Annotated in this window: 54 protein-coding genes and 1 tRNA gene (1 of these 55 only partly in view); 15 read left to right on the forward strand and 40 right to left on the reverse strand. The window is 59.6% G+C overall.

Going from position 1 to position 56955, the window contains the following annotated elements; genetic code table 11:
* Window positions 1-393, forward strand: a 393-nt coding sequence (locus I2G43_RS03630; RefSeq protein WP_195535109.1) for a helix-turn-helix domain-containing protein, incomplete at its 5' end; no start/stop codon positions are given.
* A gap of 56 nt (window positions 394-449) precedes the next feature.
* A complete protein-coding gene (locus I2G43_RS03635) occupies window positions 450-1073 on the forward strand; it encodes an HAD family hydrolase (protein ID WP_195535110.1) in 624 nt (207 codons plus the stop codon).
* Window positions 1074-1394: 321 nt separating this feature from the next.
* Here I2G43_RS03635 and I2G43_RS03640 read toward each other — a convergent pair whose 3' ends face one another.
* Window positions 1395-2252, reverse strand: a complete 858-nt coding sequence (locus I2G43_RS03640; RefSeq protein ID WP_195535111.1) for a class II fructose-bisphosphate aldolase — start codon at window positions 2250-2252, stop codon at window positions 1395-1397.
* A 334-nt stretch (window positions 2253-2586) separates the two neighbouring features.
* On the opposite strand from I2G43_RS03640, the gene I2G43_RS03645 reads away from it, so the two are divergent.
* Window positions 2587-3390 carry a DeoR/GlpR family DNA-binding transcription regulator gene (locus I2G43_RS03645; protein ID WP_195535112.1) on the forward strand — a complete coding sequence of 268 codons (804 nt, stop codon included), beginning with the start codon at window positions 2587-2589 and terminating at the stop codon, window positions 3388-3390.
* A 248-nt stretch (window positions 3391-3638) separates the two neighbouring features.
* On the opposite strand, the gene I2G43_RS03650 is transcribed toward I2G43_RS03645, so the two are convergent.
* From I2G43_RS03650 to I2G43_RS03660, 3 genes are all read right to left on the reverse strand, one after another.
* Window positions 3639-4754, reverse strand: a complete 1116-nt coding sequence (locus I2G43_RS03650) for an AAA family ATPase (protein ID WP_195535113.1) — start codon at window positions 4752-4754, stop codon at window positions 3639-3641.
* Window positions 4755-4997: 243 nt separating this feature from the next.
* On the reverse strand, window positions 4998-6158 hold the full coding sequence (locus I2G43_RS03655) for an FprA family A-type flavoprotein (protein ID WP_195535114.1): 1161 nt from the start codon (window positions 6156-6158) through the stop codon (window positions 4998-5000).
* A gap of 129 nt (window positions 6159-6287) precedes the next feature.
* On the reverse strand, window positions 6288-7274 hold the full coding sequence (locus I2G43_RS03660; protein WP_195535149.1) for a LacI family DNA-binding transcriptional regulator: 987 nt from the start codon (window positions 7272-7274) through the stop codon (window positions 6288-6290).
* Between the two features lie 345 nt (window positions 7275-7619).
* Between I2G43_RS03660 and I2G43_RS03665 the strand changes: the two genes are divergently transcribed.
* The 3 genes from I2G43_RS03665 (at window position 7620) to I2G43_RS03675 (ending at window position 11645) form a co-directional block, all read left to right on the forward strand.
* Entirely contained in the window at window positions 7620-8696 is a 1077-nt protein-coding gene (locus tag I2G43_RS03665; protein WP_195535115.1) for an aldose epimerase family protein, read from the forward strand.
* A 124-nt stretch (window positions 8697-8820) separates the two neighbouring features.
* Window positions 8821-10026, forward strand: a complete 1206-nt coding sequence (locus tag I2G43_RS03670; RefSeq protein WP_195535116.1) for a galactokinase — start codon at window positions 8821-8823, stop codon at window positions 10024-10026.
* Window positions 10017-11645, forward strand: a complete 1629-nt coding sequence (locus I2G43_RS03675) for a UDP-glucose--hexose-1-phosphate uridylyltransferase (RefSeq protein ID WP_195535117.1) — start codon at window positions 10017-10019, stop codon at window positions 11643-11645. Before I2G43_RS03670 ends, I2G43_RS03675 begins: the two co-directional genes overlap by 10 nt.
* 270 nt (window positions 11646-11915) lie before the next feature.
* On the opposite strand, the gene I2G43_RS03680 is transcribed toward I2G43_RS03675, so the two are convergent.
* The 7 genes from I2G43_RS03680 to I2G43_RS03710 all read right to left on the reverse strand — a co-directional run bounded on the left by I2G43_RS03680 (window position 11916) and on the right by I2G43_RS03710 (window position 17991).
* A complete protein-coding gene (locus I2G43_RS03680; protein ID WP_195535118.1) occupies window positions 11916-12851 on the reverse strand; it encodes a hexose kinase in 936 nt (311 codons plus the stop codon).
* A gap of 53 nt (window positions 12852-12904) precedes the next feature.
* Window positions 12905-13786 (reverse strand): aldose 1-epimerase family protein, encoded by an 882-nt coding sequence (locus I2G43_RS03685; RefSeq protein WP_195535119.1) that lies wholly within the window; start codon window positions 13784-13786, stop codon window positions 12905-12907.
* A 119-nt stretch (window positions 13787-13905) separates the two neighbouring features.
* A complete protein-coding gene (gene lacB, locus I2G43_RS03690; protein ID WP_117794107.1) occupies window positions 13906-14430 on the reverse strand; it encodes a galactose-6-phosphate isomerase subunit LacB in 525 nt (174 codons plus the stop codon).
* A 63-nt stretch (window positions 14431-14493) separates the two neighbouring features.
* Window positions 14494-14922, reverse strand: a complete 429-nt coding sequence (lacA, locus tag I2G43_RS03695) for a galactose-6-phosphate isomerase subunit LacA (protein WP_138340165.1) — start codon at window positions 14920-14922, stop codon at window positions 14494-14496.
* Between the two features lie 304 nt (window positions 14923-15226).
* Window positions 15227-16258, reverse strand: coding sequence for a hypothetical protein (locus tag I2G43_RS03700; protein WP_195535120.1), 1032 nt, complete (start codon window positions 16256-16258; stop codon window positions 15227-15229).
* A 124-nt stretch (window positions 16259-16382) separates the two neighbouring features.
* Entirely contained in the window at window positions 16383-16721 is a 339-nt protein-coding gene (locus tag I2G43_RS03705; protein WP_006234827.1) for a PTS lactose/cellobiose transporter subunit IIA, read from the reverse strand.
* Between the two features lie 214 nt (window positions 16722-16935).
* Window positions 16936-17991, reverse strand: coding sequence for a LacI family DNA-binding transcriptional regulator (locus I2G43_RS03710; RefSeq protein ID WP_229071534.1), 1056 nt, complete (start codon window positions 17989-17991; stop codon window positions 16936-16938).
* 305 nt (window positions 17992-18296) lie between these two features.
* Between I2G43_RS03710 and I2G43_RS03715 the strand changes: the two genes are divergently transcribed.
* A complete protein-coding gene (locus I2G43_RS03715) occupies window positions 18297-20066 on the forward strand; it encodes a lactose/cellobiose PTS transporter subunit IIB (RefSeq protein ID WP_195535121.1) in 1770 nt (589 codons plus the stop codon).
* Between the two features lie 65 nt (window positions 20067-20131).
* Window positions 20132-21571: a 6-phospho-beta-galactosidase gene (lacG, locus tag I2G43_RS03720; protein ID WP_195535122.1), complete on the forward strand. Its 1440-nt coding sequence runs from the start codon at window positions 20132-20134 to the stop codon at window positions 21569-21571.
* Here the strand turns inward: lacG (I2G43_RS03720) and I2G43_RS03725 are convergent.
* Together I2G43_RS03725 and I2G43_RS03730 are read right to left on the reverse strand one after the other, a co-directional pair.
* Entirely contained in the window at window positions 21568-21768 is a 201-nt protein-coding gene (locus tag I2G43_RS03725) for a hypothetical protein (RefSeq protein ID WP_195535123.1), read from the reverse strand. The two genes, lacG (I2G43_RS03720) and I2G43_RS03725, sit on opposite strands and share 4 nt — an antisense overlap.
* A gap of 138 nt (window positions 21769-21906) precedes the next feature.
* Entirely contained in the window at window positions 21907-22917 is a 1011-nt protein-coding gene (locus tag I2G43_RS03730; protein ID WP_195535124.1) for a LacI family DNA-binding transcriptional regulator, read from the reverse strand.
* A gap of 376 nt (window positions 22918-23293) precedes the next feature.
* Between I2G43_RS03730 and I2G43_RS03735 the strand changes: the two genes are divergently transcribed.
* The 3 genes from I2G43_RS03735 (at window position 23294) to I2G43_RS03745 (ending at window position 28465) form a co-directional block, all read left to right on the forward strand.
* The gene (locus tag I2G43_RS03735) at window positions 23294-24973 is read left to right on the forward strand and encodes a PTS lactose transporter subunit IIBC (protein WP_229071536.1); all 1680 of its coding nucleotides are present in this window, start codon (window positions 23294-23296) and stop codon (window positions 24971-24973) included.
* A gap of 75 nt (window positions 24974-25048) precedes the next feature.
* Entirely contained in the window at window positions 25049-26470 is a 1422-nt protein-coding gene (lacG, locus tag I2G43_RS03740; protein WP_229071538.1) for a 6-phospho-beta-galactosidase, read from the forward strand.
* 738 nt (window positions 26471-27208) lie between these two features.
* A complete protein-coding gene (locus I2G43_RS03745; protein WP_195535125.1) occupies window positions 27209-28465 on the forward strand; it encodes an ATP-binding protein in 1257 nt (418 codons plus the stop codon).
* Here I2G43_RS03745 and I2G43_RS03750 read toward each other — a convergent pair whose 3' ends face one another.
* Window positions 28466-29230: a DeoR/GlpR family DNA-binding transcription regulator gene (locus tag I2G43_RS03750; protein ID WP_324249493.1), complete on the reverse strand. Its 765-nt coding sequence runs from the start codon at window positions 29228-29230 to the stop codon at window positions 28466-28468.
* A gap of 205 nt (window positions 29231-29435) precedes the next feature.
* On the opposite strand from I2G43_RS03750, the gene I2G43_RS03755 reads away from it, so the two are divergent.
* Window positions 29436-30488 (forward strand): aldose epimerase family protein, encoded by a 1053-nt coding sequence (locus I2G43_RS03755; protein WP_195535126.1) that lies wholly within the window; start codon window positions 29436-29438, stop codon window positions 30486-30488.
* 326 nt (window positions 30489-30814) lie between these two features.
* Here the strand turns inward: I2G43_RS03755 and I2G43_RS03760 are convergent, their stop codons facing one another.
* The gene (locus I2G43_RS03760) at window positions 30815-31297 is read right to left on the reverse strand and encodes a PTS system mannose/fructose/N-acetylgalactosamine-transporter subunit IIB (protein WP_195535127.1); all 483 of its coding nucleotides are present in this window, start codon (window positions 31295-31297) and stop codon (window positions 30815-30817) included.
* Window positions 31298-31454: 157 nt separating this feature from the next.
* Here I2G43_RS03760 and I2G43_RS03765 point away from each other — a divergent pair.
* Window positions 31455-31530, forward strand: a tRNA-Thr gene (locus I2G43_RS03765).
* Between the two features lie 209 nt (window positions 31531-31739).
* Here I2G43_RS03765 and I2G43_RS03770 read toward each other — a convergent pair.
* Genes I2G43_RS03770 through I2G43_RS03785 form a run of 4 tightly spaced genes read right to left on the reverse strand, consistent with a single transcriptional unit; the run spans window position 31740 to window position 34293 of the window.
* Window positions 31740-32213, reverse strand: coding sequence for a YhcH/YjgK/YiaL family protein (locus tag I2G43_RS03770; RefSeq protein WP_117778978.1), 474 nt, complete (start codon window positions 32211-32213; stop codon window positions 31740-31742).
* A 32-nt stretch (window positions 32214-32245) separates the two neighbouring features.
* Window positions 32246-32407 carry a hypothetical protein gene (locus I2G43_RS03775; RefSeq protein ID WP_229071540.1) on the reverse strand — a complete coding sequence of 54 codons (162 nt, stop codon included), beginning with the start codon at window positions 32405-32407 and terminating at the stop codon, window positions 32246-32248.
* Window positions 32408-32416: 9 nt separating this feature from the next.
* Window positions 32417-33352: a hexose kinase gene (locus I2G43_RS03780; RefSeq protein ID WP_195535128.1), complete on the reverse strand. Its 936-nt coding sequence runs from the start codon at window positions 33350-33352 to the stop codon at window positions 32417-32419.
* 59 nt (window positions 33353-33411) lie between these two features.
* Window positions 33412-34293 carry an aldose 1-epimerase family protein gene (locus I2G43_RS03785; RefSeq protein ID WP_195535129.1) on the reverse strand — a complete coding sequence of 294 codons (882 nt, stop codon included), beginning with the start codon at window positions 34291-34293 and terminating at the stop codon, window positions 33412-33414.
* 160 nt (window positions 34294-34453) lie between these two features.
* On the opposite strand from I2G43_RS03785, the gene I2G43_RS03790 reads away from it, so the two are divergent.
* Window positions 34454-35038, forward strand: coding sequence for a flavodoxin domain-containing protein (locus tag I2G43_RS03790; protein WP_229071542.1), 585 nt, complete (start codon window positions 34454-34456; stop codon window positions 35036-35038).
* A 74-nt stretch (window positions 35039-35112) separates the two neighbouring features.
* Here the strand turns inward: I2G43_RS03790 and nagA are convergent, their stop codons facing one another.
* The 21 genes from nagA to tmk all read right to left on the reverse strand — a co-directional run bounded on the left by nagA (window position 35113) and on the right by tmk (window position 56322).
* A complete protein-coding gene (gene nagA / locus I2G43_RS03795) occupies window positions 35113-36282 on the reverse strand; it encodes an N-acetylglucosamine-6-phosphate deacetylase (protein WP_195535130.1) in 1170 nt (389 codons plus the stop codon).
* A gap of 117 nt (window positions 36283-36399) precedes the next feature.
* The gene (locus I2G43_RS03800; protein ID WP_195535131.1) at window positions 36400-37566 is read right to left on the reverse strand and encodes an SIS domain-containing protein; all 1167 of its coding nucleotides are present in this window, start codon (window positions 37564-37566) and stop codon (window positions 36400-36402) included.
* Window positions 37567-37680: 114 nt separating this feature from the next.
* Window positions 37681-38412: a GntR family transcriptional regulator gene (locus I2G43_RS03805; protein WP_195535132.1), complete on the reverse strand. Its 732-nt coding sequence runs from the start codon at window positions 38410-38412 to the stop codon at window positions 37681-37683.
* A 184-nt stretch (window positions 38413-38596) separates the two neighbouring features.
* Window positions 38597-39679 (reverse strand): PTS system mannose/fructose/sorbose family transporter subunit IID, encoded by a 1083-nt coding sequence (locus tag I2G43_RS03810; RefSeq protein ID WP_195535133.1) that lies wholly within the window; start codon window positions 39677-39679, stop codon window positions 38597-38599.
* Entirely contained in the window at window positions 39669-40469 is an 801-nt protein-coding gene (locus tag I2G43_RS03815; protein ID WP_195535134.1) for a PTS mannose/fructose/sorbose/N-acetylgalactosamine transporter subunit IIC, read from the reverse strand. The genes I2G43_RS03810 and I2G43_RS03815 overlap by 11 nt, the downstream gene beginning before the upstream one ends.
* Window positions 40470-40556: 87 nt before the next feature.
* Complete coding sequence (agaV, locus tag I2G43_RS03820) at window positions 40557-41039, reverse strand: PTS N-acetylgalactosamine transporter subunit IIB (protein ID WP_117640370.1); 483 nt, start codon at window positions 41037-41039, stop codon at window positions 40557-40559.
* Between the two features lie 36 nt (window positions 41040-41075).
* Complete coding sequence (gene yajC / locus I2G43_RS03825) at window positions 41076-41357, reverse strand: preprotein translocase subunit YajC (protein WP_195535135.1); 282 nt, start codon at window positions 41355-41357, stop codon at window positions 41076-41078.
* Window positions 41357-41800, reverse strand: coding sequence for a PTS fructose transporter subunit IIA (locus tag I2G43_RS03830; RefSeq protein ID WP_195535136.1), 444 nt, complete (start codon window positions 41798-41800; stop codon window positions 41357-41359). Before I2G43_RS03830 ends, yajC begins: the two co-directional genes overlap by 1 nt.
* A gap of 676 nt (window positions 41801-42476) precedes the next feature.
* The gene (locus tag I2G43_RS03835; protein WP_195535137.1) at window positions 42477-43568 is read right to left on the reverse strand and encodes a hypothetical protein; all 1092 of its coding nucleotides are present in this window, start codon (window positions 43566-43568) and stop codon (window positions 42477-42479) included.
* A gap of 127 nt (window positions 43569-43695) precedes the next feature.
* Window positions 43696-44781: an isocitrate/isopropylmalate dehydrogenase family protein gene (locus I2G43_RS03840; protein ID WP_195535138.1), complete on the reverse strand. Its 1086-nt coding sequence runs from the start codon at window positions 44779-44781 to the stop codon at window positions 43696-43698.
* 6 nt (window positions 44782-44787) lie between these two features.
* Window positions 44788-45486 (reverse strand): hypothetical protein, encoded by a 699-nt coding sequence (locus tag I2G43_RS03845; protein ID WP_195535139.1) that lies wholly within the window; start codon window positions 45484-45486, stop codon window positions 44788-44790.
* Between the two features lie 12 nt (window positions 45487-45498).
* Window positions 45499-45927: a hypothetical protein gene (locus tag I2G43_RS03850; protein ID WP_195535140.1), complete on the reverse strand. Its 429-nt coding sequence runs from the start codon at window positions 45925-45927 to the stop codon at window positions 45499-45501.
* A 5-nt stretch (window positions 45928-45932) separates the two neighbouring features.
* Window positions 45933-47012 (reverse strand): NAD(P)-dependent oxidoreductase, encoded by a 1080-nt coding sequence (locus I2G43_RS03855; protein ID WP_195535141.1) that lies wholly within the window; start codon window positions 47010-47012, stop codon window positions 45933-45935.
* A 92-nt stretch (window positions 47013-47104) separates the two neighbouring features.
* A complete protein-coding gene (locus I2G43_RS03860; RefSeq protein WP_195535142.1) occupies window positions 47105-48058 on the reverse strand; it encodes a DegV family protein in 954 nt (317 codons plus the stop codon).
* A gap of 79 nt (window positions 48059-48137) precedes the next feature.
* On the reverse strand, window positions 48138-48722 hold the full coding sequence (gene hpf, locus I2G43_RS03865) for a ribosome hibernation-promoting factor, HPF/YfiA family (protein ID WP_035137685.1): 585 nt from the start codon (window positions 48720-48722) through the stop codon (window positions 48138-48140).
* A gap of 317 nt (window positions 48723-49039) precedes the next feature.
* Complete coding sequence (locus I2G43_RS03870) at window positions 49040-50047, reverse strand: substrate-binding periplasmic protein (RefSeq protein ID WP_195535143.1); 1008 nt, start codon at window positions 50045-50047, stop codon at window positions 49040-49042.
* Between the two features lie 751 nt (window positions 50048-50798).
* Window positions 50799-51908: a hypothetical protein gene (locus tag I2G43_RS03875; protein ID WP_195535144.1), complete on the reverse strand. Its 1110-nt coding sequence runs from the start codon at window positions 51906-51908 to the stop codon at window positions 50799-50801.
* Between the two features lie 10 nt (window positions 51909-51918).
* The gene (locus I2G43_RS03880; protein ID WP_229071544.1) at window positions 51919-52725 is read right to left on the reverse strand and encodes a ComF family protein; all 807 of its coding nucleotides are present in this window, start codon (window positions 52723-52725) and stop codon (window positions 51919-51921) included.
* A 102-nt stretch (window positions 52726-52827) separates the two neighbouring features.
* On the reverse strand, window positions 52828-54519 hold the full coding sequence (locus tag I2G43_RS03885) for a PSP1 domain-containing protein (protein ID WP_195535145.1): 1692 nt from the start codon (window positions 54517-54519) through the stop codon (window positions 52828-52830).
* Window positions 54510-55637 carry an ATP-binding protein gene (locus I2G43_RS03890; protein ID WP_195535146.1) on the reverse strand — a complete coding sequence of 376 codons (1128 nt, stop codon included), beginning with the start codon at window positions 55635-55637 and terminating at the stop codon, window positions 54510-54512. The genes I2G43_RS03885 and I2G43_RS03890 overlap by 10 nt, the downstream gene beginning before the upstream one ends.
* A gap of 1 nt (window position 55638) precedes the next feature.
* Window positions 55639-56322 carry a dTMP kinase gene (tmk, locus tag I2G43_RS03895; protein WP_195535147.1) on the reverse strand — a complete coding sequence of 228 codons (684 nt, stop codon included), beginning with the start codon at window positions 56320-56322 and terminating at the stop codon, window positions 55639-55641.
* Between the two features lie 311 nt (window positions 56323-56633).
* On the opposite strand from tmk, the gene I2G43_RS03900 reads away from it, so the two are divergent.
* Window positions 56634-56955: the 5' end (the start) of a zinc-ribbon domain-containing protein gene (locus I2G43_RS03900; protein ID WP_195535148.1), read on the forward strand. The gene runs 662 nt beyond the window's last position; 322 of the gene's 984 nt are visible here — the first part of the coding sequence; the start codon lies at window positions 56634-56636; its stop codon lies beyond the right edge, outside the window.

The following is a 56955-nucleotide window of genomic DNA, read 5'->3' on the forward strand; positions in this document are numbered from 1 at the left end:
GAACCGCTCTTTTCCTCCGACGGCGCCTCTTGGATGACCAGCCGCGACGTACAGTTCAAGGCAATCCTGGACTTTATCCGCGCAAACTATGCAGCCGCTATAGATGTGCCCCAGATGGCATCTGCAGCCGGCGTAAGCGAAAGAGAGTGTTACCGCATTATCGAAACTTGTGCAGGAACGACCCCGGCGGCATATCTACGCGCATACCGTATAAACCGTGCTTGCGAACTTTTGACGCACACCACGCGAACGGTGCAGGCAATCGCTCGGCAATGCGGCTTTGCGACAGCGAGCCATCTTGGGCAGGTATTCAAAGAACAAATAGGCTGCACCCCTTCGAGCTATCGAGCAGCGAGGCAGAATCTCGATAGTACCGGGCAGAAATCCCACTAGCCCTTCTTCTGTCACTGCATCAAACTTGCAGGCAAACAACAGATAGGAGCAACCATATGAAGCACTTTGACCATATCGTGTTTGACGTTGACGGAACATTGGCAGATACAGAAGAAAGCGTTCTGTCATCGCTTGCCCAGATTGTCCAAGAAGAGACCGGCAAAACGCTCCCCCGAAACGAGCTTGAATTTGCCCTCGGCATACCCGGCAAGGATGCTCTTGAGAAACTTGGAATCTACTCGCAAGCAACGTTGGATCGCTGGTGCCAAGTTGCCGCCAGCTTTAAAAGCACCATCAGCGTGTTTCCAGGTTTGCTTGAAGTCATCGCAAAACTCGCCGATAGCGGTTGCAATCTTGGCATTGTCTCCTCACGTGCGCGCGACGAATACGCAGAAGAAATAGCACCCCTTGGCTTCGATAAGTATTTTGAGCACATCATCCTTGTCGAAGACACAACCGAACACAAACCCGCACCCGCACCCATGCTCGAATATCTCCGACGTACGGGTGCAGACCCCAACAGCGTCATCTACATTGGCGACACCGTCTACGACGAACAATGCGCAACTTCAGCAGGGGTCAATTTTGCCCGAGCAGTATGGGGATCACACCAAGAAATCCCAAACGCCACCTACAACCTCAAAACCCCCAACGACCTACTAACCCTAACAACCAAGTAACCCCCGCGCCCCATCCTTTCCGCCCTAACGCCACAAGGGCGATTGAGCAGGACGGTTTGGGCGGGTCCCGTACTTAGTTTCCAAAATCATTCCGCAGCGCGATGACTTCTTATTATTTTCCGCCCTAACGCCACAAGGGCGACGACCTCGAGAAGGTCAACTCGGGAGGGACGAGGGCTTAGTTCCCCAATCTTTCCGCAGGGGGCAAAAAGCCTCGCCGCACGAAGTGCGCAGCGAGGCTTTTTGCATGCCCGAGGACGATTGGGGAACTAAGCCCTCGTCCCTCCCCGGGATATGTAGCGAGTCGGAGTACCCTTGCTGTTACTCTGCTTTGCCCACAGAGTTGAGGTTGGTCATGCGGATCTTAACCAGCTCGGTAATCTCGCGCATGCCCTCCTTGGCCGGCTTCTTGGGGTCGAAGCAGCCGGGGTTCTCGGCCATGTAGGCCATGAAGCCCTTGGTGTAGGCCTGACGCAGCTCGGTGGCATAGTTGACCTTGCAGATGCCGTTCTTCACGGCCTCGGCAACCTGCTCATCGGGCACACCGGAGGTGCCATGCAGGACCAGCGGCACGTCGACGGCGTCGCGAATGGCCTTGACCACGGACTGCTCGATGTGCGGATCGCTCGTATACACGCCGTGGCTGGTGCCAACGCCAATGGCCAGCGAGGTGCAGCCAGTGCGCTCGACGAACTCCTTGGCCTCGGCGGGGTCGGTGTAGGGGCTCTCGCCCTCAACCGCGGGACCGTCGTCCTCCTTGCCGCCAACCTTGCCGAGCTCGGCCTCGACGGGCACGCCCATGGCGCGGCCAGCGTCGGCGACGGACTTGGTCAGGGCGATGTTGTCCTCAAAGGACTCGTGCGAACCGTCGATCATGACGGAGGTGTAGCCGGTGCGGAAGGCCTGCATGCAGCGGTCATAGCCATCGCCGTGATCGAGATGCAGAGCGACGGGCACGGAAGCGCGCTCGGCGGCAGCCTTGACCATACCGTAGAAGTAGTCCAGGCCAGCGGTCTTGATGGTACCCGGGGTGGTCTGCATGATGACGGGGGACTTGGTCTCCTCGGCAGCGGCCAGAACGGCCATAACAAACTCGAGGTTCTCGACGTTGAACGCGCCGACGGCGTAGTGGCCGGCCTGAGCGTCCTTGAGCATCTTTTCGGTGGTAACAAGTGCCATGAGCGTTTGCTCCTCTCCCTCGCCCGCATCTGGACATCGGGCGTCCGTGTTCGCAAGGCGTTTTACCTTGCGTTTTGCTGCGCCCATTGTATGAAATTCGGCGAGTCTGAATGTGCGGGATGTCGTCGTCCCGCAGGGAAAGACCCTCAATTTTGAAAAGCAAACGGAAGGGATCAAGGCCAAGCGCGCGTGTTTGATATTGAGTTTTGAGTCTTGATTGCCTTTCTTTTATAGAAAAGATAAGTAATCGAAAGGTGTTTTCTTACTCAAAAAGAAAATGAACGAAAATAGAGTCAACACAATTCCTGCAAATATTGCCGAGAATGGAGTAGCCATGGTTCAAGCAACAACCCGCGCCTTCGCCGACGAACGCCGTGCCGCCATCATGGAAATGCTCGAGCACAACGCCTCGGTGCAGGTGGCAGAAATCGCCCAGACCTTTGGCGTGTCCTCCGTTACCGCCCGTGCTGATCTGGACGCCCTCGCTGAGTCCGGCAAACTGCGCCGCACACATGGTGGCGCTGTGTCGCTCCACAAACGCCTGACCGTCTCCACACAGGACCGGCGCATTAACGTCAATGTCGCCGCCAAGCAGGCCATCGCCCAAAGCGCTATTGAGCTCGTCAGCGACGGCGACACGCTGCTCGTCGACTCGGGCACCACCGCGCTCGAATTTGTCCGCCTACTCGACCAGCGCGACGGCATTACCGTCATCACGGCAGACATTACGATCGCCGATTACATCGACGAGAGCATGCCCTCGGTCGATGTTGTTATGCTGGGCGGCGCGCTGCGCAAAGGCCATCGCTATCTGTACGGTCCACTCACTATGCAGGCACTGCAAGTGGTTCACGCCGATCTTGCGGTTATGTGCCCCGGCGCCTTTGTCCCGGGTTGCGGCTTTACGACCGACTTTCCGCAGATGGCCGAAACCAAAACGGCCATGATCTCCGCCGCCCGCCAAAACGTCGCCCTGATGGACGCCAGCAAGGTCAACGGACGCGGCATGTACCGCTTCGCCGAACTTGTCGATGTTGACGCCATCGTGATGGACCGTGACCCCAATGGCTCCGTCGCCACCTCAATCGCCGAGATCGCCGGCGCCGGCGCCCCAACCCTCATCATCGCCACCGCCTAAAAACAAAAACCACCACAAAGGGGACAGGCACCTTTGTGGTGGTTTGAGAGGCACGGTAGCTCACTCCGCCAGTTTGTCTCAATCTGTAACAACTAGACCCTTAAAAGCCGGTTAACTGTTACAGATTGAGATAATCCCGCTCGATTCCGCCCTTAATCTAAATCTGTAACAGATAGAGTCGATTTAGCCGCCCAGATGTTACAGATTGAGACAGTTGGACGCGAAACGGTCTTGGCAGAAGTGGCCCTCTAGCAAAGAGACGCTACATATCGACCGAAGCCCGGCAACGCAAACTCGAAACGTCCCTGTAAGGGTTCTTCAATCACCCCTGCCTCAATTAGACGTTTTTTATACGTCGAGATCGAACCGGAACTTTTCTTAAGCCGCGCAGCCAATTCTTGCCTGGTCGTCGTCCCCTCCGGATTCATTGCACGAAGAAAATCCAAGTCCCCCTGTGAAAGTTCCGCTGCAGTCGAGGCAAAAACGCGCGATTCGAGCTCCTCTTGCGCAAGCTTCGCGCCACGTTCGACGTCTTCAAGGGAAACCTCAGCCGCCTGGCGCGAAGCGTTCCACGCCCGATATCCCACCAACTGGAACATAAACGGAAAACCATCGATTGCCTCGGCAGCACGGTCGACCGCCTCATCGGAAATCGTTTTGCCACCGTCTTCAATCGTCAGCCGAAACGCTTCTTTTACCTCAGTCGGCGAAATAGATCTCAGCGAATGCTGGGCAGCACGACGAAGAAACGATGTCGATTTTCCCGTCAACAACGCCAGCACGCGAAACGGCAGCCCCGCCATAAGCAAAGCTACCTTTTTGTTCTCGCTCACAAAATGTTGGTAGGTGGTAACGAGCTCCGTCATTTGAGCAAACGATGCATCAACTTCGTCAACGGCGATAAGTACCCCGGTGCCAGTCGCTTCAAGCTGAGCAAACAGAGCGTTCATCTTAGTACGCCAGTTGGCGCCCTCAAATTCAATATCAACGTTTTCCCAGCTCATACTTCCTATGGAGGCAATCCCAACACTGTTCACACGCCTAGAAGCGGGCTTTTCGATCAGATGGGCGGCCGATTCGTTGAGGCGCTGCAGAATGTCTTCGAGCATCCCGTCCGAAGCCGTCACATTCGCCGTAATCCAGCCTTCTTGCTGGGCGCGGTATGACAGATATGCCAAAAGGGCCGTTTTGCCCGTCCCGCGCGCGCCGTAGAAAATCGAGCATAGGTTGGGGTCGGAATCGGCGCTTTCAAACGCCAGCACCATATCATCAATGATTTGCTCACGGCCGGCCATGTATGCCGGTACACGTCCAAACATCGGCGTGAACGGATTTGCCTGCCTGTACGCTGTCGCCGCCGCCATAAAACCTCCTTTGAACTCACGTAATTCCATTATGCCCTACAGCCCTTGATTTCTTTGAGCCTCCTTGATTTTTTTGAGCATCTTTGAGTTCCTTGAGCATGCTTGAGTTCTTTGAGCATGCTTGAGTTCTTTGAGCGAACGGCCGACAGCAGAACCAACCGTCCTCTTCGACTAAAAGCAAAAACCACCACAAAGGGGACAGGCACCTTTGTGGTGGTTTTGGCGGTAGAAGCGAGCGCGTTGTTACTTGGACAGCTCGTCGGCGAGGGCTTCGATCTGGGCGCGCGATGCGTCGTTGAGCGAACCCAGGACGGTCACCTTGTTCTGCGTCAGGGTGATGTCCTTCATGCCCTCGAGCTCCTTGGCCATAACCTTGGCAGCGGCGGGCGCCCAGGAGCCGGCCTCGACGAGTGCCACCGTGCGGTTCTGGTAGGCATGCTCGGCAAGTGTGTGGATAAAGGTGCTCATGCACGGGAAGATCTCGCCCTGATAGGTGATGGAAGCGAGCACCAGACGGTCGTAGCGGAACGCATCCTCAACGGCCTCGGCCATGTCGTCGCGAGCCAAGTCAAAGACGGAAACCTTCTGGCCGCGGGCCTCGAGCGCTGCGGCGAGCTCCTCGACGGCAGCCTTCAGGTGGCCGTACACGCTTGCATAGGCAATCGTGATGCCCTCGTCCTCGGGCTGATAACTCGACCAGGTGTTGTAGGTGTCGAGGTAGTAGCCCAGGTTCTCGGTAAGAACAGGACCATGGAGCGGGCAGATGATCTGGATGTCCAGGTCGGCGGCCTTCTTGAGCACGGCCTGCACGAACTTGCCGAATTTACCGACGATGCCAAAGTAGTAGCGGCGCGCTTCGCAAGCCCAGCCTTCCGGGTCCTCGATGTCGTTGGCGCCGAACTTGCCAAAGCCGTCGGCACTAAAGAGCACCTTGTCGGTGGACTCGTAGGAGAAGATCACCTCGGGCCAGTGCACGTTGGGGGCGCCGACAAACGTTAGGCTGTGGCCACCCAGGTCGAGCACGTCGCCCTCTTTGACGACCATCTTACGCTCGGGGTAGTCGGTGCCAAAGTAGTTGACCATCATGCGGAAGGCGCCCATGCTGGCCACAATCTGTGCCTGGGGGTAGCGCTCCATAAAGGCGGCGATGCCAGCGGAGTGATCGGGCTCCATGTGGTGAACGACCAGATAATCGGGCGTACGACCATCGAGCACGCCCTCGATGTTGCCGAGCCACTCATCAACAAAACCGCCGTCGACCGAATCGGCGACAGCGATCTTCTCGCCCAAGATAACGTAGCTGTTGTATGCCATACCGTTCTCGGACACGTCGTACTGGCCCTCGAACAGGTCAATGTCGTGATCGTCGACGCCAACGTAGCGGATATCCTTGGTGATCTCCATCAGGCAAAGCCTCCTAGATAGACAAAAGAACCCGTCTATCATAGCACTCGGCTGCATCCCAACAGCTATCTGCCGACATCCTTACCGTTTGTTATTGAAGCGCAAGATTGAGCCGTTGACCTGCGCAAACTACGCGCGCGGAGCCGCTGTGGTATGTCGAACGATGAGCTGGCCCGGAATACGGATCGCGACGGTCTTGCCCGGCGTTCCCTCCTTGGGAACCGCATGCTCAAACACCTCGCGCCCGCGCTGGTGCAGATCGAATCGCACGGTCGTGAGCTCGTTGTGCGCGACAAAATCATCGAGCGAATCGTCGACACCCACCACGCTCACGTCCTCGGGCACGCGCAGGCCGCTATCGCGCAGCGCGGCGATGGCACCATTTGCCATCTGATCGTTTGCCGCATAGATCGCCGTCATGGCGCGGTCGTGTTCTGCCAGATACCTGCCGGCCTCGTAGCCGCTGTTGGCAGACCAGTCGCCCTCGAGCGGTTCTGCCGGCTCGATATGCCTGCGCTCGAGCGCGTCTTGCCAACCAGCGCGGCGGAACTGCTCGTCCACCGAGAAGGATGGACCGCCGATGTAGCGAATCTGCTCGTGGCCGAGCTCAAATAGGTGATCCATAAGCAGCAGCGAGCAGCCGTAATGGTCGGAATCGACCGTGGTCACGCGCGGATGCGCATACATGGTGACGATAACCGTGCCGATTCCCGGCAGCGGATCAAACGTCTCAAAATCGGGCGCCATGCGGCTCATGCCGATGATGATGCCATCGACCGGCAGGGCCGCCATGCGACGCGTGGCCTCGGCAAGCGAAAACTCCTCGGTCTTGGACATCTCGACCAGCGTGATGGCACAGCCGTGCTCGCGAGCGGCGCTGGCGATACCGTCGATCATCGTCAGGTTCCCAAACTTGGTGACATCGTTGACGCATAGGCCGACCGAATGGTAGCGACCATCGCGCAGCGAACGGCCGGCATAGCTCGGGCGAAAGCCGAGCTCCTGCATAGCAGCCTGTACGCGCTGGCGCGTCTGCTCGTTCACATTGGGCAGGCCGTTGGCGACGCGCGAGACCGTCTGCTGCGAAACGCCAGCGGCGCGGGCGACGTCGGCCATGGAAACCGGACGCGAACCCGTGTCGTTGGAAGGGTGCCTTGCCACAAAATCACCTTCGCTCCTGTAGGAAGCCTAAATACCCCATGCGAAATTGCAGGTTACACGGGAGGCTTTGCTATCTATCGATAATGTTAACGTACTCTACTATACCTATCAGCAGTTATGCAGCACCCCCCAACACCGCCTGAATACCGTTCACGGCTCATTTTCGACCGATTGCAGGAAAGCGAAGAAGTCCGTGGTTCCAGGTTATGAGTACGTTAACATAAGGCGAAAGCACACCGATACCATGGTGGCCTGCGCTCCGGGCGCGCAGGCCATGACGTCGTATTCGAAAGGACGCTCATGATTACCACAACTCCGTTCGGCACCGCCCCCAGCGGCTCGCCGGTTACGGTCTATAACCTTGTTTGCGCAGGTGCCCGCGTGCGCGTCATGGACTATGGCGCGACCATCCTTGGCATCGAAGTTCCCGATGCCAAGGGCACTGTGGCCGATATCGTGCTCGGCTTCGACCGCCTGAACGGCTACTTTGACAATCCGGCATGTTACGGCGGAACCATTGGACCTTCGGCCAACCGAACGGATAAAGGGCAGATCACGATTGGCGATGTCACCTATCAGATGGTCCACAACGATGGCCCCGATAAGACCAACAACCTGCACACCGACCTTGAGCACGGTCTCCACAAGCGCATGTGGGACGCCAAAGTCGACGAAATCACCAACACGGTGAGCTTTACCTGCAAGCTGGACGACGGCGAGCTGGGCCTTCCGGGCAACCGCACCTTTACCGTCACCTATGCCCTGCAGGCTGGTCCGACGGGAGCCGCTGAGCTCACCTGCACGCAAAGCTGCGCCACCGATGCCGAGACCTTTGTCAACATGACCAACCACAGCTACTTTAATCTTGCCGGACACGATTCCGGCACGGTTCTGGATCAGGTTGCGGCAATCGATGCCGAGGCATTTCTTCCCCAGCGCGAGGACAACGTGTCCTCTGGCGAGGTGCGCCCTGTGGTCGACACGCCATTCGATTTTCGCGCACCCAAGACGCTCGGCCGTGACATCGATGCGGACGACGAGCAGCTCAAGATTGCACGCGGCTTTGACCACTGTTTCTGCCTTGATTGCTTTGCACCCGACGCCGAGCCGCGCCATGCCCTGCGCTTGCAAGATCCAAACTCGGGCCGCACGCTCGACATCTTCGTAACCGCACCGGGTGCGCACCTGTATACCGGCAACTGGCTCGGCGATATCGACGCCAAAGACGGCTGCAGTTACGGTCCTCGCGACGGCGTTGCGTTTGAGCCGGAGTTTTGGCCCGACAACAACCATCACGCACAGTGGGCACACCCCGTCTGCACGCCCGACCACCCGTTTAGCTCGACGATCGTCTATCGATTCTCGACCGTTTGTTAACCCACCCTCGTCAAGGTGCGAGGGGGCAGCGTTATGACTCCCGCCTACTCCCTCGCACCTTGATATGTTTACGTACTCATAAGCAAAGCCCGGTAACTCGGGATAACCAAGAAAGGAAGACACCATGACCGCCCCCGACGAAAAGACGCTCGCCACCCTCACCAAGCTGTTTGAGGAGGAGTTTGGCCCCATCGGCGACCGCCAGGTGCTCTACGTGCACGCGCCCGGCCGTTCCGAGATCAGCGGCAACCACACCGACCACGAGGGCGGCCACGTTATCGCCGGCTCGCTCGATGTCGCCGTCGACGGCATTGCCGTGGCGACCGATACCAACAAGGTCCGCGTTGCCGACGAGGGCTACCCCACCTTTGAGATTACGCTCGACACGCTGGATGTTCAGGAGTCCGAGAAGGGCACGTCCGCAAGTCTCGTCCGCGGCATGGCACACGAGATCGCAGCCCTGGGCGTTGAGCCTCATGGCTTCGACTTCGCCTTCACCTGCTCCGTCCCCTCGGGCGGCGGCCTTTCCAGCTCCGCTGCCGTCGAGGCCGCGTACGGCCGCGCCATGGAGACGCTCTGGGGCGCGCCCGCCATTGAGCCCGTCACGCTTGCGCAGATGAGCCAGCGCACCGAGAACAACTACTACGGCAAGCCCTGTGGCCTGATGGACCAGGCCGCTGTGTGCTTGGGCGGCCTCGCCTACATGGACTTTGAGGACCAGGCTCAGCCTAAAACTCAGAAGCTCGAGCTCAACTTTGAGGACCACGGCTATGCACTCGTGCTCGTCAAGGTGGGCGCCGACCATGTGGCCGCCACCGACGACTACGCCGCCGTGCCGCGCGAGATGCAGGATGTTGCCGCCGAGTTTGGCAAGGCACGCCTGTGCGAGGTCGACGTTGCCGACTTTGACGCTAAGCTGCCCGAGCTGCGCGCCAAGCTGGGCGACCGTGCCTGCCTGCGCGCCATTCACTACTGGTACGAGAACGGTCTGGTCGATAAGCGCTGGGCGGCCCTGAACGCCGGCGACATCGACCAGTTCCTGACCCTGACGCGCGAGTCCGGCGCCAGCTCTGCCATGTACCTGCAGAATGTCGTTGCCAAGCTGGGCTCCGAGCAGCCCTCCATGTACGCCCTGGCACTTGCCGAGCACGTGCTCGACGGCCGCGGTGCCGTCCGCATCCACGGCGGTGGCTTTGGCGGCACCATCCAGGCCTTCGTACCGCTCGACCTGGTCGACACCTTCATTGCCAAGATGAACGGCTGGCTGGGCGAGGGCTCTGCCCGCCACTACGCAATTTCTGACAAGGGGGCTTACGCGGCATGGCTGTAATAACCGAAGTGCGCGAGGCCGCGCAGGGCCTGATTGAGTATGCCATCCATCGATCGATGATCGGTCAGGACGATCGCATCTGGGCCTACAACACCATTTTGGAGTGCATCGGCGCCACGGGCCCCGCACTCGACATGGCTTGGGCGCTGCAGACCGAGAAGATTTCGCTCTTGCACCCCGATACACTCCCCGACTTTGATCTGGAGGGCACACTCGCCGTGCTTTCCGATGCTGCCGTTGCCAACGGCGCTGCCGAGGACACGGCGTCGGGCCGCGACCGCATCGCCATGCGCATCATGGGCGCGCTTATGCCGAGGCCTTCGGTTGTAAACGAGGAATTCAACGGCCGCATGGGCGTCAACGAGCCCCGCGCCGCGACCGACTGGTTCTACGGCCTGTGCTGCGACGCCGGCTATGTGCGCCGCGCCGCCATCGCACGCAACATTAAGTGGAGCACCCCTACCAACTGGGGCGACCTGGAGATCACCATCAACCTCTCCAAGCCCGAGAAGGACCCGCGCGATATCGCTGCCGCCGGTGCCGCCAAGAACACGGGCGAAAAGTATCCCGCCTGCCAGCTGTGCATCGAAAACGAGGGCTACCCCGGGCGTTCGGCAGCAGCCGACGGTGGCGCCCACCCCGCCCGCCAGAATCTGCGCGTTATCCCCATCCAGCTCGACGGCGAGCGCTGGGGTTTCCAGTACAGCCCGTATGCGTATTTTAACGAGCACTGCATTGCTATGAGCTCCGAGCATCGCCCGATGCACGTGGACCGCAAGGGGCTGACCTGCCTGCTCGACTTTGTCGACCTGTTCCCGCACTACTTTATTGGCTCCAACGCCGACCTGCCCATCGTGGGCGGCTCGATCTTGTCGCACGACCACTTCCAGGGCGGCGCGCACGAGTTTCCCATGATGCATGCCGCCGAGGTCTCGCAGTTTAGCGTGCCCGGGTTCGACCAGGTCACCGGCACCGTGCTGCAGTGGCCGCTTTCGGTGTTGCGCCTGCGCTCGCACGATCGCGCCCAGCTGCTCGACGCCGCCGAGAAGATCATCCTCGCTTGGCGCGAGTGGACCGACGAGTCCGTGGGCGTCATCGCGCACACGGCCGACGGCGTGGCCCACAATACCGTGACGCCCGTCATCCGCCGCGTCGACTCCCGCGGTAATGCCGGTGGCGAGATCTACGAGGCCTACATGGCGCTTCGCTGCAACATCACGACCGACGAGCATCCGCTGGGCGTGTTCCACCCGCATGCCGAGTATCACCACATTAAGAAGGAAAACATTGGCCTGATTGAGGTCATGGGCCTGGCCATTCTGCCGCCGCGTCTGGTTCCCGAGCTTGGCGCCGTCCGCGAGCACCTGCTGGCAGCCAAGGTCGACGCGAGCTACGATCTTGCCGCCGCGCTCGAGGGCGACGACCTTTGCCGCAGCCACGCCGCGTGGGCCCTGGACGTTTATGCCCGTCGTGCCGATGAGCTCACGGCGGATAACGCCATCGACATCCTGCACGAGGAGGTCGGTGTGGTGTTTGGCCATGTGCTCGACAACGCCGGCGTCTTTAAGTGGGACGAGGCCGGCCGCGCCGCCCAACAGCGCTTCATCGACTCGCTGTAGCACGCAGCCTCGGACGCCCACGCTCGACAAATAGCACCCACACGACAACGGCGCCCGCCGGCAACATCGCCGACGGGCGCCGTTTTCTGATGCAAGGGTAGCTAATTTGGGACGGGGCCATTTTGACTACTTTTACATTCAAAGTAGTCAAAATGGCCCCGTCCCAAATTAGCTACCTCCCATGAGAGTGGAAAATCTCCCACTTGGGGCCCCTTTGCGAGCCCAAAGTGGGAGATTATCCACGCTCGTTTTGTTCGGCGCGCCGTAACTCTAAAGTTCGGTCACCTCAACGCTGTTGTAGACCTCGTCCCAGCGATCCATGACCAGGTGGCCGGTCTTGGGATCCATGGCGTTGAGCTTGCCGCAGGTATTGGCGGTCTTGAGCACCGTGACGTCGTCGGCACCAGCCGCAATGGCATGCGCAAAGCCGGCGATGGTCGAGTCACCGGAACCCGTTGCGTTCACAGCCGCAATCGCGGGCGTCTTGGCGCGGAACGCGCGGCCCTCATGGAAGCCCACCGAACCGGCAGCGCCCATCGAAACGACAACCCAGGGAATACCGGCAAAGCGGTCATCTGCGGCAAGCGCCTCGCGCAGGGCATCGACATCATCGGTCGTAAAGGACGTACCCAGCAGGCCGTTAATCTCGGTCAGGTTGGGCTTTACGAGCTCAGGCTTAGCGTCAGACTCCAGCGCGGCCTCCAGCGATGCACCCGAGGTGTCAAGCAGCACCTTGGCGCCCGCCTCCTCGGCGATCTTGACGAGCTCGGCATAGTAGCCGGCATCGACGCCGCGCGGCAGCGAGCCCGAAAGCGTCACAACGTCTGCCTTCGCTGCAAGCTCGGCAAACTTGGCCGTAAAGGCCTCGAGCTCGGCCGGGGCGATCTGCGGGCCGCTCTCCAACAGCTCGGTCTGATTGCCCTCGTGCAGGATATTCAGGCAAATGCGCGTCTCACCGGCGATGGGCACAAAGTCGTTCTTGACGCCGTCGGCATCCATAAGCTCAGCCATATAGGCACCCATGTGGCCGCCGAGCAGGCCGGTCGCGAGCACGTCATCGCCCAGCTGCAGCAGCACGCGGCTCACGTTGAGGCCCTTGCCGCCAGCGGTCTTTTCGGGCGTCACACGGTTAACATCGTCGATGATCAGCTTGTCGAGCTGATAGCGCGTATCAATCGACGGGTTCATGGTAACGGTCAGAATCATGTTGAACTCCTGTTCCGGGGCGGCATAACCCGCCCCAAACATACGATAGCTCGTTAAAGGATCTCGATCTCAAAGCCGCGGGTGACGGTCTCCCCCGGCTTGGCCACCAGGCAGCCGCGCTTGTGCTCCAGAATATCGTCCTCGTCGGAGCAGGTGGACAGGCCGCCCCACGGTTCCACGGCCACAAAGTCGCCCTCGGGCTTGCTCCACACAATCAGGTACGGCATATCGGGGAACGTCAGGCGCACGCCCTTGTCCTTGGTTTTCTTGGTCAACGTAACCACGCGGCTCTCGAGCACGTCAAAGATGGTCTCCGCGAAGTCGAAGAGTTCGTGGGTCAGCGGCAGGTTCTGGTCGATCATGGGGTTCTTGCTGCGATGCTCAACATCAATCAAGCCCGTCGAGGGAACGGCAGTACAGAGCTCAGCGGCCTCGCGCTGCTCAAAACGGAGCTCGTAGTCGTCATAGGACTCGCCCTCGTCGAGCGGGCACTTAAAGCCGGGGTGACCGCCCACAAAAAACGGCATGTCCTCGGTGCCCTCATTGGTCACCTCGTACGAAACGGCCACCTTTTCCGAATCGATCGTGTAACGAGCAACGATCTTAAACGGATACGGGTACTGCTCGAGCAACTCGGCATGGTCGGCAGAGCTTAAGCTCAGCGCAACCATGTTGTCGCTCTGTTCCTCGAGCTTCCACTCCTGCTTGCGCGCAAAGCCGTGGCGGGCGAGCTTTACCTCGCGGCCGCCCATGGTCATTGCGTGACCGTCACGAAGGCCACCGCAGATCGGGAAGCAAATAGGTGCCTGGCCCGACCAGACCGCCGGATCACCCTGCCACAGGTACTCACGGCCGTTGGCCGCAATAGAAGTGAACGATCCGCCAGCCGTGCTCAGTGCCACGCGAATAGTACCGTTATCAAGAACAAACTCCATAGGAGCCTTCCCTTTCTTACGACAGCCCACCAAGTCAATAGGGCTGATAGAAAACCGGCCCGCGCCCCCTCACAGAAACGCGAGCCGTCAACGGACTAGTTAATTACGCCGGATACCCGCTAATCATGGTATTCGCCGCGGTCCCACTTCTCGAGGAACTCGTCAAAGAAGTGCGGGTCAGCCTGAGCCTCGGCGTCGGCCTTATTGCAGGCGTCGATCTTGGCGATCAGGGCGTCGTGCTCGGGAGTCTTCTCGTAGGGCTCCTCCAGGAAGGCAAGCATGATATCGGCCATCAGGAACTCGCCGGTGATCTTGCCACCAAAGCCCACGATGTTGGCGTTGAGCTCGCGGCGGGCATACAGGGCCGAGGTCATGTCGCGGACCAGGGCGCAACGGGCGCCGGGAACCTTGTTGACGGCGTTGGTGATGCCGATGCCGGTGCCGCACAGGGCCACGCCAAAGTCGGCCTTACCGCTGGCAACGGCCTCGCCCACGGCCTTGCCGTAGATGGGATAGTGTGTACGGCTGTGGCTGTAGGTGCCGCAGTCGAGCACCTTGTAGCCAGCCTGCTCCAGGCGGTCGGCCAGATAGATCTTCTCGTCCGTAACGATATGGTCGCAACCGATTGCGATGGTCTTCTTCATCAGAACGTCCTTTCGTCTGAATTCACAAGTTGAGGTAGAAGTTCGAGTTCTCGGTGGCTCTCGTTAGGCCATCTTGTTGAGCATGTCGACACGGATCTGGTGACGACCGCCGGCGTACTGGGCGCGCAGGAACTCGCGGGCGATCTTCTTGGCGACCTCGGTGCCAACGACGCCCGGGCCCATGGTGACCATGCGCGAACCGTTGTGCTCGCGGGTCATGTAGGCGGAGCGCTCGTCGGAAATGTTGGCGACGACCATGCCCTTCATCTTGACGGCGGCCATATAGGAGCCAACGCCGTACTTATCGAAGGCAAAGCCCTGGGAATCCTTGTGCTCCAGCAGGTCCTTGGCGACGGCAGTCGCGGAATCGACAAAGTCCGCGGCAGGGGTCTCGGAATAGTCGACGACCTCGTGGCCATCGGCGATGAGCATCTCCTTGATGGACTCCTTCATCGACATACCGTCGGCATCGGAAGCGATTACAACCCTCATGACATCCTCCTTGAGAGATACGCAGGTGCGTAGTTTCTGTTTGGAAGTGTTGAATCGCGTTCAGGTCCGGGCATCTGAATGTGCGGTTCTTCACTGTTCATGTTTATTTGAACACATTCGAACAGTGACTGCAACAACTATTTGTTTGTCTTTGTTCTTTTTTGAACAATTACCGTTCACGGGCGTTTGCTGACCGTTTGGGCCCGACAGAGGCATAGACGGTCACGCACTCGACAAATAAGGGCGACCGAGAACGCATCTCGGTCGCCCTTCGGCGATATGAATCGGTGAAATGATCCTTTAGCTACTCAGACTCTCCGCTCTTCTTAGCGTGCCTGGACGGAGTACTTAGAAAACGACCTGTCAGATAGTTCGTCGGGCCGGAGATATCAATCCCCAGCAGTACGTGCCCCAGCCACAGGAACGCCACGAGCACCAACAGCGGGATCACGCACGAGGTCACGATCATCACGATGACGCCTTCGATCAGGTCAGTCACCTGCTGCACAATCTCGTCGGTCATCTGCTTGGCACCACTGGTTACCGACGTAACCAGGCTCGATGCCCCATCGGTCAACTGCTCGAGCACGTTTTTGGACTCCGTGGCCTCGGATTTTTTCTTGTTCGACTTTGAGCTGGTCTCACCTGACTTGTCCGTGGCATCAGCCGTCTTTGCGGCATCGCTCGCCTTTTGCTCAGCTTGCTCAATACTTACGCGATACGTTTCATCGACCTTCTGCGACACCCATACGCTCGCGGGCACGAGCGCCATGCCGATCACGGCAACCACCAGCACGCGTGTCGCCACACGGCGCAGAACAGCGCTCGTGCTCCAGCGCCCGTGAATGCCGAGCGACACCGCAAAGAGCACCAACGCAGACGGGATTAAGATGCCCAGGCCAACCGACCACAAAATCGTGAGCAAATATTTCTCTAGATATAGCACGGCAAGCACGATACCAAGGTTGCCTGAAAGCTGTGCGAGCTGCTCGGCAACCGGCGTTCCCGTATCACCAGGCAGCGCGGTAATGCCCGCAGATAGAGCAACGCATGAAGCCGTGAGCGCCAAAACGTTGCCTTTCTTTTGGTCGATAACCTCGATGGTGGAGTCCCAAGTTTTGGTATCGGCGAAATGCGGACGAGCTACAAAGCCCGACAGCAACGCCAGCACCACGAGCACAACGATGATACCGATCTGCAGCTTTTTGTTTGCGCACACGACATCGGACAGGCTGGGCTGCAGCTCGGTTACCGTCGTGTGCTCGGTTATCTGGACAGGACGCCCATGAACTATCTCGTGCGCGCCTCTTTTTTGAATCGATCCATTGTCCGGCATTTGGATACCTCCTCAGTCCGGCCTGTATTGCGGATGGAAGTATACCCACCCAGCGAAAAATCAAAAAGCCCTGCCGCGAAATGCGACAGGGCTTTTGGAAGGGAACTGAGTTGCGCAAAAAGGGTTAGGCGAGCTTGGCCTCGAGCTCGGCAATGCGCTTGTAGGCGTCGATGGTAAAGCGGGTCTGCTTCTCCAGAATCATGGTAGTCATGAGGGTGTCCTGAGCGTGGGCCATGATGAAGGTCATCTCCATCTCGCCGCCACCGGCCTCCTGCGAAAGCAGCTTGGTCTGCGTGTCGTGAGCACCGATGAGCGCATCGCTGGCATCCTTGTGCAGCTGCTCGGCCTTCTCAAAATCACCTTCGCGAGCAGCATCGAGCGCTGCAAGCAAATCGGTCTGGGCGTCACCGGCGTATGCGACGATCTCGAATCCAACCATCGAGATTTCTTCTTTGGTTGCCATGTTGCGTTCCTTTCACATATGAACCAATGGAGAGCATCGCGTCCGGGCATACGCGCTGCGCTGTGTATGCTAGAAACAATAACATTCAAACAAAAAGGAACAATGCAAAACGCAAATATGGACTATGAACGGTCGATTTTTGCCCGTGAACGGTTTTTAAACCAATTCGAACAATATCAAACACGTTTGGCGACAACCCAAACAGGTCCGCGCCCTAGCGCAAATCGCGTACCGTATCGCCCTTTACGAGCACGCCGGGAATCAGCATGTGCTCCACGCCAGGCGCAACCCCCTCGGCGCCGGCGATCTTGTCGACCGCCCACATGCCGACGCGCTTGTTGTTAAAGCGCACCGTGGTCAGACGACGATCGGGCACGATCTCGCCCAGGCTGTCGTCAACGCCCACCACGCTCACGTCCTCGGGCACGCGCTTTCCGCGCGACTCGAGCCCGCGAATGCAGCCGTAGGCCATGGCGTCGTTGGAGGCATAAATGGCCGTACAGGTCGGATCGTCCGCCAGAGCCTGACCGGCAGCATACCCGCTCTGCGCCGTCCAATCGCCACGGATGAATCGCGGCGGCTCAATACCATGCGCGCGCAAAGTCTCGCGCCAGCCCTCCTCGCGCTGCATGCCCGAAAGCGAGCGTTCGGGACACGAGATAAAGTGCACGGTCTTGTGTCCCTGTCCGAGCAAGTACTCAACAACCTGGCGCGAGCAATCAAACTGATCGTTATCGACCGTCGAGCACAGCGGGTGCTCCAACATGGTAACGAGCACCGTCTGCATACCGGGCAGCGGCTCAAAGGTGCCAAAGTCCGCCGGTATGCGATTCATGATCACAACCATGCCGTCCACCGGCAGCGCGCTCATGCGCGACGATGCGCTCTCGAGGGTATAGGGGTGTCCATCTACTTTAGTAAGGGTGATGGCATAGCCGTGTTTGTCGGCGGCGGCGGCAAAGCCCTCCATACGGTCGAGGTTGCCGGTACCGGTAATGTTGAACATGGCGACGCCGACAGTCTTGAACTTGCCGCGACGCAGCGACCGCCCGGCAAAGTTTGGACGATAGCCAAGCTCGCGCATGGCGGCGCGCACGCGCTCCTTGGTCTCGGGGCGCACACTGGGCGAATCGTGCACGGTGCGCGAGACCGTCTGCTCCGAGACGCCCGCGAGGCGCGCCACGTCTTTGACGGATACCGATTTTTTAACAGCGTCCATAGGAGATCTTTCTATGTCAACGATGCCATTGATGACATCCTGCGCAGTCATGTTAAACGCCTTCAAGTATATCCAACGCCTCCCCCTCAATACGCTTACCACCCAAAACCTACCGTTCACCGACAATCTTGCTTCCCCAAACGGCTTTTGTCGCCCAAATGTTAACGTTGCCATTGTGCAAACACAGAGCCACCGGGCGGCTCTAACGTTTACGCGCAAGGAATCGACGGTCCACAGGCACAGGGACCACCGGTTCGTGTCTTTTTTCGTGTCGCAAAATGGCAACGTCAACATTTTGGCAAGCTAACGTCAAAAGCTACCATCGTTGCTAACCCACCGACTCTAAGGAGCTTTGCATGGAGCAACTCATCGCCACCATCGAAAAAGGCCAGCCCTTTTTCAACGCGATCGCCCGCAACAAGTACCTTAAGGCGATCCGCGACGGTTTTATCTCCGTCATCCCCATCATCATCTTCTCGTCCATCTTCTGTCTGGTAGCCTCGGTCCCCAACATCTGGGGTTTCTACTGGCCCGATGACATCAACAACGCCCTGTGGAAGTGCTACAACTACTCCATGGGCATCCTGGCCATCGCCTGTGCCGCCACCACGGCCAAGCACTTCGCCGACGCTCAGAACCGCGACCTGCCCAAGAACAACCAGATCAACTTTATCTCGTGCATGTGCGCGGCCATCATCGGCTTCCTGCTCCTTTCGAGCGACACCATCGCCACGGACGCTGCCAGCGGCTTCAACACCACCTACCTTGGCTCCAAGGGCCTGCTGACCGCCTTCATCGCTGCGTTTGTGACCGGCATCATCTATAAGTTCTTCATTAAGCGCAACATCACCGTCAAGATGCCCGATCAGGTTCCGCCCAACATTTCGCAGACCTTTAAGGACATCATCCCCTTCTCCGTCTGCATCACGGTCTTTTGGGTCTTTGACATCGTCTTCCGCGCTGCCTTTGGCTTCTGCTTTGCCCAGGGCGTCATCCAGGTGTTCCAGCCCCTGTTCACCGCCGCCGACGGCTACATCGGCCTCGCTGTGATCTACGGCGCCATGAGTCTCTTCTGGTTCGTCGGCGTCCACGGCCCCTCGATCGTCGAGCCCGCCATCGCTGCCGCCCTCGTTGCCAACATGACCGACAACCTGGCTGCATTCCAGGCCGGCGAGCACGCCTCCGCCGTCCTGACGCAGGGCGCCCAGTACTTCGTCGTCTGCATGGGCGGCACCGGCGCCACGCTCGTCCTGGTCTTTATGTTCTGCTTCTTGGCCAAGTCCCAGGAGATGCGCGCCGTCGGTAAGGCCGCCATCGTCCCCGTATGCTTTGCCGTCAACGAGCCGCTGCTGTTCGCCGCGCCCATCGTGCTCAACCCCGTCTTCTTTGTCCCGTTTGTCTTTGCCCCGATCGCCAACATCTGGATTCTCAAGGTCTTTATCGACTTCTTGGGCATGAACGGCTTTATGTACACCCTGCCTTGGACCGTCCCCGGTCCCATCGGCACCATCATGGGTCTGGGCTTCCAGCCGCTCGCCTTTGTGATGCTCGCCATCATCCTGGTCGTCGACTTTGCCCTGTACTACCCCTTCTTCCGTGCCTATGACGCCCAGAAGTGCGCAGAGGAGGCCGAGATTTCCGACGAGGAGCTCGCCGCCAAGAACGCCGAGAAGGCCGCTAAGCTCAATGACGCCTTCCAGGGCAAGGCCGACGCCAAGAGCGTTGCCGCCGGCGCCGCTGCCGAGGCTGTGAAGACCGACGCCGCTCCCGCTGCTGCCACCACCGAGGCTACGGCCACCAGCGACCTTAACGGCAAGCGCGTGCTCGTGCTCTGCCAGGGCGGTGGCACTTCGGGCCTGCTCGCCAACGCGCTGGCCAAGGCTGCCAAGGAGCGCGGCATCAATCTGGAGACCGCTGCCGAGGCTTATGGCAACCACGTGGACATGCTCCCCGACTTTGACCTGGTCGTCCTGGCCCCGCAGGCCGCGAGCTACCTGGCCGACCTGCAGAAGGACTGCGAGCGCGTGGGCAACAAGTGCGTCGCCTGCCGCGGTAAGCAGTACATCGAGCTCTCCCAGAACGGCGACAAGTCTCTCGCCTTCGTGAGTGAGCAGCTCTCGAAGTAAGTAACGCGTAAAGGCCAGCCGACCACATCAGGTGGCTGGCCTTTTTACTAGACGATTGGATCATCATGTCCGTTAACCCCGCCAGCGTCACCAACCCGCCCGCGCAGTTTCCCGAGGACTTTATCTTTGGTGGCGCCACCGCCGCCTACCAGGTAGAGGGCGAGACCCGCACCCACGGTAAGGGCAAGGTTGCCTGGGACGACTTCTTGGAGGCCCAGGGGCGCTTTTCCCCCGATCCCGCTTCGGACTTCTACAACCAGTACCCCGTCGATCTGGAGCTGTGCGAGGAGTTCGGCATCAACGGCATTCGCCTCTCCATCGCCTGGAGCCGCATCTTCCCCAATGGCACCGGCGAGATCAACCCCGAGGGTGTGCAGTTCTACCACGACCTCTTTGCCGAGTGCCACAAGCACCACGTTGAGCCCTTTGTTACGCTGCATCACTTCGACACGCCGCTGCCCCTCTTTGAGAAGGGCGACTTCCTCAACCGTGAGACCATCGACGCCTTTGTGGACTTTGCCACCTTCTGCTTTAAGGAGTACGCCGACCAGGTGACCTATTGGTTCACCTTTAACGAGATCTGGGCCGACGCCTCCAACACCTACATCGAGGGCACCTTCCCCGGTGGCGTCAAGGCGCATCTGGCCGAGGCTTTCCAGTGCGAGCACAACATGATGCTCGCCCACGCCAAGGCGGTGCTGGCCTTCCACAACGGCGGTTTTAAGGGCAAGATTGGCGTTATTCAGTCGCTGGAGTTTAAGTACCCGCTCAACGAGAACGACCCCGCCGACATCAAGGCCGCCAACAACGAGCACGTGTTGCAGAACCAGTTCTTGCTCGACGCCACCTTCCGCGGCGACTATGCCCCCGACACCCTCGAGTGCGCCAACCGCCTGGCTGCCGTCTCGGGCGGCACCATCGAAATCCTGGACGAGGACCTCGAGATTATGCGCGAGGCAGCGCTCTACAACGACTACCTGGGCGTTAACAACTATCAGTGCCGCTTCTTGAAGGCCTACGACGGCGAGAACGACCTGCACCACAACGGTACGGGCGAGAAAGGCACCGGACGCTGGCGCGTTAAGGGTATTGGCGAGCATGTGAACAAGCCTGGCATCCCCACCACCGACTGGGACTGGATCATCTATCCCGAGGGCCTGTTCGATCTGCTCGTCTACATTAAGCAGCGCTACCCCAACTACAAGCAGATCTTCATCACCGAAAACGGTATGGGTTACAAGGACCCCTACAAGGACGGCTTTGTAGACGACCAGCCGCGCATCGACTACATCGAGCAGCACCTGCGCTGGTTGCTCAAGGCCATGGAGGTGGGCGTCAACGTGGGCGGCTACTTCCTGTGGAGCCTGCAGGATCAGTTCTCCTGGACCAATGGCTACAACAAGCGTTACGGCTTCTTCTACGTTGACTTTGAAACCCAGAAGCGCACGCCCAAGGCAAGCGCATACTGGTATAAGCACGTGGCGCAGACCCGTCGTCTGGACTAGTCAACGTCATCGGCTGCCGTGACCATCACGCTGCCGTGCACCTTACCATTCCCGATCGCATGGGCGCTGCGTCCATGCACCTCTTTCCGTGTGGCGGATACGACCTTCCCGGTGGATGCTTCAGCATCCTTGGTCGTATCCGCCGTTTTTGTTTTTGGGCGGGCTGGGCCGCGTTCGTTTGTCTCGATCTGTAACATCTAACTCGCTTTTGGCCGTCTAACTGTTACAGATCAAGACAAAGATGATGACTGGGTAGACAAAATCTCAATCTGTAACAGCTAGTCGAGTTTTTGGGTCCTAGCTGTTACAGATTGAGATGAACGAGCCGAGCACGTCTACGCCCGCAGATCCCGCACACTCGCGCGCTCGACCAACACGCCCGAGACGAGTGTTCGGCTTCTGGAGCTTGGGGCCTCCAGGCCCGCAACGACCTCGTTAAGCGCGCGAATGCCCAGCTCGCGGTGGCGAAACTTCACCGACGTCAGAATCGAATTGGGAATCGTCTTGTAGAGCTCGTCGTCGAAGCCTATCACGGACACGTCGCCGGGTACGCTCAGCCCCTTGTCGCGCAAAGCCGTCATCACGCCGTTGGCCATGCAGTCGTTGGCGGCAAGAACCGCCGTGCAATCGGGCTTGTCGGCGAGCGCAAGACCCGCGGCATAGCCGCTATCTGCATTCCAGTCACCCCACAGCGGCTCAGACGGCTCAATGCCACGCGCCTCGAGTGCCGCGCGCCAACCTTTCATACGGCACTGGCTCGACAGCGATTCTTCTTTACCGGCAACGAAGTAGACGTTCTTGTGCCCGCGGTCCAAAAAGTACTCGCACGCCATGCGCGCACCGCCCTCTTGATCGTCGCTGACCGTAGAGCAAGTAGGGTGTTCCATCGGCGTGATAATCACCGTCTTGAGGTCCTTCGGCGCCTCGAACGTATCGAAGTCGTCGACCATCTGACGCAAGTTGAAGATCATGCCATCGACAGGCAGTTGCGACATCCTGCGCGCCGCATCGGCAAGGGTCATCTTCTCCCCCGCCCGCTTCTTGATCATCGTGAGCGCGAAGCCTCGCTCTTCGGCGGCATCGGCGATACCGTCGATCATGTCCACGGCACCGCCTGACAAGTGAAACAGCACCACGCCGATACACCCGTAACGGCCCAACTTGAGCGAGCGCGCGGCAAAGTTAGTTCGAAATCCGAGCGTCTCCATGGCCGCATGGACCTTCTCACGCGTCGATTCGCGTACGCTATCGGGCTCATTGATCACACGAGACACTGTCTTAAGGGAAACGCCGGCGGCAACCGCCACATCGTTCATTGAGACGTTTTTCTTGTCCAACGTTGCCACTATTTCTCCCATCGGCTTCATGTCACATGTTTTCTGCGTTCTAGCATACACTACCTGCCCGACTGATAAATCAACCGTTTACCGGACAATATTGACCGCTCACCCGTTAATCCTTGTTGCGCTTTCCAAAATGTCTTACGTTGTCATTAACGAAATGATAACGTTGTCATTTCGTAACGCCTTCCTTATGCAGGAGGGTTTCCGGGCAGTCCTGACCATCCATCGACGACCAGTTCCATCCACATGCATAGCGCACCAAGCAGCAAAGGAGCTCCATGGACGCCATCGTAAAGATGCTCGAAAAGCATCAGCCGTCTTTGAGAAGATCTCGAGGAACATCTACCTCCAGGCCATTAAGGACGGATTCCTTGGGTGCATGCCCATCGTCCTGACCTCTTCGATTTTCCTGCTCATCGCCACGCTCCCCGGCGTCGTTGGCATCACGTTGCCCCAGCCGCTCATCGACTGGTGCAACAAGCTGTACAACTTCACCATGGGCGTTATGGGCATCATGGTCGCCGGCACCACTGCAAAGAACTTCACGGCTTCCATGAACCGCCGCATGCCCGCCGGCAAGGTGCTCAACGACGGCTCCACCATGGTCGCCGCCCAGTGCAGCATGCTTCTGCTCGCTGTTACGCAGTTCACCACCAAGCTCGACGGTTCCGAGCTTTCGGTTTTCGATTGCACCAGCATGGGCACGCGCGGTCTGTTCTCGGCATACATCGCCGCGTTCATTACCGTGTGGGTTTATAAGTTCTGTGTGTCGCGCGATTTGACCATTAAACTGCCCAAGGAGGTCCCGGGCGCTATCGCCCAGAACTTCCGCGACATCATCCCCTTCGGTGGTGCCGTCATCATCTGCGGCATCATCGATGTGGTCGTGCGCAACCTCATGGGCGTTCCGTTCTCCGAGCTGCTTATCAAACTGCTCTCCCCGCTCTTTACCGCTGCAGAAACCTATCCTGGCCTTATCCTTATCCAGGCTGCCACCGCGTTCTTCTGGTTCATCGGCGTCCACGGCCCCTCGATCGTCCAGCCGGGCATCGACCCCATCCGTCTTGCCAACCAGGCCGAGAACCTGCAGGTTCTGCTGGCCGGTGGCCACCCCGCCCACTCCCTCACCTTTAACATGTCGCTCGTGGGTGAGTTCGGCGGCACCGGCGCCACGTTCATCGTGCCGCTTCTGCTGATTCTCTTTATGAAGTCCAAGCAGCTCAAAGCCGTCGGTAAGGCCTCGATTGTTCCTGTTGCCTTCGCTGTCAACGAGCCGCTGCTCTTTGGCGCGCCCATGATCCTCAACCCCTACATGCTCATCCCCTTTGTTGCCGCCGGCTGCGTCAACGTGAGTGTTGCCAAGTTCTTTATCGATAACGTGGGCATGAACGGCTTCTCCTTCGTGGTGCCTTGGGCCACCCCCGCCCCCATCGGTATCTTCATCACCACGAACTTCCAGCTTATTGCCCTTGTATTTGTCGCGATCATCATCTTGCTGGACGCCGTCATCTACCTGCCGTTCTTGAAGGCATACGATAAGCTGCTCTGCGACCAGGAGGCCGAGCGCGCCGCCGAGCTGGGTCTTGAGTCCGATGGTGCTGCCACCATCGCTGCCAGCACCCCTGCGCCCGTCATCGAGCCGACCGCCGCTGCCGTCGAGACGACCGTTGCCGCTGCCGTCGACAGCGAGCCTGTCGCCGATCAGCCCGAGCCCGCCGCCGACGCATCCGCCAAGAAGGACGTCGACGGTCTGAAGGTCCTCGTCCTGTGCGCCGGCGCTGGCACCTCCGCCATGCTCGCCAACGCCATTAAGGAAGGCGCCGCACAGACCGGCGAGAACATCGCCTCCTCTGCAGGTGCCTATGGTCAGCACACCGCCATCATGGACCAGTACGACGTCATCGTGCTTGCCCCGCAGGTCCGTAGCTACTACAACGACATGAAGGCCGATACCGACCGTCTGGGTATTAAGTTGCTCGCCCCGCGTGGCAAGGAATACATCGACCTTACCCGCGACCCCGCCGGCGCCATCAAGTGGCTCCGCGAGAACCTCGACTAGTTTCCTCCCTCTGTTGGTGCCCGAATCCCCGTTCGGGCACCTCTCCCTATTCGTATCTCACAGAAAGGATGACTCATGACCAACCCCATGCAGTTCCCCGACGGCTTTGTGTTTGGCGGCGCCACCGCTGCTTACCAGGTTGAGGGCGAGACCCGTACGCACGGCAAGGGCAAAGTGCCCTGGGACGATTTCCTGGCTGCTCAGGGTCACTTCTCCCCCGATCCCGCAAGCGACTTCTACAACAAATATCCGGTCGATATCGACCTGTGCCAGCGCTTCGGCATCAACGGTATCCGTGTCTCTATCGCTTGGAGCCGTATCTTCCCCAACGGCACTGGTGAGGTTAACCCCGAGGGCGTCGCCTTCTATCACGAGCTCTTTGCCACCTGCAACAAGGCCGGCGTTATCCCCTATGTCACGCTCGATCACTTTGACACGCCCGAGGCCTTCTACCAGAACGGTGGCGAGGGCTTCCTGACGCGCACGACCATCGATGCCTTCGTCGAGTACGCCAAGTTCTGCTTTGCCGAGTTCACCGAGGTCAAGCACTGGTTCACCTTTAACGAGATTCCCGCGACCGCCGAGGGCAGCTTTATCGTTGGCAACTGGCCGCACGGCGAGAAGTATCGCCTGGACAAGGCCTTCCAGCTTATGCACAACATGATGGTGGCCCACGCCAAGGCCGTCATCGCCTTCCACGAGGGCGGCTTTGAGGGCGAGATCGGCATTGTCCAGAACCTGGAGCCCAAGTATCCCCTCGACCCCAACAGCGCCGCCGACTGCGAGGCAGCCCGCATGGCCGACGTCATCAACAACCGCTGGGTGCTCGACGCCACCTTCCGCGGCCACTATGCGGCCGATACCATGGAAGCTGCGACGAAGCTCGCGCATATCGCCGGCGGCGAGCTCGACGTACGTGACGAGGACGTCGCCGCCCTGACCGCCGCACTCCCCCACAACGATTGTCTGGGCGTCAACACCTACAAGTGCCAATTCCTGCGTGCCGCCGAGGGCGAAAACGACATCAACCACAACGGCACCGGCGACAAAGGCTCCTCGCGCTGGTTCCTCAAGGGCGTTGGCGAGGCATGCGTGCGTCAGGGCATCCCCACCACCGACTGGGACTGGATTATCTATCCCGAGGGCCTGTACGACCTGCTGCTGCGCATTAAGAACGATTACCCCAACTACAAGAAGATCTACATCACCGAGAACGGCATGGGCTATAAGGACGACTTCGAGGACGGCTTTATCGACGACGCCCCCCGCATCGACTACATGCGCCAGCATCTCGCGTGGATCCTCAAGGCGATTGACGGCGGCGTGAACGTCGACGGCTACTTTGTGTGGTCGCTGCAGGACCAGTTCTCCTGGACCAACGGCTATAACAAGCGTTACGGCCTGTTCTACATCGACTTTGAGACCCAGAAGCGCTATCCCAAGGCGAGCGCGTACTGGTACAAGAACGTCGCGGAGACCGGCCTGCTCATGGCCTAGTTTCAGCCACATACCCCTTGTCGGCCGCATGCGAATCCTTCCACGGGTTCGTATGCGGCCTTTTTGTTTTTGGTGAGCTCGAGCAGGCCGTTTGTCTCAATCTGTAACATCTAGCAGGGATTTTCGGTCCTACCTGTTACAGATTTAGATGGACGGGCCCGCCCGGGTCGAAAAATCTAAATCTGTAACAACTAACCCGCTTTTGGCCGCCTACCTGTTACAGATCGAGACAAACGCGCAGGCCAATCCGCTTAATCTCAATCTGTAACATCTAGCCGAGCTTTTCGGTCCCAGTTGTTACAGATCGAGACAAACGGAATCGGCCAGGCAGAAAATCTCGATCTGTAACATCTAACGATCATTTGACCACCTAGCTGTTACAGATCGAGACAATCAGATGGTCAAATCCTCACTTTCCAGGCAGCTACGAAGCGCTCCACTTTCCTTATTATTATCGGTATCACGAACACACTTTCGGTATCTTTTAATGCCGAAATGATACCGAAAGCGTGTTCGAAAATACGGTTAATTCCATGCGTTAGCCCAATCAAGCCCCAGGCTTACAAACTCCGTTTTTTCAGAATGCCAATGCATTCGCGCTTGCGTGTCATTTCACGTCACGTTGACACGCAAAATGACACGCAAATTTTTTCGTGTCATAATTTTGACGCGTGAAATGACGTGTAAAATTTTACGTGTCATTTTTCATGTCAAATTGAAGCGAAACGGAGCATCACGATGCAAGAATCCAAAGATCTTGAATTCAAGGAATGCGTCACTAATTCGTTCCTTAAAACCGTCTCCGCTTATGCAAATGGCACGGGAGGACGCGTGCTATTTGGAATTAACGACGACGGAGAAGCCGTTGGCCTCGATGACCCCAAGCAGACCTGTCTGGATATCGAAAACAAGATTAACGATTCGATCATCCCCCAGCCCGATTACTCCCTAAAAATCAACGAGTCCGATGCAACCGTAGAGCTTACGGTCTTTCCCGGCAGATCGAAGCCTTACCTATACCGCTCGAAGGCATACAAGCGCAATGACACCGCGACCATACCAGTTGACACCCTAGGGCTTTCACGCCTCGTGCTCGAAGGTCAAAACCTCTCCTTTGAACAGCTCCCGGCAAACAAGCAAGATTTATCTTTCACCGTTTTAGAGAATCGCTTAACGGCGAAGCTTTCGCTTCAGTCGTTCACAACCGACACCCTCAAAACCCTCGGCCTGCTCGATCAGACCGGGACCTATAACAACGCGGCAGAACTGCTCGCGGACGAGAACGATTTCCCAGGTATCGACATGGCGGTGTTTGGCGACACCATCAATCTCATTAAGCAGCGCAAAACTCTCGAACATGCATCGGTTTTAACGGAGATTGACGGCGCTCTTGAACTATTTGAAACTCAGTACTGTTACGAAGAGATCAAGGGAATGGAGCGGGTCCGCAAGGAGCTTATTCCGCTCGAAGCATTCCGCGAGGCCATTACCAATGCAATCGTTCACAGGACTTGGGATGTACCCGCGCACATTCGCATCTCGATGTTTGACGACCGCGTGGAAGTCGCCTCGCCCGGCGGCTTGCCAGCAAGCATGACTGTCGATGAGTACCTATCCGATATGCTGTCCGTTAGGCGTAACCGCATTCTTGCCGAAGTCTTTTTGCGCCTGGGTCTTATCGAGGCCTTTGGAACGGGCATCATGCGAATTCGCGACACCTATAAAGACAGCATCAAAAAGCCCCGTTTTCAAGTTTCGGATAATGCCATTGTGGTCACACTTCCCCTACTCATGGATAACCCCGGGCTCGAAGGCGACGAACTTACCGTATTCGGACTGCTGAGTAGAGTACATCCTCAATCGGCAAGTGAGCTTACGGCCAAAGTAAGCTTTAGCCGCTCGAAGCTTAATCGCATCCTCAAAAAACTCGTTGAGACAGGCCTGGCGACAGTTGAAGGCACCGGCAGAGGACAGAAGTATCGCCTGCTGCGCTAGCTAGCAGATGACCTGCGTGTGCTCCTCGATGGCGGCACGGTCCTCGGCGGAGATGCTCGGCTCGCACACTACGGCGTCCAGGCTGTCCAGGCGGCAGAAGGTATAGAAGTCGCGCTTGCCGATCTTGCTGGAGTCGGCGATGAGGTAGCGCGAGTCGGCCTTGCTAAAGGCGAGCTGCTGGATGCGGCCCTCGTCCATGTTCGACGTGGACACGTCGCCGTCCAGAATGCCGTTGGCACCGATAAAGGCCGCGTCGATTCCCAGCGCGCGCAGGGTGTCCTCGGCCGTGGGGCCCACAAAGGCGGCGGTGCGGCGACGGTACATGCCGCCCACCAGACACAAGTCGCAGTCCTCGCGCTCCTCGAGCAGATTAAAAACCGAAAGCGAGTTGGTCACAATGCGCAGGCGAAACGCCGGCAGCATCGAGGCCATCTGTTCAACCGTGGTGCCCGTACCCAAAAAGATAGTCGAGCCCTCTTCGATAAGCTCCACGGCGCGGCGTGCGATCTGCAGCTTTTCCTCGGCATGCTTGGAGCGTTTTTCGCTGTGCGAGTACTCGTGGCGGAGCATCGCATGGGGGCGACCCTGCGCGCTGCGGGCACCGCCATGCACGCGCTCGATCTCGCCCAGACTCGCAAGCTCTTCAAGGTCGCGGCGAATCGTCATGTCCGAGACACCTAATGCATCAGAGATCTCTTTAACCGAGACCGTCCCCTGCTCCTCGAGCAGCTGCCGAACCTTATCCTGTCGCTCCGCCTTAATCACGATGAGCCCTCGACATTCCACGCGTACATCAATTCAAACAGTAACGAACAAATTGTATCAGATTCGCGCGGGCCAAAAATGAGCGCTTCAGCTGCGCCTTCCTCACTTTTTTTGAGAAAAATACCCCCTGCTTTAGTGGGGTGTAGTGATAATCTCGCCTGTTCGCGCTACAGTTTGTCCGAAATACCTCGATGTTAGGAACCAAATGATCACTTCCGAGCTTTTCGGCACCGCGCCATGCGGCACCCCCGTTCATCGTTACACCCTCAACGGGCCCGAGATCTGCGTTCGCATTATGGACTACGGCGCCACCGTTCTGGGCATTGACGTACCCGACATCCCCGGCAACGTACGCGATGTGGTGCTGGGCTTCGATAAGCTCGAGGATTACTTTGACAACCCCGCCTGCTTTGGCGCGACTATCGGCCCCGTAGCCAACCGCACTGCAGGCGCCACAATTACCATCGATGGCACGGACTGGCACATGCCCGCCAACGAGGGCGCCAACAACCTGCATAGCGATCTTGAGCATGGCCTGCACAAGCGTGTGTGGGACGTTGAGCTCGACGAGGTCCACAATGCCGTGCGCATGACTACCTCGCTCGAGGATGGCGAGCTGGGACTTCCCGGCAACCGCACGTTTACGGCCGTGTTCACCGTGACGCCGACGGGCCGCTTCCGTATCGAGTACAGCTGCGAGAGCGACCGCGCCACCTACGTGTCCATGACCAACCACACGTACTTTAACCTCGCCGGCCACAACGCCGGTATGGACTGCGAGCACTTCTTTGTTGCCAACGCTGCCCACTACCTGCCCATTAACGAGCAGAACATCCCCACCGGCGAGATTGCTTCGGTCGAGGGTACGCCGTTTGACTTCCGTGAGCTGCGTCCCGTCGCACCCGGCATGGAGGCAGACGATCCGCAGATTAAGCAGGCCCGCGGCTATGACCACTGCCTATGCATCGGCGGCTACCAGTACGGCCGCAATCTGCGCCGCGCGATGCATGTTGAGGAGATGTGGACCGGTCGTGAGCTGGACTACTACACCACCGCCCCGGGCGTGCAGCTCTACACCGGCAACTGGCTGGGCGACGAGCACGCCAAGGACGATGCTAACTATGGCTGGGGTGCCGGCTTTGCCCTCGAGGCAGAGATGTACCCCGACACGCCGCACCAACCGCTGTTCCCGCAGGGCATTGTGGGCCCGGGTCACCCCTACAGCAATGTGATCGAATACCACTTTATGAGGCACTAAGCCCATAACGCAACATATCGCACAGCAGCGCCCGCCGGCACCACCGCCGACGGGCGCTTTTTCATCTTTTGGACTCATTTTCGCTGTGACTGTATGAGTGACATATCAAAACTATGCCCATTTACTACGTTTAGCCTGGGATGCTCGACCATGCACCGGTTTTTGTTAAACTCTCGAGCCGTCTACCTGCAGTTTTGTTTTTCTCAAATTCGACATGCTCGGCGATAGCCGATCAAACGTAGTAAATGGACATAGTTTTTGACAGACGGCATCGCTCGCATCCCTCGCAAGGGCAAAATGATCCGTTTTCCTCCGTCCCCAAGGGATCACTTGAACAGATTGCCGATGGGGTCGGGATTGGAGCTGGGGAGATAGCGGATTTCTAGCTCTACGCCGAGCGCCTGCAGTTCTTTGAGGGCAGCGACGTCTGCGTCGCTCACGGCAACCGCGGGCGTTATGGGGCGCTTGCCCTCCCCTGCCTGCATATGGCCGATGCTGATCTTGGTGATCGGCACGCCGCCCTTAACCAGTGCCAATGCATCCGCGGGCGACGCCACCATGATCAGGATCCATTGGCGCGGCGTTGCCGCATGAATAACGTCAATCGTCCTTTGCACCGAGAAGAAACGCGTCCACACGCCATCGGGCGCCGCCACCCTCATGGGTGCCCACTTGCGCGAATCCGCCGCAATCTCGTCGTTGACGATGAGGACGAGGTTGGTGCCCACGGCCTCATTCCACAGCTCAACATCCTGCCCATAGATAAAGCGGTCATCGATACGCGTGAGAAGAATCTTGGGTTGAGCCATCGCTGCCCCATTCTGTTTGAGACCCGTAAGGGCAAGACATCACGTCTTGAATATTAGTGCATTTAAAGTGAGAAAAGCCGTCAGAACACTTGCGCGGATTTGCGATGTCCCGTATCATAGACAGCCGTTGACGCCTCAGTTGCGTCACCACATGGCCGCCAGCGTAGCTCAGTTGGTAGAGCACCGCTCTCGTAAAGCGGGGGTCACCGGTTCGAGCCCGGTCGCTGGCTCCATTGCACAAGATAGCCGCCTTCGGGCGGCTTTTTTGTTGCCGATTTTGCGCACGCCCGCCAATCCAAGCGCAACGTCGCCGGCAACCCCCTACTCAACAACAAAAGCCCCGCCAACCGCGGTCTCCCAAACGGGAAGCCACGATCAACGGGGCTCAAGCGCGACCCCCTCAAGGGAATCACGCCAACACACGGCTCAGCCGTGCAGCTCGCTACTCCTCCCAGTAGGCGTCGGCAAGTAGCTTGAAGCAGATCTTCTTGACCGGCTGCGCGCCATCGCCCGGGAACTCGAGCGTGGGCATGTGAGGCTCGCCGGCAACGAACAGGGCAAACTTGTCGTCGGCCAGATCGCCGGCGATCGAGGCGTCGGAATCGACCAGATCGTAGTCGTCCTTCTCGTCAAACTCCTGAACCAGCGTCAGGCTGCCCGTGGCGACCTTAAAGGCCTCGCGACCCTCGACGTCGATCTGCAGGTCGTGATAGCGCTGATGCGTCTCATAGTGAGCCTCAGCCTCGGGACGCGTCGTGGGAGCCATGACGTTCGCAAAGACCTTGTCGCCCAGAATCGGATGGCTGCCGACCTCGAGCTCCGCCGGGTCGTTCTCCTCGAGCCAATCAATCAGCACGTCGAGGCCCTTGAGCATGCCGCGGTATTCCTCGATATCGCCCAGTGCACCGTAAATCATCTAAATCCCCTCTCGGATCGTCTCTTTGGCAGCTACTCGGTAAACGCGTTACCGACGCTGTTGCCGCCCACATACGTCTCGACCAGGGTAAGGTCGGGATTGAACACGACAAAGTCGGCGTCGCGCCCCGGCATAATGCTACCGCACTTGTCGTCCACACGGACCAACAGGAAGCGAGCAATATCGAGGCGCAATCCAAACTCTTACAGCTCGGTTACGACAACGCCATTGTAGACCTCGTCCCAACGGTCCATGACCAAATGACCCGTCATCGGGTCCATGGCGTTGAGCTTGCCGCAGGTATTGGCGGTACGCAGCACTGTCTCGTCGTCCGCGCCGGCAGCGATGGCATGCGCAAAGCCGGCAATGGTGGAGTCGCCGGAGCCCGTAGCGTTAACGGCAGGGATATCGGGCGTCTTGGCGCGGAACGCACGGCCGTTGTGGAAGCCCACGGAGCCGGCGGCGCCCATGGACACGACGACCCAGGGGATATCGGAGAAACGGGTGTCGGAGGCAAGCGCCGCGCGGAGCTCGTCCACATCGTCGGTGGTAAAGCTCGTGCCCAAAAGACCGTTGATCTCGGTCAGGTTAGGCTTGACCAGCTCGGGCTTAATTTCGGACTTAAGGGCGGCCTCGAGCGAAGCACCCGAGGTATCGAGCAACACCTTGGCGCCGGCGTTCTCGGCAATGCCCGTGATCTTGGCATAGTAGTCCGCCTCGACGCCGCGGGGCAGCGAGCCCGAGATAGTGACGACGTCGGCCTTGCTCGCAAGCTCAGTGAACTTGGCGGTGAAGGCATCGAGCTCCTCGGGGGCAATCGTCGGGCCGCTCTCGAGCAGCTCGGTCTGGTTGCCGGCGTGGAGGATATTGAGGCAGATGCGGGTCTCGCCCTTGATGGGCACGAAGTCGTTGTTGATGCCGTCAGCGTCCATGAGCTCAGCCATGTAGGCGCCCATGTGACCGCCAAGCAGGCCGGTAGCCACGACATCGTCGCCCAGCTGACCCAGCACGCGGGCCACGTTGAGGCCCTTACCACCGGCGGTCTTTTCGGGCGTCACGCGGTTGACGTCGTCGATAACGAGCTCATCGAGTTGATAGCGCGTATCGACAGACGGGTTCATCGTAACGGTGAGGATCATTTTAAGCTCCTTATCTCGCAGGCTTCTTGTGCCTCGCGATACGAGTCGACAAAACGGAATTACAGAATCTCAATCGTGAACGAGCGCACGACGGTCTCCTTGGGCTTGGCGATAAGGCAGCCGCGCTTGTGCTCAAGCACATCGTCCTCATCAGAGCAGGTCGAAAGGCCGCCCCAAGGCTCAACTGCCACAAAATCGCCCTCGGGCTTGCTCCACACGATGAGGTACGGGAAGCCCTCAAAGCTCAGGCGGACGCCCTTGTCCTCGCCCTTCTTGGAGAGCGTGACCTGACGACTCTCGAGCACGTCAAAGATGGTCTCCGCAAAATCAAAGAGCTCGTGCGACAGCGGCAGAGTCTTTCCCACCATGGGGTTCTTGGAGCGGTTAGCCACGTCGATCAAACCGGTCGAGGGGACGGCGGTGCAAAGCTCCGCGGCCTCGTCCTTCTCAAAACGCAGCTCGTAGTCCGTATAGGCCTCGCCCTCGTCGAGCGGGCACCTAAAGCCGGGGTGACCGCCGATAAAGAACGGCATGTCCTCGGTACCCTCGTTGGTCACCTCATAGGAAACGCGCACGGCATTACCCTCGAGCGTATAGCGGGCAACGAGCTTAAACGGGTACGGATAATCACTCAGCAATGCGGCGTTGTCCTCCGAAGCCAGGCACATCGCCAACTCGTTCTCGTTCTGGCTCAGCAGCTTCCACTCCTGCTTACGCGCGAATCCATGACGAGCGAGCTTCACGTGGTGCCCGGCAAACGTCATGGCATTGCCATCGCGCAGGCCTCCGCAGATCGGAAAGCAGATCGGTGCTTGACCGGACCACACGGCAGGGTCGCCCTGCCACAGATACTCGCGACCGTCAGCCTCGATTGAGGTGAACGAGCCGCCAGCCGTGGAAACCGTAATAGAAATCGAATCGTTGGAAAGAGCGTATTCCATTGCCCATCCTTTCGAACAACTGCTTTGTCATCGCTCGCAAGCACCCATCTCAGTACTGGTTAAAGAGCAAACCCGCGCGTTCATCGATGTGTCCGGTATCCCAGCTATCCAACGGGGTACCATATTGACATTGACTTCATTACAGCTGAAGGGCCTTCTTATGCGAACCATCATCCTCTACGCCTCGCGCCACCACGGCAACACGAAAAAGCTCGTGGACGCCATTGTCGAGGCACATCCCGAAATCGATACCCTCGACGTAAAGGCACTCGGCAAAAATGAGTACCCCGACCTGCACGAGTATCACCTGATTGGTGTCGCCACGGGCATTTATTACTCCGAGATCGACAAGGATATGGCACGCGTACTCACCAACGTGCTGCAGCCGCAGGACAAAGTGTTTGGTCTTATGACCTACGGCGGCAAAAACAAGTGGTACGGCAAGGATATCGATGGCATCTGCCGCATGAGGCAGGCCATCTTTATGGGTGTCTACGGATGCACCGGCTTTGATACGTGGGGCCCGTTTAAGCTCATGGGCGGCGTTCAGAAGGGACACCCGACCGCCGAGGAAATTAAGGGCGCTGTCGATTTCTTCGATAAGATCGAAGATGAGTACGGCGACATCATCGTCGAAGAGTACGCCAAACGCGAGAAGCGTCTTGCCTATGAAAAGGAGCATCCTGCGGGAGGCCTGGTGGCCGGCGTCAAGCGCACGGCAAAGAAGATCGCTAACAAGCTGTAACTGTTAAGGTGCTTTTGAGCGTTAACCCATACGGCGGGTCCGAGCAAATTCGGGCCCGCCGTCTTTTTCTGTCGTTACTCGGTAAATGCGTTGCCGACGCTCTGGCCGCCAACGTAGGTCTCAACGAGAGTGAGCTCGTGGTCGAACACGACAAAGTCGGCGTCGCGACCCGGCATGATGCTGCCGCACTTATCCTCGATGTGCGCGGAACGAGCCGGCACCTCGGTTGCCATGCGAATGGCGATATCGGCGCTGGCGATACCCCAGTCGACGATGTTCTTGACGCCCTGGGCAAGCGTGAGCACCGAACCGGCAATGCTCTTGCCGTCGGCGAGCCAGCACAGGTTGTCCTTCATGATGACATCCATGCCACCACTGGTGTAGCTGCCCTCGGGCATACCGCCGCAACCCAGGCAGTCGGTGATGAGCACCGTGTGCTGCCAGCCCTTTGCCTGCAGCAGCGCCTTGATGGCGGCAGGGTTCACATGCTTGCCGTCGCAGATGACCTCGGCGTAGGTCTCGGGGGTGGTCATAGCGGCACCCACAACACCGGGCTCGCGATGATGCAGGCCGCGCTGGCCGTTGTAGGTGTGCGTAAAGCAGCTGGCACCGGCGTTGATGGCGGCGACGCACTCGTCGTAGGTGGCATCGGAGTGGCCGATGCTGGTCACCACACCCTTGGCGTTCAGGGCGGCAGCATAGGCGGCGGCACCATCGCGCTCGGCAGCCATGGCGCTCTTAACGATGCGCCCGCCAGCAGCCTCCTGCCACTGGTCGAAGACCTCCTCGGAAGGATCGATCAGATAGGCGGGGTTCTGTGCACCCACGTGCTTCATGGTAAAGAAGGGGCCCTCCAGGTAGATGCCCTGGATGCGGGCACCGCAGAAGTCGGGGCCGCGACCCTCGTCGGCCTGGGCGATGGCGGCGCAGGCGTCCTTGATCTGCTCAACGCCGTCGGTAAACGTCGTGGGAAGCCAGCTGGTGGTGCCGCGACGGGCGAGCTCGGTCGAGCTGATATCAATGCCCTCGGGGTCGTTATCGGTAGTCGAATGGTTATAAAAGCCATGGATGTGGGTGTCAACCATGCCCGGCGCGATCCACGATCCCGTATAGTCCTTAATCTCGCAAGAGGGCTCGTCGGCCTGCCAAGCGCCAAAGACGCCGTCCTCGACCATGAGATAGCCGCCCAGCTGCGGGCCCGCCGGCAGGAAGAACTTGTCGGCCTTAATTGCGTACGTGCTCATATGCACTCCTTGCTTCCAAAGCAGTTAACTGTGGTGATGCTTATACCCAGCTCACGTAAAACAAAAAGCGCCCGCCCGCCGTTATGAGCGGACGGGCGCCCTTACAGGGGGACGCGATTAAGCGGTGAAGGGGTGAATCGTCACGCCCTTGACCACGCGGTTGACCGTGCCGGTAGGGCTCGGCGTATCGGGCGTGTTGCCCACGCGCACGGAGTTGAGCAGGCTGATGGTCTGGGCAAACATCACGAACGGCAGAGCAAGGTAGCCCTCGGGAAGCGCCTCGTAGCCCTTGAAGGTGAAGGACTCACCCTCGTAGACGGTGTCACCCTCCTGCTGAACGGCGACGGTGTGCTGAGCGATGTCGTCGCCACCGATCTCGTTGAGGATGTCGATGTCGTACTGACGGGTGTAGGCGTCGTTGTTGACGAACACGAACACGAGGGTCTTGTCGTCGACGAAGGACTTGGGTCCGTGGCGATAGCCCATGGAAGTGTCGTAAGAGGTGGCAACCAGACCGTGAGCAAGCTCGAGGATCTTGAGCTGGCTCTCCTGGGCAAGGCCACCGAAGGAGCCGGAGCCCAGGTAGGTCACGCGGCTGAAGTCGCCAGCCAGGTAATCGGCGACCTCGGGCTCACGAGCGATGACCTCCTCGCCCATCTTGGCGATGGTCTCGACCCACTCGGCCTTCTGCTCATCGGAAGCCTCGTCAAAGATGAGGGTGGAGAGCAGGGTCATGCAGGTGTAAGAACCGGTCATGGCGAAGCCCTTGTCGTTGGCGCGCGGGATGAGCAGCGTCAGCGCGTTGGGATCATCGGCGGACTCGACGGCAAGCTTGCCCTCGGGAGCGCAGGTGATGTTGAGGAACTTGACGTTGTGGACGAGCTCCTTGGCAACGGCGACGGCGGCAAGGCTCTCGGGGCTGTTGCCGGAACGGGCGAAGGAAACCACGAGCGTGGGATCCTCGGCGCGCAGGAAGTCGCGCGGAGCGCTCACGATGTCGGTCGTGGCGATGGGCTTAAAGTCGTAGAGATCAGTGTTGCCAGCGTGACGCAGGTACGGAGCGCAGGTATCGCCCACGTAGTCAGAAGTACCGGCACCAGTGAAGACAACGGACAGACGGCCCTCGCCCATGGCGCGAGCCTCGGCCAGGAAGGCCTCGATGGCCTCCTTGTTCTCGCGGTAGATGTTGAGCGTATCACGCCAAAGCTCGGGCTGCTGTGCAATCTCGGCCGTGGTGATCTGGGCGCCGAGCTCGGTGAGCTCCTCGACACTCTTCTCGAACATTTCTAATACCTCTCTCTAGAAGTAATCCTCTGACGTGCAATTATACACTTCGGTTGGTTATCTGGTAGTAACCAGTTAAATGCAAAGAATCATCACATGAAAACACTGGAGGCGCTAAACGTTGCGCTGGTGATAAACCTTGTATTTAAACTGATCGGCACGAGCAACCGAGAGCGTATACTCCACAACCTCGTTTGACTCGTTATACGTAGTCCTGACCAAATCGAGCACAGGCGAACCCTCGACGATGCCCAAGAGATGGGCGTCGGTGGGACGGGCTATGCTCGCATAGAACTCCTCTTCGGCCACGCGTATCTTTTGCTGAAAGTCTTGTTCAATCACATCGTAAAGCGGCTTGCGCTCCAGAAGCGGTCGCTTGAGGGATAAGAATTGACGAACCGGTAGATAGCTGCGTTCGACCATCATGGGCATGTTGTCGGCAGAACGAAGGCGCTTGAGCTTAAAGATACGGTCGCCGATGCGGCATCCCATATGCTCGGCCAGATTCTTATCGGCCTCCATCTCGCAAAACTCGAGAATCGTAGTCTCTGGATCGCGACCCATCGCACGCATCTGCTCGGTAAAGCTGTAGGACTGCATAAGGTTGGTTGCTTTTGCCGAACGGTCGGTCACAAAGGTGCCGCGACCGTGCTGCCGAACCACCAGTCCCAAACGCTCCAACTCCTGCAGAGCCAGACGCACTGTGGTGCGCGAGAGACCATAGCGCTCCGAAAGTTCGCGCTCGGAAGGAATCATGTCACCGGCATGATATTCATGGTCAATCTTTTCGGTCAGAATATCGACCAGCTGATCGTACAGCGGTTGCTTGCGCGCTCCGATCGCCATCCTATCCTCCCTTTTGCTCGAATTCAACTAGTACCTAGGGTGTTTAGCATTATCTGACTGCTACACCCGAATCATCAAGAAAACAAAAGCCGCGCGCTCTTTCGAGCACGCGGCTTTTAACATACACATGGCTTAAGGGGTCGGGGTGTGAGCCGCGTAGGGACACACCCCTCAAGCTAGAGCCTTACCAGATGCTCGGCCAGAGACCAAGCGGGCCAGCGCCCAGGATGCCCAGGACGAAGAGCAGGAGAATGCCCTTGGTCGGGGTCCAGCTGTGCTTAGCGAACATGTAGTAAAGCAGCAGCGTGAGCAGCAGCGGGACAAGCTTCGGGACGATGGTGTTAAGGGTGTCGGCAACAGAGAAGTTGACCGGATCCTCGGTAACGGTGCCGTAGGTAACGGACTCCATGCCGTTGCCCAGGTCGACGACGCCGCACGGGACAGCATTGCCGTCGGCATCGGTGGCGGTGAGGGCGTCGCCGTCCTCATTAGTCATGGCGATGGTACCGGCCTCAGCGGTCTCGGTGTCGATGCCCTCCATACCGGTGAAGTTCTCGGCCTCCTTCTCGGAGACGATCACGGTAGTGGCGGACAGGCCACGGGTGGTGCCGTTGGGGATCTGAAGGTTGATCTGGGTGCCACCCATGGTGACGACCAGGCAACCGACGACGAAGACGCCCATGATGGAAGCGGCGCGGGTGAAGGCCTGCATGTTGGCGGTCAGAGCGTCAATAGCGCTGGTGCCAAGCTTGTAGGACCAGTTCATGAGCCAGAAGCGCAGAGCGAACTGGACGGCGTTGAAGATCACCAGGAAGATGATCGGCGCAGCGGCGTTGCCGTTGATGGCCATGTTGGAGGTGATGCCGGCCGTGATAGGCACGAGCGTCAGCCAGAACAGGGCGTCACCGATACCACCGAGCGGGCCCATTGCGGCGACGCGGACGGCGCGGATCGTGGGGATGTCAACCTTGTTCTGCTCGAGCGAAAGCACGATGCCCATAACAAAGGTGACGAGGAACGGGTGAGTGTTGAAGAACTCCAGGTTGTGGCTCATGGAAGCCGCGAGGTCGTTCTTGTTGGTGTGGATCTTCTCCAGACCGGGGATGATGGAGTAGAGCCAGCCAGCGGCCTGCATACGCTCGTAGTTGAACGAGGCCTGCAGGAAGCAGGAGCGCCAAGCCATCTTGTTGAGGGTCTTCTGGTCGAGCTGCGGAGCAGGAGTGAGATCCTCGTAGTGCTCCGGGATCACATACTCATTAGATGCCATCTTCGAAGTCACCTCCGTCAGAAACAGCTGCACCCTTCAGCTCGGTCTGCTGCTGGAAGTCCCAGAAGGCGATGCCGAAGCCGATGAGAGCGAGGATGAGCAGAGCAGGGGTTGCCAGAGAATCGTTGGCAACGGTGATGAGCGCGAGGCCAAAGCCCATGAGGAAGAAGCCCCACATATCGCGGTTCATCATAACCTTGAGCAGGACGGCGAAGCCGACGAAGCGCATCATGCCGCCTGCAGCGGAGAGACCGGTCTGCAGCCAGGTCGGAATGGCGGAAGCGATGGTCTGACCGATGGTGGCGCCAGCGATGAAGAACAGGGTGACGACGACAGCGAAGATCAGGCCGAGCAGAGCCATGGCGAAGTAGTTCAGACGCTCGATACCCTTGGTGTCAGCGTTGTGAGCCATGTTGTCCGCGGAGGACATAAGCGGCGACATAAGCGTGAAGACCAGGGTGACGCCGAGCTGGCCGAGCAGAGCGAACGGAATGGCAAGGCCGACAGCCGCGTTGGGCTCGAGGCCCGTAGCGATTGCGAGAATGGCTGCCATGATGCCGCCGATAACGGCGTTAGGCGGCTGAGCGCCTCCGATCGGCATGTTGCCGATCGTCATGAGCTGATAAGTACCACCCACGAGAAGACCGGTGTTGAGGTCGCCAAGGATAAGACCGATGACGGCGCCGGTGACGATGGGCTGATAGAGAGACTCGAGGAAGTTGAACTGGTCGATTGCCGCGATGAACGTGACGACGAAGACCAGAGCGACCTGGATGATCGAGTATTCCATCTTGCTCCTCCTTTCAAAATGTATGTACGCACTTGGATTCACGTACAGAATGTCAGGGTTTCATTCCTGACAACGTGGATACGAGGATTACGAGAAGAGCTTGCTCGTGTCCTCAACAGGCGTGCTAGGTACGCGCCTGATCTCCAACTCCACCCCCAATTCCTGCAGCTCTTTAAACGCAGCGACATCCTCGTCGTTAACTGCGACGGAGGTGGCGACTTGGCGCTTTCCTTCCGACATGTGCATGTTGCCGATGTTTACCTTCTTTATAGGCACACCGCCCTTGACGAGCGTAAGCACGTCTTCCGGTGTTTCGGCCACGATGAAGATCTTCTGGCGCGGGCTCGCCTTGCCAATGACGTCGATGGTCTTCTGCAGAGAGAAGAAACGCGTAGCGACGCCGGTGGGAGCGGCCATCTTCATGAGGTTCTGGCGCATGGTGTTGGTCGACACGTCGTCGTTGGCGACGAGGATGAGGTTGGAGCCCAGGGTGGAGTTCCACTGGGTGGCAACCTGACCATGAACCAGTCGGTTATCGATGCGGGTAAGAAGAATGTTGGGTTCTGCCATGTTGATCAGCTTCCTTTCGTTGATTGCTGACGACAGTTACTTGATCTCCTGAATCGCGTAACGCGAGACATCTACGACGGCACCGGATCGAACTTTGATTTGGACCTTATCGCCTTCGATGCCCTTGACGGTTCCGTAGATACCGCCGGCGAAAAGGACCTCCTGACCCGGCTTGAGCTCGGTGTGAAGCTCTTTGAAGTACTTCTGCTTCTTCTTCATGTTGATCTGAGACCAGATGGTGTAAATCACACCCATGATGACGAGCAGACCCAAAAGAGCGACCGAGGAGCTTAGAACGCTGGCTCCGAAATCGGCCATTAGATGCCGTCCTCGTCGCCGAAGATATCCTCTTCCTCGGCACCAGCGACGGAGGCGACCGTCTGGGCGGTGATGCCCGTCTGGCCAACGGTCACGGCCTGCTCGCCAAGCTCGGCGAGCGTGGCATTGCCGCGGAGGAACAGAAGCTCAATAACCATGGGAAGGTTGGTGCCGGTCAGAACCTCGACGTTGTCGACATCCTGGGCAATCATCATCGACTGATTGAAGGGGGTGCCACCGAGCAGGTCGGTAAAGACGAGCACGCCATCGCACTCCTCACGCATAGCGGTAATGGCGGCGCGAAGATCCTCACCGTAGGAGGCAGCCTGATCGCCCTCGAAAGGAACGACGGTAAAAGCGGGCTGGTCGCCAGCGACCATAGCGATAGCGCTCGCAAGGCCGGGTGCGAACTGTCCATGACCGGTAAGAATAAAGCCAACCATTCAAATTTCCCTTCCGAAGGTGTGTGCGATCTGAGTTCGATGGTTTTCGGAAGCCAGCGGGCGGATGCCCTTAAAGCTTCTTGAAAAGCGTTCTTTGAAGACCAGTGGTCTCTCAACTGGTAGTAACCACGTGACGTGTTGTTGTCACTATATCACCACAGAAGAGGTCGCTTTCGTTGATTCATACAGTAAAACGTTTTTGCACCGCTCACGGCGATAAATCGACCGTTTACCGCTCATTAACACTTCTACCTGCGGTTTTGAAACCGTTTCGAAATGATTGGGCGAAAGATCGGGTCTCACACTGCGTCTAAACAACGCAGGGCGGCTAAAAATGGCGTGTAGAAAAATTGCAGGTCATTATGAAGATTTTTGAATTGGTCTTTTTGACTTAATACCAGTTTGAACCAGTTTCGAAATTATCGGTGAACGGTAGTTTTCGACCGTTCACCGGAGAATTGCAATCGTTTACAGCCGTTTTCCCAGATGAAATGGGGAGACACAATGGAATGCTTGCGCGATCACGAACTCTTCCCTACCGGCCTCGACGGGGACAAATTCATCAGGTAGCGCCTATTCCGCCCCACCCTCTCGACGCAAAAAGCCCGCCAGAACGATCCGTTCTAGCGGGCTCAATCAGATATATCGGCTACGCGCTCGGTAGCTCGGGCAATCTTTACGCAAACAGGCCGTAGATGCTGATGTTGGCCTTGGCATACAGGCCGTTAGCGTACTCGGTCCACTTGGAGCTGGCGCTCGAGGCCTGCGAAGAGTACTGCTGATAGGCGGTGTAGTAGGCGGTCATGGCCTGCTTGTAGGTGGCGCTATCGGCGGTAAAGGCGTCGTCGGCGAAGGCCTTGGCGTAGGTGCTGTCCTCGTCCTTCCAGGTGCCCTTCGAGCTATCCCACTCGTCGCCGGCAAGGTTGATGATGTAGTCGGCGTAATCCTTGCTCGCGGTCTCCTCGTTGCCGTCGGCAGGCTCAGTCGGAGCGGTCGGCATGCTTGCAGAGGTGTCGCCTACTTTCTTCTTGTAGAGCTTCTGCAGCGTCGCGGACTGACGGACAATCTGCTTGGCCTGGTCCTTGGACACACCATACTGCGTGGCCATTGTCTTGTAGTCGGAGGTGCCGATGGAATCCTCGGCGTACTGCTTCATCTCCTTGGAGGAGACGGTAATGCCCTCGTCCTCGGCAGCGTCCAGCAGGATCTGATTGCGCACGTAGGAAAGGATAACGTCGGCAGACGGAGCGGTGTAGTTGCCGTCGTCATCCTTGACGGTGTCGAGGCTGTACTGGCTCTCGATGGCCTCGCGTGCGGTGATGTCGCTCTTCTTGCCGTTGTAGCTGTAGCTCGCTACGGTCGAATCGAGCTGGTCCTCGGCGAGGGTTGCCGAGCCAACGCCCTTGCCGCCAAAACCACCGTTGCCGATAAAGAAGCCGACCACGGCGGCAACCACGATGGCGATCACAAAGGCGGCGATCATCGTCTTCTTGTGCTTGGAGGCGTGGTCGTCCTCGTCGGAGTCGGCGTCGTCGTCCTCATCCTGCTCCTCGGGCATCAGATTCTCGTCGGCGGCGTCCGCGGCGATCTGAGCCTCCAGGCGGGCATCCTCTTCCTCGGCGGTCGTACCGGCGGCAATATGCTCGGCAGACGTACCGGCGACCAGGTCGATCTTCTCCTCCTCGTCACCGTCGGGGCCTTCGCCGCGCTCGATGATCTGGATGCCGTCGATCTCGTCCTTCTCGTCCTTCTTTTGAATCAGACCCATAGTCAGTTACTCCTTGTTGGGAAACATAGTCCTCAATAGAATACGCCCGACGGAGCGCCGGGCGTATTGATTCTTAGGTTAAACGCAAACACTTAAGTACTATTTAGGCGTTTGCGGGCCATTTGCTTTAGGCAAGATGCGCGATAACGGCATCGGCGAAGGCCTGCGTGCCCACGGCGCCCTCAACGGAGCCGGTCTGGGCGCGGCGAACGTCACCGGTGACCTGCTTGCCCTCGTCGAGCGTGGCGGAGACGGCAGCGCGAATGCGATTGGCCGCATCGTTCTCGCCCAGGTGATCGAGCATCATGGCAGCGGACAGAACCTCCGCCGTGGGGTTGGCGATATCCTGGCCGGCGATATCGGGCGCGGAGCCGTGCGTGGCCTCGAAGATGGCGCAGTCGGCACCGATATTGGAGCCGGGAGCCATGCCAAGGCCGCCCACCAGGCCGGCGCACAGGTCGCTGACGATGTCGCCGTACAGGTTGGGCAGTACCAGGACGTCGAAGTCGTTGGGGTTCTGGACCAGGCCCATGCAGGTGGCGTCGACGATCTTGTCGTTGAACTCGATATCGGGATAGTTGGCGGCCACCTCGCACGCAACGCGCAGGAACAGGCCATCGGTCGCCTTCATGATGTTGGCCTTATGCACGGCCGTCACCTTTTTACGACCGCAGCGGCGGGCGTACTCAAAGGCATACTCCACAATGCGGCGGCTCTTGGCGATGGAGATGGGCTTGATCGAGATGGCGGAATCGGCGGCAAAGGTCTTCTGGCCCGAGCGCTCGACGAGCTGCGAGAGCTCCTCGACCTCGGCAGCGCCCTCGTCGAACTCGATGCCGGCGTAGAGGTCCTCGGTGTTCTCGCGCACGATGACCAGGTCGACGTCGCGGAAACGAGAACCGTCGCCCGGCTGCGACAGGCAGGGGCGCACGCAGGCGTACAGGTCAAAATGCTTGCGCAGGGCAACGTTGACGCTGCGGAAGCCCGTGCCGACCGGCGTGGTGATGGGGCCCTTGATGGCAACTTTGGTCTCGGCGACCGCGTCGAGCACGTGCTGGGGCAGCGGCGTGCCAAACTCGTCCATGACGCCGGCACCGGCCTCCTGGACGTTCCAGTTGATCTGGACACCGGTGGCCTCGACCACGCGGCGCATGGCCTGGGTGATCTCGGGACCGATACCGTCACCGGGAATCAGGACTACATCGTGCGCCATAATCTGTTACTCCTCGTCTTCGGCGTCGTCAGATTTTTTAACGCTAGCACGCTTCTTCTTTTTGGAGAGATCCAGGCCAAAACGTTTAACAAGCATTTCGCAAATCTCGCTCGAGCGGGCCTTGAGATAGCTGCCCTTGCCGTTCTCGGCATCGAACTTAAGGCGCAGCGCGAGCTTCTCGGCAACCTCGGCGTCGATCTCGCCCTGGCCAAACTCGTACAGGCAACCGAGCATGTCGCGATACTCGAGGTCACCGTGGTAACACTGGATGGCCTCGTCCAGGATCGGCCAGGCCTCGCGCGAGCGCTCGACGCTCGTGGCGCCCCACACGCACAGCAGGCGGAAGGCGGCGTAGCGCAGCGTGGAGGAAAGCTCGTCGAACAGCGCGGTCTCGGCGCCCTCAAAGGCATCGCCCATCTGCTCGGGGCAGGTGGTAGCGAGCGCCGCCAGGGCATCGAGGGCCTCCCAGCGGGTCTGAGCCTCGGGGCGGTCGAGCGCCTCAATCAACGCGGGCACGCAGGGCACGACGCGCTGCGGGTCGCGCTCGGCCAGCAGGTGCAGCACGCGGGCGGCAAACTGGCGGATGCGGCGCGTGGGACAGCCGAGCTCCTGAACCAGACGGTCGACGGCGTTCTCGTTCTCCTCTGCCAGCTGAAGCTGTGCCAGCTCCTCGTCGGTGAGCTGTTCGTCTTTGTTTTCTGCCATAGTTACCTCTTCTTATTTCTTAGCGTGCTTGCCAGCACCCTTGCTGTCATCGGTGACCGAGATAAGCTGTCGGTCGGCAGCGCCGTTGCGACGCGCGCGGCGGCGCTCCTCGGCGTCGCCCGCATCGGCGGCGGCGCGGTGAGCTTTGTTGACGTTAAAGACCTCGTCATGTTTGCGCCACGGGCCAACGGACTCGCCAAAGCTCATCTTAAGGCCGGCGATAAAACCGCCGAGCCAGCCGATCGGCGCAAACTGCACCAGCGGGAACAGCGAGAACACCCAGGTCAGCAGGATGACTGCCGCCGCACCCGCAAAGTTGGCGATCCAGTAGTCGCGCTTGGTGATCACGCGCTTTTCGCAAGCCCACTGGCCGCACAAAAAGCCAATGTAGATCGCAAAGATAAAGAGCACCAGCGCGAGCACCACGAACGTCCAGCTCATGGGCGCTACTCCTCGTGATGATGGCCGCAGCAGCACTCATGGCCGTCATCGTGGCCGTGACCGCCGCAGCACTCGTGGTCCTCGCCGTGGTGGTGGCCGCAGCCGCACTCGTGGTCGTCGCCGTGTTCACCGCAACCGCAGCCGTCCTCGTGGGCACCGTGCTCCTCGGGGCGATACTGCGACCAGTCCAGACCGGCGGCAATGGCGTCGGCCTCCTCCTTGTAGAGCACCGTGATGGCCTGGGTGCCCAGCTTGGCGCCACCGATGGCGTCGAGCATGTCGTAGAGCGTAAAGGCCACGTCGGCGCCGGGCAGCGCGAGCTCGCGGTCGTCGGCGTAAGCGAGTGCCAGGCGCAGGTCCTTAATGAAGTGCTCAACCATAAAGCCGGGCTTGTAGTCGCCGTCGAGCGCCTTGGGAGCGAGGCTCTCCATGGCGCCGGACTTGCCGGTACCGCCCAGGATCATCTCGCGGGTCTTCTCCAGATCCAGGCCGTTGAGCTCGGCAAATGCCATGGCATCGGCCATGCCGACCATGCAGGCGCCCAGCGACACCTGGTTGGCGAGCTTGGCTGCCTGGCCCTTGCCGGCACCATCGAAGCAGCAGATGTTGGCCGCGAAGGTGGCCAGGATGTCGCGGACCGGGGCGATGTCGTTCTCGGTGGCGCCAACGATAGCCGTGAGCGTGCCGGCGATCGCACCCGACTCGCCGCCGGTGACGGGGCAGTCAAACGCCATGCGGCCGGAGACCTGGGCGGCCTCGGCAATGTCGCGGGCGAGCTCGGGCGAGCTCGTGGTGAGATCGATCAGGACCGCACCGGGCTTGGTGCAGGCCAGCAGACCGTCGCCCGCCAGGTAGAGCTCCTCGACTTCGGAGGGATAGCCCACCATGGTAAAGACGACATCGGCGTTTGCCGCGGCCTCGGCCGGCGTCTCGGCCCAGACGGCGCCGCGCTCGACGAGTGCAGCGGCCTTGGACTTGGTGCGGTTGTTGACCGTGACGGGATAGCCGGCGTCCAGGATGTGGCCGGCGATGGGGGCACCCATGATTCCGGTGCCGATGAATGCGACGGAGAGCTTGTTTGCCATGAAACCTTTCCTTTTGGGTTGGGTGTTGTTACCAGGTTGAATACTCGGCGCCAGCGCTTGAACTGCGGGGCGCCTGTGGTCGTAGCGCCTGCCTACTCGCCACGCACACGGCGCGCGATGCGATCGGAAAGCGAGGCCTTCTCGGCGCGGTTCTTGCCCCAAAACGCGCAAGCCACCATGCCGGGGCCCACGTGCGAACCGATGGTGGGGCCCACGGAGCTGCGGATGATGGTGATGTCGGCGCAGCCTTCCTCCTTGCGGATGGCGGCCTCGAGCCAGTCACCGTCCTTCTCGGCGTCGGCCGTCATGATGGCGATGGGCATGGTGCGATCGGGCACGTAGTTCTCGCGGAACGACTTGAGGATGGACTTGAGCGCCTTCTTGCGGCCGCGGTTGACACCGATCAGCGACAGCGAGCCGGCAAGGTCGTAGGAGAGCTCGGGCTTGACATCGAGCTTTGCCGTGAGCTGCGCCGCCGCGGGCGGAATGCGGCCGCCGGCAGCCAGCGCGTCAAAGCTCTCGAGCGTAAAGTAGCCGTGGACATAGGTCTTGGCCTCGTTTGCCCAATCGACCAGCTGCTTGGCGGTCAGTCCCGCCGAACGCTGGCGCACGGCCTCGAGCGCCAAGAGCGCGCCGGTCGCGCAGGGCAGAGCGTTGTCGACCACGTAGAGCTCAAAATCGGGATACTCGGCGCGCACGGCGTCCGCCGCCTGGCACGCGGAGTTGTAGCTCGACGACAGCGCCGAGGTAAAGCACAGGTAGACCGTGGGCGTGCCCTCTTTGGCGCACTCGGTAAAGAACTCGATATAGCGACCGAGCGACACAGCCGAGGTGGACACGCGGGCACCGGCGCGCATCCGGTCGTAGAACTCCTTGGGTGTGATGCTCGACCAGATGTCGTCCGTGCGCTCTTCGCCATCGATAATGAAGGGGAAACCCAGGATATCGACATCGAGGTTCGCGGCGACCTCGGGGCTAAAGTCGCAGCAGGTATCGACGACGATGCGGCAACGGTCCGAATGACCGGCGGATGCGGCCTTGTCCATCAAAGCGACTCCTTACGTAAAAAGGCGGCCACCCGCATGGGATGGCCGCCAACCGTTAACTCATGCAAGTTAACGTATTTTACTCGTCAAGTGTTTCGATGCGGGGCTTGATGATGCCATATCCACCATTCTTACGGTGATACACCACATTGATGAGGCCAGTCGTCGCGTTCTCGAACACGTAGAAGTCGTGGCCGAGCAGATCGGTCTGCACCAGCGCCTGCTCCTCAGTCATCGGGGTGACGTCGATGACCTTCTCGCGGACGAGCAGGTCGTCCTCTTCCTCGGGCAGCAGCAGGTCGGCCAGATCCTCGACGCGCTCGACCGGTGCGACATCCGCTGCGCTGGCACCGCCCTGGCGGTTGTCCACGACCTTGGTCTTGAACTTGCGCAGCTGGCGGGTGACCTTATCGGCGGAGAGGTCGATGGCGGCGTACATATCTGCACCGTGCTCGGCAACGCGAATCACCGAACCGCGAGCACGAACCGTAACCTCGACGATTGCCGGGTTGGGGTTCGAGGGGTTCTTCTCATAGCGAAGTACAACGTCGACCGTCATGGGCTCGATATCGAAAACCTTGAGCGCCTCGCCGATCTTCTCATCCACATGCGCACGCAGAGCATCGGTTACCGTCGTCTTGCGTCCAGAAACCTTGATATCCATACGTGGCTCCAATCTGCCTCGGGGACTTACTGTACTGGCTATGTACCCATTGCCGTGCATTTAATCACGCGGATTCCTAAAGACCCGAATAACGATTGCTTGATACCGCATACCGAAGTCTCGCACTTTTCTGTGGCAAAGTGCGCTATAGGAGGGGGCCGGCGGCTTTGTATTTGGTCCCGAAAATTGGCTTTGACCTGCTAGTTTTATTGGGATGAAAAAGCCGGGCTCCCCCATCGGGGAAGCCCGGCAGTGCGTGTTGAAACCGTGAAGAGATGTCCTTTCCAACGTATAGGAGACACCACCCCTAGCAATAACTAGCTATTGAGTTTGTTAATGTCGTCGTCGGTGATGGTGCCTTCCTGGCTGGACGAGTTGTCCTCGGAGGATGCGGTCTCATTGTTGGAATCGGAGGACTCGCTGCCGGAGGACATGGTCTCACTGGACTCAGAGTCACCCGGCTGCACGTTAGCGCCCGAAACCGTCTTAGTGGTGAGGTCGTAGGGCATCGTGCCATACCAGACAGAGTGGACCGCCTCGAGCGTGCCGTCGGCCGTAATACCGTCGAGGGCATCGCTCACGGCACGGCACAGTTCGTCATTGGACGAGGCGCCCGCAACACCAAGCGTCGAGGGCGCCTCGAGCGCACCGACATAGGAGACCTCGCTCATCAGGCGTGCAAGGTAGCCGCCGGCCGTGGAGTCGCAGATCACATAGTCGACCTCGCCGGACTCGAGCGCCTCAAAGCACTCGTTGATGTTGGAGTAGGTCTTTTGGTTGGCGGTGATGCTCTGCTTAGCAAGCGCCTCCTGCGAGGCCGAGGACATTTGGACACCCAGAGTAGACGCGTTAAGAGTATCGGTGGAAACGCTTAGCGACCCACCATCGCTAGTTTTACCGAACACGGAAGTGGCATCGTACAGGCAGGTGCCGAGCGAGCTAATGTCCCCGTCCGTGGAGTTAATCTCGCCGATAAAGATATCGGCCTTTTTGTCGCCGAGCACGGAACCTACCGAGGACGCATCGACAAAGGCGACCTTAAGGCCCATGCGGCTTGCGAGAGCGCGGGCGGCGTCAACCGCATACCCCGTGAGCTCGCCGTCGGCGTCCTGCATGGCCTGCGGCGCATCGGAAGTATCGAGGGCGACCGTCAGGGTTCCGGGAGTGACCAGGGCATCGTCCGACACCGCCGGCGTGACGGTCTCGTACTCGATCTGGTCGATCGTGGGAGTCGTGAACGTAGACAGCGGGTTGAACGCGCATCCGCTCAGGCCCAAAACGGCGATGACCGCTGCGGTCCCAGCACCTAACCGAGCCGCGTGCATCAAGCTGCCCCTCACCATGTCCACTACCCTGCCTTCTGTGTCGTATACGATCCGTGCGTTGCGCGGAATATCAGGTTGTTCCCACCAGCTGACCTGGTATTTGACCCCACACTTGCGCACCGGGGTGTTTGCTCGGGAGGCCGCAGCCACCTTCACGACTGGCCCGCTCGCCCGCGAGGCGGTATTGCCCCAAAGAAAGTAGAACGGACGGTGCGGCTTACATCTAGGACGCGCCATGATCGCGCCGCGCGCACGCGGTCGCTTACGTGGATCCCTTTGACCGCGTCTGTCTTGGACTAGGACGGGCATTTCGTCCGTCCGCAACCACAGCCTGGTAGGAACGAAGCGCATTATAGCTAAGTTCAAGCTAAAGTTTAAGGTTAGGGGCGTCATTCGCATCGCGAGTACAGATTTTGCGGGTCGGAGCGGACCATTCGTGCCCCTATGAAGCCCGGAGCTTCCCTACGGGGAGCTCCGGGGCACCCGTCTCAGGGTGCCGTGTGCAAAAAACGGCAAATATGAGTACTGTTACCAATTTAGTAGCAGCGTATTACCGCCTCACGAGCCCTTTTTGAGTTCCGCACAGCCTGCTTGGCGCCAAGATATTCCACATTCGTTTATTATCTCTTCGCTGAATCCAGATTATCGGCCCAAGTTTCTTTGTTTTTGCTGTCACTAATCTAGTAACAGTACTCATATTTGCCGTTTTTTGCACAGAGCATATAAACAGACCCCCTATAAAGCCATAGTTTTACGCTGGTTTGAGCCCAAAGCACGCTCGGAGCGTATTCAGCAGAGCATCTTGCCTCTTTCGACGAGCCTCTACGCGATTCTGATATCGCTTACCCATACGCTGGTGGATGCGCCATGCGAGTGCTTCCATCGCTTCCATGTCACAGAGCATTTCGTTGTTGACCGTCGCGACCTCGATTCCCATAGTAATCAAGCCCGTGTTGCGCTTTTCATCATGGATACGTCCCCTCCGAGAGGAATGGCCCAGCTCACCGTTGTATTCCAAGTCAAACCGGGCTGCTTCCTGAAAGGCATCGCAAACCGCATGCGGCATCCCCGAGATCGCCTGTGCACGGTCGTTGAACTCGATCTTGTAGTCGGTCTTAAAGGGACCACAGGCAAATCCGCCATAGGAAAACGGAAGCGAAAACATGGCAAGCATGATGCACTCCATGGGTGAACGCAGGTTTTCCGACAGATAGGGACACAGCCGCCGCAGCTGCTTGGCCGCGCTCCCCTTGCATGCCGCGAGGTAATCTACCAGGCAATCGGGTGTCAGCACGGACTCGACCTCAAAGTAACCGACATCTGGCGGCTGGTCTTTGTCCTTTGCCAATTTGTTCACGACAGGCGAGGTGTAGGGAGGCAGATACTTCCCGCGGTCACTCAGTGAAATCTTAGAACACAGCTCCTGGGCCAGGGCAAATGCCTGGATGCAGCCGACCTCGCGCGCGACGGCTACGCAAAGGGCCTCGGGAGATAGACTGTACACCCCCGGTTCCACCTCTAGAATCGAGCCGGCGGGCAACTCGGAGCATACGGACCAGCTCACGCCAAGAATACGGCGGCGCTGCGCTGCAGACCCTACCAGCAAGCACAAATCCTCTTGCACCTCGCCGCTTGCGGCCCCAATCCGCACCAAATCGGGAAGATAGATGTCCTCGGTCGAGGGCGACGATGTGCGCAGCACACGGCGCTCTTCATCGGGATTAAGGTCCTTCCAGCTGATATAGCCCATCTGCCGGCGCTCGGCGCGCATCATGCGCAGCGCCGAGGCGCCGGTCAGAATTATGGAAGCCGCTAGCTGTTCGCCTGTCGGCTCGTTGCGCCGCTCAATCTTTACTGCCACAAAACCACCCCTACCAAACGCGTGCGATAGCGAGGCCATCAACGGCCGTGGCACCGGCGCGCTTGAGTTCCGCCGAAGCCGCTGCCATCGTCGCACCCGTGGTGATAACGTCATCGATAAGCAGCAGGTGGCGGCCGTGCACGTCCTCAACCGTCTCGTACATGCCTTGGGCACGCTCGCGGCGCTCCTCACGACCGAGTTCGCGCTGGTCGCCATGCCCGTACTTGACGAGAGCATCGAGCAGAGGAACACCCGACAGCTCGCAAAATGGGCGCGCAATAGCCTCCATATGATCAAAACCACGCCGCCGAAACGCTGCCGCCGTCGCAGGCACAAACACCACCGCATCCGCACCGGACAGCACGCCTCCGTAGCGATCGGGCGCTACGACCTGGGCATGCAGGGCGGTGTCGTAGAGCAGCTCCGCCAGATACGGAGCCAGACGTCGCTCGCCCGCATCCTTGTACGCTTTAATGATGCGCGGCAGCGGATGCGCATAGACGGCGCACGCCAGGCAGCGGTCGAGCGCCTCCGCCATTGCCGAGGACGTGCCCTCGACCGAACACTCAGTGCACAGCAAATCCCCAAACGGGGCGCCGCATCGGGTACAGCTATGACGTGGGTCGATGAGCGTGAGCGCGGCCAGGCAGTCTTGGCAAATAAGCGCATCGGCGCGTTCGCAGCCGGCACATCGTGTTGGCGACAATGCCTCGAGCGCCTCGTACGTCGCGCGCTCGGCAAACGGTAGCAATTCGTCCGCAAACGGTAGGGCACCGGCACTCTGCAGACGGCTCAATATGTTCAGATGGCTCTTCAAGACACAACCCTCCCTACGCTCGATCGCAGGGAGGGTTGTTGATTCGGCGCTATGATACCCCGATGCGCTCGGGGCAAGGCGGGTTAAATCCGCTCGCGGGCGTTATTCGCCGGCGGGCGGTTGTGGTGCGGACGAAGACGGGGTCGAGCCCTCGCCACCATCCTGGCGCGGCTTGCGGGAACGACGACGGCGACGGCGCTTTTGACCCTGGTCGGCCGAGCCCTCGCCACCGCGCGGCTCGCGCTCGTCACGAGCGGCGCCATGCGAAGCCTTGGCAGCCGCTCCCCCGCCATCTCCGGGACGACGGCGCGTGACCTTGACCTCGCCATCCGAGACCTGATCGGCCACGGAGGGCACTGAGGGCTTCTGCTGCGCGCCCGAGGAATGGCGACGGCGCGGACGCGGCGCGCGCTCCTCCTCGCCACGTGGCTTGCCGCCCTTGTCGACAGGCGCATCGGAGGCCGAGGCGCCCTTGGAAGCGGCACCGGCCTCGCGAGCAGCTGCGGCGCGGAAGGCGTCCTCGCGCTCCTCGCTCGACAGATGACGGCGGCGGCGACGTGTGGGGTTCATGCCGCCGCCGCGATTCTGCTGCTGGGGCTGCTGAACCTCGCGCTCGCGAGAGGCGTTCTTGCCCGCGGCTGCAACCTCGGTAGCATCGCCCGAGCCCGCGCGCTTGCGACGGCGACGGCCATCGGCCGCCCCCTCGGCCTCGGGTGTCTCGGCCTTACCGCGGCCCTTTCCGCGGCCACGGCCCTCGCCCTGACCCTGACCGGCGCGAGCATCGGATTCAGCATCGCGACGACGGCGCTTGGGCATCGACGTGCCGGCCAGACGGTCGGCACTCGACAGGCCATCGCCCACATCGACGCCGTTCTCGCGGTCGAGCTCCATGAGCGCCAGGCGCATCTCGGGCGACTCGATGCGCTCGAGCACGTCGCGCGTCACGCAGTCGGGGCGGCAGCTGCAGCCCTGCTCGGCGGCCTTCTTTTTGCAGCCCTCCGAGCACGTCATATCGGCCAGGTTGACCTTAAAGACTTTACCGTTCTCCAGGCGCAGCACCAGCTGCTCACGCGGCGTGTCATACTCCTGAATACGCGCCTTGCCAAGCGGCGTATCGATGAGCGTCTTCTTTTTGGGCGCACGGCTCTTAAAGTCCTTGTACGCCTCGAACTCATAGCGCAGGCAGCACATCAGGCGGCCGCATACGCCGCTGATCTTGGACGAGTTGAGCGGTAGGTCCTGCTCTTTTGCCATGCGAATCGAGACGGGCTCAAACTGTCCGCCAAAGCGCGTGCAGCAGAGCTCCTGTCCGCATTGGGCATAGCCGCCCACCAGGCGGGTCTCGTCGCGCACGCCGATCTGGCGCATGTCGACGCGAATGTGCAGCGTCGAGGACAGGTCCTTGACGAGCTGACGAAAATCGACGCGCTCCTCGGCCGCAAAGTAGAACACGGCCTTCTCGCCGCCAAACAGGTACTCGACGCCGACCGGCTTCATCTCGAGGTCGAGCTCCTTGACCAGGCGACGAAAATCGACCATGGCCTCGTCGCCTTGGATGGCCAGATCATCGGCAAGCTGCAGGTCGATGTCGCTCGCCACGCGCAGCACGGGCTTGAGCGGCTGACCGATCTCGTCCTGCGGCACCTCGAAGGGATCGGCCGTAACCAGGCCGATCTCGGTTCCGCGCTCGGTGGAGCAGATAGCGTAGTCTGCCTCGAGGATATCCAGATCCTGCGGGTCGAACCACAGGTCGCGCGAGGCGTAGGTAAACTTAACGGGTACGACTAACGGCATTTCAGTGCCTTCCTGATATCGAACAGCATGACCTCGATGGCCAGCTGGGGAGTAACGTTTCTGGCGATGTTGCGCTCGGCGGTCGCGACTGCCTCGAGCGCCCGCGTGGCACCCGCAACATTGGTCGCGGCGGCAAGCCGACCGATCGCGTCGCGCACGTCTTCGTTCACCACGTCGGCTGCCTCGTCCTGAAGCGTCAGCAGCACGTCGCGCATGAGCGTCCGCGCGCTCGCCAGCGCTTCCATGATACCCGAACGCTCGCGCGCGTTGAGTTCGCGCTTGTTGCGGTCCTCAAGCTGCTTCAATGCTCCACGCGACAGGTAGTCGGCGTTTTGCTCGAGCACCTTTTCCTGTGTGGACTTGACCTCGGCGAGCGGCGCCTTAACGGCGACGATGAGTGACTTGGCGCGGCTGAGCACGTCGGCCTCGTCGGCGGCGATAAGCGAATCGATGGCGCGAACCATCTGACGGCGGGCGTCCTGGCGCTCGGCGCTCTTGAGGAACTCGATGCCACGCGTGGGGCTTCCCGCCACGGCGACGGCCATGCGGCAACGCGCAGGGTCCTGACCGGTGGCGCGGCTCACGGCCTGCGCGGCGACGGCGGGCGATACCAGCCGAAACGGCACGCACTGGCAGCGGCTCACGATGGTGGGCAACATCACGTCTGCCGAGGTGCCCAGCAGGATGAACATAACGCCCTCGGGCGGCTCCTCGAGTGTCTTGAGCAGCGCGTTGGCGGTGTTGGCGCGCAGTTGCTCGGCACGGTCGATGATGTAGACCTTGGCCTTGGCACGGATGGGCGCCAGAGGCACGTCATCGAGCAGCTCGCGGGTCTGGGCGATGAGGTAGCCCGTGGCGCTCTCGGGCGTGTAATAGTGCACGTCGGGGTGCGTATGGCGGGCGACGCGCACGCAGCTATCGCATGAGCCGCAGCCATCCTGCTCGCACAGGAAGGCTTGGGCGAGCGCCCACGCGGCGTCGAGCTTGCCCGCGCCGGGCGCGCCCAAAAACAGGTAGGCGTGCGATGCGCGACCGCTGGCGACGGCATTGGTCAAAAAGTCGCGCACGCGCTCTTGGGTGTCAAGCTTGGCCAGCAGGCTTGTCTGAGCGGGGGCCATGTTACTCGGCCTCCTGGGCAAGCGCGGCGGTGACGGCGTCCTGGGAAATGTCGAGGCCGTAGACGCGAACCTGCTCGACCGTCCGCGCGAAGACGTCCTCGATGGACGCGGTCGCGTCGATGAGCTTTACGCGGTTTGGTTCCTCGGCGGCGATGGCGCAAAATCCCTGGTAGACACGCTCTTGGAAGGCCATGCCCTTAGCCTCCATGCGATCTGCCGCGCCACGGGCTGCCATGCGCAGCGCCGCCTGCTCGGGCGTGATGTGATAGACGAGCGTGAGCGCCGGGTGCGTCCCCGCGACGGCCAGGTTGTTGGCATCGCGCACTATCTGGCGATCGAGGCCATCGGCAAACGCCTGATAGCAAGTTGTGGAATCGTAGAAGCGGTCGCACAGGACCACCTTGCCGGCAGCAAGGGCAGGCGCGATGACCTCGTGCACCAACTGGGCGCGCGCGGCCTCGTAGAGCAACAACTCGCAGGTGTCGCCCATCGCCGTATTGGCGGAGTCGAGCAGCAGAGCACGGATCTTTTCGCTGATGGCGGTACCGCCCGGCTCGCGCAGGGTCACAACCTGGTAGCCGGCAAGGTCGAGCGCACGGGCAAGCAGGCGCGCCTGCGTAGATTTACCGGCGCCATCGACACCCTCGAGCGTAATGAAGCTATGTTGAGCGGGCTCAAAAGCCATGGGCGCAGCCCCTTCCTACAAGGCGCGTAAATGCGAGTTATAGCAACCAAGCCATGATACCCCAGGGGCAGGCGCGTCCCAAACCCCACCTAGTCATTGGGGACGTTCTTGAATGACTAGTCGTTTAAGAACGTCCCCAATGACCCCCACAACCTAGCCATCGAGGCATCCCCGAAGTTGCGGTGAAATAGGGACTGATTGAAGCTCTGAGACCGCCAAACAGTCCCTATTTCACCGCAACTTATGATGGAGAATTTTGGACGCTGGGTATAATCGTCGTATTGCATTGAAATGTGGCGAAAGGAGTGGCAATGTCTCGGTATTGCGCCTCGTGCGGCAAGCTTCTTGCAGATAATGCCAAGTTCTGCACCTCGTGCGGTGCACCCGTTGAGCAAACAGCCGCGAGCGATAGCCAGCCCGCTTTCGAGCAGACCGGTTCCCTCGATACGCCGCAAGCCAAGGCGGACGACCCCCTCGCCTATCGCCCCGACCCCGCCGCAGGCCCCGCGGCCGTCGAGACCACGCAGCGCATACCCGTCGCGAGCGGCTCGTCCCAACAGGAGCCGGCTCCCGCATACGCGCCCGCTTCGCCACAGACCCCCGCCCCCAAAAAGAGCGGCACCGGGCCGCTTA

It is taken from the genome of Collinsella aerofaciens, from assembly GCF_015557435.1.
GTDB lineage: Bacteria > Actinomycetota > Coriobacteriia > Coriobacteriales > Coriobacteriaceae > Collinsella > Collinsella aerofaciens_Z.

Excerpts from the sequence above, each read along its gene's own strand:
- I2G43_RS03635 (WP_195535110.1), top strand. The coding sequence starts at position 450 with ATGAAGCACTTTGACCATATCGTGTTTGACGTTGACGGAACATTGGCA.
- I2G43_RS03640 (WP_195535111.1), bottom strand. The coding sequence starts at position 2,252 with ATGGCACTTGTTACCACCGAAAAGATGCTCAAGGACGCTCAGGCCGGC.
- I2G43_RS03645 (WP_195535112.1), top strand. The coding sequence starts at position 2,587 with ATGGTTCAAGCAACAACCCGCGCCTTCGCCGACGAACGCCGTGCCGCC.
- I2G43_RS03650 (WP_195535113.1), bottom strand. The coding sequence starts at position 4,754 with ATGGCGGCGGCGACAGCGTACAGGCAGGCAAATCCGTTCACGCCGATG.
- I2G43_RS03655 (WP_195535114.1), bottom strand. The coding sequence starts at position 6,158 with ATGGAGATCACCAAGGATATCCGCTACGTTGGCGTCGACGATCACGAC.
- I2G43_RS03660 (WP_195535149.1), bottom strand. The coding sequence starts at position 7,274 with ATGGCCGACGTCGCCCGCGCCGCTGGCGTTTCGCAGCAGACGGTCTCG.
- I2G43_RS03665 (WP_195535115.1), top strand. The coding sequence starts at position 7,620 with ATGATTACCACAACTCCGTTCGGCACCGCCCCCAGCGGCTCGCCGGTT.
- I2G43_RS03670 (WP_195535116.1), top strand. The coding sequence starts at position 8,821 with ATGACCGCCCCCGACGAAAAGACGCTCGCCACCCTCACCAAGCTGTTT.
- I2G43_RS03675 (WP_195535117.1), top strand. The coding sequence starts at position 10,017 with ATGGCTGTAATAACCGAAGTGCGCGAGGCCGCGCAGGGCCTGATTGAG.
- I2G43_RS03680 (WP_195535118.1), bottom strand. The coding sequence starts at position 12,851 with ATGATTCTGACCGTTACCATGAACCCGTCGATTGATACGCGCTATCAG.
- I2G43_RS03685 (WP_195535119.1), bottom strand. The coding sequence starts at position 13,786 with ATGGAGTTTGTTCTTGATAACGGTACTATTCGCGTGGCACTGAGCACG.
- lacB (WP_117794107.1), bottom strand. The coding sequence starts at position 14,430 with ATGAAGAAGACCATCGCAATCGGTTGCGACCATATCGTTACGGACGAG.
- lacA (WP_138340165.1), bottom strand. The coding sequence starts at position 14,922 with ATGAGGGTTGTAATCGCTTCCGATGCCGACGGTATGTCGATGAAGGAG.
- I2G43_RS03700 (WP_195535120.1), bottom strand. The coding sequence starts at position 16,258 with ATGCCGGACAATGGATCGATTCAAAAAAGAGGCGCGCACGAGATAGTT.
- I2G43_RS03705 (WP_006234827.1), bottom strand. The coding sequence starts at position 16,721 with ATGGCAACCAAAGAAGAAATCTCGATGGTTGGATTCGAGATCGTCGCA.
- I2G43_RS03710 (WP_229071534.1), bottom strand. The coding sequence starts at position 17,991 with ATGACTGCGCAGGATGTCATCAATGGCATCGTTGACATAGAAAGATCT.
- I2G43_RS03715 (WP_195535121.1), top strand. The coding sequence starts at position 18,297 with ATGGAGCAACTCATCGCCACCATCGAAAAAGGCCAGCCCTTTTTCAAC.
- lacG (WP_195535122.1), top strand. The coding sequence starts at position 20,132 with ATGTCCGTTAACCCCGCCAGCGTCACCAACCCGCCCGCGCAGTTTCCC.
- I2G43_RS03725 (WP_195535123.1), bottom strand. The coding sequence starts at position 21,768 with ATGTTACAGATCGAGACAAACGAACGCGGCCCAGCCCGCCCAAAAACA.
- I2G43_RS03735 (WP_229071536.1), top strand. The coding sequence starts at position 23,294 with ATGCCCATCGTCCTGACCTCTTCGATTTTCCTGCTCATCGCCACGCTC.
- lacG (WP_229071538.1), top strand. The coding sequence starts at position 25,049 with ATGACCAACCCCATGCAGTTCCCCGACGGCTTTGTGTTTGGCGGCGCC.
- I2G43_RS03745 (WP_195535125.1), top strand. The coding sequence starts at position 27,209 with ATGCAAGAATCCAAAGATCTTGAATTCAAGGAATGCGTCACTAATTCG.
- I2G43_RS03755 (WP_195535126.1), top strand. The coding sequence starts at position 29,436 with ATGATCACTTCCGAGCTTTTCGGCACCGCGCCATGCGGCACCCCCGTT.
- I2G43_RS03760 (WP_195535127.1), bottom strand. The coding sequence starts at position 31,297 with ATGGCTCAACCCAAGATTCTTCTCACGCGTATCGATGACCGCTTTATC.
- I2G43_RS03770 (WP_117778978.1), bottom strand. The coding sequence starts at position 32,213 with ATGATTTACGGTGCACTGGGCGATATCGAGGAATACCGCGGCATGCTC.
- I2G43_RS03780 (WP_195535128.1), bottom strand. The coding sequence starts at position 33,352 with ATGATCCTCACCGTTACGATGAACCCGTCTGTCGATACGCGCTATCAA.
- I2G43_RS03785 (WP_195535129.1), bottom strand. The coding sequence starts at position 34,293 with ATGGAATACGCTCTTTCCAACGATTCGATTTCTATTACGGTTTCCACG.
- I2G43_RS03790 (WP_229071542.1), top strand. The coding sequence starts at position 34,454 with ATGCGAACCATCATCCTCTACGCCTCGCGCCACCACGGCAACACGAAA.
- nagA (WP_195535130.1), bottom strand. The coding sequence starts at position 36,282 with ATGAGCACGTACGCAATTAAGGCCGACAAGTTCTTCCTGCCGGCGGGC.
- I2G43_RS03800 (WP_195535131.1), bottom strand. The coding sequence starts at position 37,566 with ATGTTCGAGAAGAGTGTCGAGGAGCTCACCGAGCTCGGCGCCCAGATC.
- I2G43_RS03805 (WP_195535132.1), bottom strand. The coding sequence starts at position 38,412 with ATGGCGATCGGAGCGCGCAAGCAACCGCTGTACGATCAGCTGGTCGAT.
- I2G43_RS03810 (WP_195535133.1), bottom strand. The coding sequence starts at position 39,679 with ATGGCATCTAATGAGTATGTGATCCCGGAGCACTACGAGGATCTCACT.
- I2G43_RS03815 (WP_195535134.1), bottom strand. The coding sequence starts at position 40,469 with ATGGAATACTCGATCATCCAGGTCGCTCTGGTCTTCGTCGTCACGTTC.
- agaV (WP_117640370.1), bottom strand. The coding sequence starts at position 41,039 with ATGGCAGAACCCAACATTCTTCTTACCCGCATCGATAACCGACTGGTT.
- yajC (WP_195535135.1), bottom strand. The coding sequence starts at position 41,357 with ATGGCCGATTTCGGAGCCAGCGTTCTAAGCTCCTCGGTCGCTCTTTTG.
- I2G43_RS03830 (WP_195535136.1), bottom strand. The coding sequence starts at position 41,800 with ATGGTTGGCTTTATTCTTACCGGTCATGGACAGTTCGCACCCGGCCTT.
- I2G43_RS03835 (WP_195535137.1), bottom strand. The coding sequence starts at position 43,568 with ATGGGTCTGATTCAAAAGAAGGACGAGAAGGACGAGATCGACGGCATC.
- I2G43_RS03840 (WP_195535138.1), bottom strand. The coding sequence starts at position 44,781 with ATGGCGCACGATGTAGTCCTGATTCCCGGTGACGGTATCGGTCCCGAG.
- I2G43_RS03845 (WP_195535139.1), bottom strand. The coding sequence starts at position 45,486 with ATGGCAGAAAACAAAGACGAACAGCTCACCGACGAGGAGCTGGCACAG.
- I2G43_RS03850 (WP_195535140.1), bottom strand. The coding sequence starts at position 45,927 with ATGAGCTGGACGTTCGTGGTGCTCGCGCTGGTGCTCTTTATCTTTGCG.
- I2G43_RS03855 (WP_195535141.1), bottom strand. The coding sequence starts at position 47,012 with ATGGCAAACAAGCTCTCCGTCGCATTCATCGGCACCGGAATCATGGGT.
- I2G43_RS03860 (WP_195535142.1), bottom strand. The coding sequence starts at position 48,058 with ATGGACAAGGCCGCATCCGCCGGTCATTCGGACCGTTGCCGCATCGTC.
- hpf (WP_035137685.1), bottom strand. The coding sequence starts at position 48,722 with ATGGATATCAAGGTTTCTGGACGCAAGACGACGGTAACCGATGCTCTG.
- I2G43_RS03870 (WP_195535143.1), bottom strand. The coding sequence starts at position 50,047 with ATGCACGCGGCTCGGTTAGGTGCTGGGACCGCAGCGGTCATCGCCGTT.
- I2G43_RS03885 (WP_195535145.1), bottom strand. The coding sequence starts at position 54,519 with ATGCCGTTAGTCGTACCCGTTAAGTTTACCTACGCCTCGCGCGACCTG.
- I2G43_RS03890 (WP_195535146.1), bottom strand. The coding sequence starts at position 55,637 with ATGGCCCCCGCTCAGACAAGCCTGCTGGCCAAGCTTGACACCCAAGAG.
- tmk (WP_195535147.1), bottom strand. The coding sequence starts at position 56,322 with ATGGCTTTTGAGCCCGCTCAACATAGCTTCATTACGCTCGAGGGTGTC.